Origin of the sequence: Herbiconiux flava (assembly GCF_013409865.1) — a bacterium.
Classification (GTDB): Bacteria; Actinomycetota; Actinomycetes; order Actinomycetales; family Microbacteriaceae; genus Herbiconiux; species Herbiconiux flava.
The window spans coordinates 3,651,405-3,707,962 of the sequence record NZ_JACCBM010000001.1; the positions used below are offsets into that span (position 1 = coordinate 3,651,405).

Annotated in this window: 48 protein-coding genes (2 of these 48 cut by a window edge); 28 read left to right on the forward strand and 20 right to left on the reverse strand. The window is 71.4% G+C overall.

Annotation, left to right across the window (positions count from 1 at the left end; genetic code table 11):
* From secA to mtrA, 6 genes are all read right to left on the reverse strand, one after another.
* Positions 1-1,708, reverse strand: partial view of a preprotein translocase subunit SecA gene (gene secA / locus BJ984_RS17510; RefSeq protein ID WP_179549099.1) — the 5' portion only. The gene continues 1,193 nt to the left of window position 1, outside the view; only the first 1,708 of its 2,901 coding nucleotides appear in the window; the start codon lies at positions 1,706-1,708; its stop codon lies off the left edge, out of view.
* Between the two features lie 127 nt (positions 1,709-1,835).
* Complete coding sequence (hpf, locus tag BJ984_RS17515) at positions 1,836-2,549, reverse strand: ribosome hibernation-promoting factor, HPF/YfiA family (RefSeq protein ID WP_179549100.1); 714 nt, start codon at positions 2,547-2,549, stop codon at positions 1,836-1,838.
* Between the two features lie 101 nt (positions 2,550-2,650).
* Positions 2,651-3,361, reverse strand: a complete 711-nt coding sequence (locus tag BJ984_RS17520; RefSeq protein ID WP_179549101.1) for a ComF family protein — start codon at positions 3,359-3,361, stop codon at positions 2,651-2,653.
* Positions 3,362-3,447: 86 nt separating this feature from the next.
* Entirely contained in the window at positions 3,448-5,178 is a 1,731-nt protein-coding gene (locus BJ984_RS18810; protein WP_179549102.1) for an LpqB family beta-propeller domain-containing protein, read from the reverse strand.
* Positions 5,171-6,874: an MtrAB system histidine kinase MtrB gene (gene mtrB / locus BJ984_RS17530; RefSeq protein ID WP_271206508.1), complete on the reverse strand. Its 1,704-nt coding sequence runs from the start codon at positions 6,872-6,874 to the stop codon at positions 5,171-5,173. Before mtrB ends, BJ984_RS18810 begins: the two co-directional genes overlap by 8 nt.
* Positions 6,875-6,878: 4 nt before the next feature.
* The gene (mtrA, locus tag BJ984_RS17535) at positions 6,879-7,556 is read right to left on the reverse strand and encodes an MtrAB system response regulator MtrA (RefSeq protein ID WP_179549103.1); all 678 of its coding nucleotides are present in this window, start codon (positions 7,554-7,556) and stop codon (positions 6,879-6,881) included.
* A 155-nt stretch (positions 7,557-7,711) separates the two neighbouring features.
* Here mtrA and BJ984_RS17540 point away from each other — a divergent pair, with 155 nt between their 5' ends.
* The 5 genes from BJ984_RS17540 to BJ984_RS17560 are packed head-to-tail and all read left to right on the forward strand — an operon-like array spanning position 7,712 to position 13,429.
* Complete coding sequence (locus BJ984_RS17540; protein WP_179549104.1) at positions 7,712-9,085, forward strand: DUF7847 domain-containing protein; 1,374 nt, start codon at positions 7,712-7,714, stop codon at positions 9,083-9,085.
* The gene (locus BJ984_RS17545) at positions 9,082-9,768 is read left to right on the forward strand and encodes a DUF4129 domain-containing protein (RefSeq protein WP_179549105.1); all 687 of its coding nucleotides are present in this window, start codon (positions 9,082-9,084) and stop codon (positions 9,766-9,768) included. Before BJ984_RS17540 ends, BJ984_RS17545 begins: the two co-directional genes overlap by 4 nt.
* Positions 9,765-11,060, forward strand: coding sequence for a DUF4350 domain-containing protein (locus tag BJ984_RS17550; RefSeq protein WP_179549106.1), 1,296 nt, complete (start codon positions 9,765-9,767; stop codon positions 11,058-11,060). The genes BJ984_RS17545 and BJ984_RS17550 overlap by 4 nt, the downstream gene beginning before the upstream one ends.
* Positions 11,061-11,106: 46 nt before the next feature.
* Positions 11,107-12,087 (forward strand): AAA family ATPase, encoded by a 981-nt coding sequence (locus BJ984_RS17555; RefSeq protein WP_179549107.1) that lies wholly within the window; start codon positions 11,107-11,109, stop codon positions 12,085-12,087.
* 34 nt (positions 12,088-12,121) lie between these two features.
* Entirely contained in the window at positions 12,122-13,429 is a 1,308-nt protein-coding gene (locus BJ984_RS17560) for a DUF58 domain-containing protein (protein WP_179549108.1), read from the forward strand.
* Between the two features lie 7 nt (positions 13,430-13,436).
* Here the strand turns inward: BJ984_RS17560 and BJ984_RS17565 are convergent, their stop codons facing one another.
* A complete protein-coding gene (locus BJ984_RS17565; protein ID WP_179549109.1) occupies positions 13,437-14,432 on the reverse strand; it encodes a stage II sporulation protein M in 996 nt (331 codons plus the stop codon).
* 17 nt (positions 14,433-14,449) lie between these two features.
* On the opposite strand from BJ984_RS17565, the gene BJ984_RS17570 reads away from it, so the two are divergent.
* The 4 genes from BJ984_RS17570 to BJ984_RS17585 all read left to right on the forward strand — a co-directional run bounded on the left by BJ984_RS17570 (position 14,450) and on the right by BJ984_RS17585 (position 17,463).
* Entirely contained in the window at positions 14,450-15,304 is an 855-nt protein-coding gene (locus tag BJ984_RS17570) for an RDD family protein (RefSeq protein ID WP_179549110.1), read from the forward strand.
* Between the two features lie 76 nt (positions 15,305-15,380).
* Positions 15,381-16,007, forward strand: coding sequence for a MerR family transcriptional regulator (locus tag BJ984_RS17575; protein WP_179549111.1), 627 nt, complete (start codon positions 15,381-15,383; stop codon positions 16,005-16,007).
* Positions 16,004-17,065 (forward strand): hypothetical protein, encoded by a 1,062-nt coding sequence (locus BJ984_RS17580; protein ID WP_246306487.1) that lies wholly within the window; start codon positions 16,004-16,006, stop codon positions 17,063-17,065. The genes BJ984_RS17575 and BJ984_RS17580 overlap by 4 nt, the downstream gene beginning before the upstream one ends.
* Positions 17,062-17,463, forward strand: coding sequence for a DUF2834 domain-containing protein (locus BJ984_RS17585; RefSeq protein ID WP_179549112.1), 402 nt, complete (start codon positions 17,062-17,064; stop codon positions 17,461-17,463). The genes BJ984_RS17580 and BJ984_RS17585 overlap by 4 nt, the downstream gene beginning before the upstream one ends.
* Here BJ984_RS17585 and BJ984_RS17590 read toward each other — a convergent pair.
* Positions 17,460-17,666, reverse strand: coding sequence for a DUF3499 family protein (locus tag BJ984_RS17590; protein WP_173184058.1), 207 nt, complete (start codon positions 17,664-17,666; stop codon positions 17,460-17,462). The two genes, BJ984_RS17585 and BJ984_RS17590, sit on opposite strands and share 4 nt — an antisense overlap.
* Positions 17,667-17,777: 111 nt before the next feature.
* Between BJ984_RS17590 and BJ984_RS17595 the strand changes: the two genes are divergently transcribed.
* Positions 17,778-18,218, forward strand: coding sequence for a metallopeptidase family protein (locus tag BJ984_RS17595; protein ID WP_179549113.1), 441 nt, complete (start codon positions 17,778-17,780; stop codon positions 18,216-18,218).
* 72 nt (positions 18,219-18,290) lie between these two features.
* On the opposite strand, the gene BJ984_RS17600 is transcribed toward BJ984_RS17595, so the two are convergent.
* The 3 genes from BJ984_RS17600 to BJ984_RS17610 form a co-directional block, all read right to left on the reverse strand.
* Complete coding sequence (locus BJ984_RS17600; protein ID WP_179549114.1) at positions 18,291-20,072, reverse strand: DUF5719 family protein; 1,782 nt, start codon at positions 20,070-20,072, stop codon at positions 18,291-18,293.
* Positions 20,062-24,063: a glycosyltransferase gene (locus tag BJ984_RS17605; RefSeq protein WP_179549115.1), complete on the reverse strand. Its 4,002-nt coding sequence runs from the start codon at positions 24,061-24,063 to the stop codon at positions 20,062-20,064. Before BJ984_RS17605 ends, BJ984_RS17600 begins: the two co-directional genes overlap by 11 nt.
* 146 nt (positions 24,064-24,209) lie before the next feature.
* Positions 24,210-24,536, reverse strand: a complete 327-nt coding sequence (locus BJ984_RS17610) for a WhiB family transcriptional regulator (protein WP_173184054.1) — start codon at positions 24,534-24,536, stop codon at positions 24,210-24,212.
* A gap of 196 nt (positions 24,537-24,732) precedes the next feature.
* On the opposite strand from BJ984_RS17610, the gene BJ984_RS17615 reads away from it, so the two are divergent.
* Complete coding sequence (locus tag BJ984_RS17615) at positions 24,733-25,686, forward strand: GlxA family transcriptional regulator (protein ID WP_179549116.1); 954 nt, start codon at positions 24,733-24,735, stop codon at positions 25,684-25,686.
* 12 nt (positions 25,687-25,698) lie between these two features.
* Here the strand turns inward: BJ984_RS17615 and manA are convergent, their stop codons facing one another.
* Positions 25,699-26,982 carry a mannose-6-phosphate isomerase, class I gene (manA, locus tag BJ984_RS17620; protein ID WP_179549117.1) on the reverse strand — a complete coding sequence of 428 codons (1,284 nt, stop codon included), beginning with the start codon at positions 26,980-26,982 and terminating at the stop codon, positions 25,699-25,701.
* Between the two features lie 125 nt (positions 26,983-27,107).
* Between manA and BJ984_RS17625 the strand changes: the two genes are divergently transcribed.
* The 4 genes from BJ984_RS17625 to BJ984_RS17640 are packed head-to-tail and all read left to right on the forward strand — an operon-like array spanning position 27,108 to position 31,867.
* Positions 27,108-28,286 (forward strand): acyl-CoA dehydrogenase family protein, encoded by a 1,179-nt coding sequence (locus BJ984_RS17625; RefSeq protein WP_179549118.1) that lies wholly within the window; start codon positions 27,108-27,110, stop codon positions 28,284-28,286.
* 25 nt (positions 28,287-28,311) lie between these two features.
* On the forward strand, positions 28,312-29,667 hold the full coding sequence (locus BJ984_RS17630; RefSeq protein ID WP_179549119.1) for an O-antigen ligase family protein: 1,356 nt from the start codon (positions 28,312-28,314) through the stop codon (positions 29,665-29,667).
* Complete coding sequence (locus BJ984_RS17635; protein WP_179549120.1) at positions 29,664-30,989, forward strand: O-antigen ligase family protein; 1,326 nt, start codon at positions 29,664-29,666, stop codon at positions 30,987-30,989. Before BJ984_RS17630 ends, BJ984_RS17635 begins: the two co-directional genes overlap by 4 nt.
* Positions 30,986-31,867, forward strand: coding sequence for a glycosyltransferase family 2 protein (locus BJ984_RS17640; RefSeq protein WP_179549121.1), 882 nt, complete (start codon positions 30,986-30,988; stop codon positions 31,865-31,867). Before BJ984_RS17635 ends, BJ984_RS17640 begins: the two co-directional genes overlap by 4 nt.
* Here BJ984_RS17640 and BJ984_RS17645 read toward each other — a convergent pair.
* Both BJ984_RS17645 and BJ984_RS17650 read right to left on the reverse strand, forming a co-directional pair.
* On the reverse strand, positions 31,864-32,628 hold the full coding sequence (locus BJ984_RS17645; protein ID WP_179549122.1) for a glycosyltransferase: 765 nt from the start codon (positions 32,626-32,628) through the stop codon (positions 31,864-31,866). The genes BJ984_RS17640 and BJ984_RS17645 overlap by 4 nt on opposite strands.
* On the reverse strand, positions 32,625-33,902 hold the full coding sequence (locus BJ984_RS17650; RefSeq protein ID WP_179549123.1) for a polysaccharide biosynthesis protein: 1,278 nt from the start codon (positions 33,900-33,902) through the stop codon (positions 32,625-32,627). Before BJ984_RS17650 ends, BJ984_RS17645 begins: the two co-directional genes overlap by 4 nt.
* Before the next feature lie 55 nt (positions 33,903-33,957).
* Between BJ984_RS17650 and BJ984_RS17655 the strand changes: the two genes are divergently transcribed.
* From BJ984_RS17655 to BJ984_RS17670, 4 genes are read left to right on the forward strand one after another with little or no spacing between them, the layout of a single operon-like run.
* Positions 33,958-34,854: a glycosyltransferase gene (locus tag BJ984_RS17655; protein WP_179549124.1), complete on the forward strand. Its 897-nt coding sequence runs from the start codon at positions 33,958-33,960 to the stop codon at positions 34,852-34,854.
* 52 nt (positions 34,855-34,906) lie between these two features.
* Complete coding sequence (locus BJ984_RS17660) at positions 34,907-35,647, forward strand: glycosyltransferase family 2 protein (protein WP_179549125.1); 741 nt, start codon at positions 34,907-34,909, stop codon at positions 35,645-35,647.
* A complete protein-coding gene (locus BJ984_RS17665) occupies positions 35,644-36,024 on the forward strand; it encodes a DUF2304 domain-containing protein (RefSeq protein ID WP_179549126.1) in 381 nt (126 codons plus the stop codon). The genes BJ984_RS17660 and BJ984_RS17665 overlap by 4 nt, the downstream gene beginning before the upstream one ends.
* Complete coding sequence (locus BJ984_RS17670; RefSeq protein WP_179549127.1) at positions 36,021-37,658, forward strand: DUF2142 domain-containing protein; 1,638 nt, start codon at positions 36,021-36,023, stop codon at positions 37,656-37,658. The genes BJ984_RS17665 and BJ984_RS17670 overlap by 4 nt, the downstream gene beginning before the upstream one ends.
* Here the strand turns inward: BJ984_RS17670 and BJ984_RS17675 are convergent.
* On the reverse strand, positions 37,636-38,178 hold the full coding sequence (locus BJ984_RS17675) for a GtrA family protein (protein ID WP_173184040.1): 543 nt from the start codon (positions 38,176-38,178) through the stop codon (positions 37,636-37,638). The two genes, BJ984_RS17670 and BJ984_RS17675, sit on opposite strands and share 23 nt — an antisense overlap.
* 144 nt (positions 38,179-38,322) lie before the next feature.
* Between BJ984_RS17675 and BJ984_RS17680 the strand changes: the two genes are divergently transcribed.
* The 6 genes from BJ984_RS17680 to BJ984_RS17705 are packed head-to-tail and all read left to right on the forward strand — an operon-like array spanning position 38,323 to position 45,704.
* On the forward strand, positions 38,323-39,528 hold the full coding sequence (locus BJ984_RS17680) for a nucleotide sugar dehydrogenase (RefSeq protein WP_271206507.1): 1,206 nt from the start codon (positions 38,323-38,325) through the stop codon (positions 39,526-39,528).
* Positions 39,525-40,280: a glycosyltransferase gene (locus BJ984_RS17685; RefSeq protein ID WP_179549128.1), complete on the forward strand. Its 756-nt coding sequence runs from the start codon at positions 39,525-39,527 to the stop codon at positions 40,278-40,280. Before BJ984_RS17680 ends, BJ984_RS17685 begins: the two co-directional genes overlap by 4 nt.
* A 40-nt stretch (positions 40,281-40,320) precedes the next feature.
* Positions 40,321-41,346 carry an NAD-dependent epimerase/dehydratase family protein gene (locus BJ984_RS17690; RefSeq protein ID WP_179549129.1) on the forward strand — a complete coding sequence of 342 codons (1,026 nt, stop codon included), beginning with the start codon at positions 40,321-40,323 and terminating at the stop codon, positions 41,344-41,346.
* A gap of 7 nt (positions 41,347-41,353) precedes the next feature.
* Positions 41,354-42,658: a hypothetical protein gene (locus tag BJ984_RS17695; RefSeq protein ID WP_179549130.1), complete on the forward strand. Its 1,305-nt coding sequence runs from the start codon at positions 41,354-41,356 to the stop codon at positions 42,656-42,658.
* Positions 42,655-44,355 (forward strand): hypothetical protein, encoded by a 1,701-nt coding sequence (locus tag BJ984_RS17700; RefSeq protein ID WP_179549131.1) that lies wholly within the window; start codon positions 42,655-42,657, stop codon positions 44,353-44,355. The genes BJ984_RS17695 and BJ984_RS17700 overlap by 4 nt, the downstream gene beginning before the upstream one ends.
* Positions 44,346-45,704 carry a hypothetical protein gene (locus tag BJ984_RS17705; RefSeq protein ID WP_179549132.1) on the forward strand — a complete coding sequence of 453 codons (1,359 nt, stop codon included), beginning with the start codon at positions 44,346-44,348 and terminating at the stop codon, positions 45,702-45,704. The genes BJ984_RS17700 and BJ984_RS17705 overlap by 10 nt, the downstream gene beginning before the upstream one ends.
* Positions 45,705-45,716: 12 nt before the next feature.
* Here BJ984_RS17705 and BJ984_RS17710 read toward each other — a convergent pair whose 3' ends face one another.
* The 5 genes from BJ984_RS17710 to BJ984_RS17730 form a co-directional block, all read right to left on the reverse strand.
* A complete protein-coding gene (locus tag BJ984_RS17710) occupies positions 45,717-48,380 on the reverse strand; it encodes a hypothetical protein (protein ID WP_179549133.1) in 2,664 nt (887 codons plus the stop codon).
* Between the two features lie 81 nt (positions 48,381-48,461).
* Positions 48,462-50,501: a glycoside hydrolase family 99-like domain-containing protein gene (locus BJ984_RS17715; protein ID WP_179549134.1), complete on the reverse strand. Its 2,040-nt coding sequence runs from the start codon at positions 50,499-50,501 to the stop codon at positions 48,462-48,464.
* A 48-nt stretch (positions 50,502-50,549) separates the two neighbouring features.
* Entirely contained in the window at positions 50,550-51,359 is an 810-nt protein-coding gene (locus BJ984_RS17720) for a rhamnan synthesis F family protein (protein WP_179549135.1), read from the reverse strand.
* A gap of 4 nt (positions 51,360-51,363) precedes the next feature.
* Entirely contained in the window at positions 51,364-51,630 is a 267-nt protein-coding gene (locus tag BJ984_RS17725) for a nucleotide exchange factor GrpE (protein WP_179549136.1), read from the reverse strand.
* 81 nt (positions 51,631-51,711) lie between these two features.
* Positions 51,712-52,239, reverse strand: a complete 528-nt coding sequence (locus BJ984_RS17730) for a hypothetical protein (RefSeq protein ID WP_179549137.1) — start codon at positions 52,237-52,239, stop codon at positions 51,712-51,714.
* A gap of 63 nt (positions 52,240-52,302) precedes the next feature.
* Between BJ984_RS17730 and BJ984_RS17735 the strand changes: the two genes are divergently transcribed.
* From BJ984_RS17735 to BJ984_RS17745, 3 genes are all read left to right on the forward strand, one after another.
* On the forward strand, positions 52,303-54,867 hold the full coding sequence (locus BJ984_RS17735) for a glycosyltransferase (RefSeq protein ID WP_271206506.1): 2,565 nt from the start codon (positions 52,303-52,305) through the stop codon (positions 54,865-54,867).
* 120 nt (positions 54,868-54,987) lie between these two features.
* On the forward strand, positions 54,988-55,899 hold the full coding sequence (locus BJ984_RS17740; protein WP_179549138.1) for an ABC transporter permease: 912 nt from the start codon (positions 54,988-54,990) through the stop codon (positions 55,897-55,899).
* Positions 55,899-56,558, forward strand: partial view of an ABC transporter ATP-binding protein gene (locus tag BJ984_RS17745; protein ID WP_179549139.1) — the 5' portion only. The gene runs 549 nt beyond the window's last position; only the first 660 of its 1,209 coding nucleotides appear in the window; its start codon is at positions 55,899-55,901; its stop codon lies beyond the right edge, outside the window. The genes BJ984_RS17740 and BJ984_RS17745 overlap by 1 nt, the downstream gene beginning before the upstream one ends.

Genomic DNA, 56,558 nt, shown 5'->3' on the forward strand with positions numbered 1-56,558 from the left:
CGCGGAGCTGGTTGTCGATGCGGCGCGACTCGTGGCGCTCGGTGCCGAGCACGTAGAGGCCACCGGCGTCGATGACCTTGTCGGCCTCGGTCTCGACGTCGGCCTTGACCGCGGCGAACACGTCGTCCCACGCCGCCTCGTACTCCTCGGGGGTCTCGACCGGGCTGAGGCCGCGGGCGTTCATCTCGGCGACGGCGAGGAACTCGGCGTTGCCGCCGAGCATGATGTCGGTTCCACGGCCGGCCATGTTCGTGGCGACGGTGACCGAGCCGAGTCGGCCGGCCTGCGCGACGATGGCGGCCTCTCGGGCGTGGTTCTTCGCGTTAAGCACCTCGTGGCGCACCCCGCGCTTCGCGAGCAGGCGCGAGAGGTACTCGCTCTTCTCGACGCTCGTGGTGCCGACCAGCACGGGCTGGCCCTTCTCGTGGCGCTCGACGATGTCTTCGACGACCTGGTCGAACTTCGACTGCTCGTTCTTGTAGACGAGGTCGGGCTGGTCGATGCGCTGCATCGGCTTGTTGGTCGGGATGGCGACCACGCCGAGCTTGTAGGTGCTCATGAACTCGGCGGCCTCGGTCTCGGCCGTACCCGTCATGCCCGAGAGCTTCTCGTAGAGACGGAAGTAGTTCTGCAGCGTCACCGTGGCGAGAGTCTGGTTCTCGGCCTTGACCGCCACGCCCTCCTTGGCCTCGATGGCCTGGTGGATGCCTTCGTTGTAGCGGCGCCCGGCCAGGATGCGGCCGGTGTGCTCGTCGACGATGAGCACCTCGCCGTTCAGCACGACGTAGTCCTTGTCCTTCTTGAACAGGGCCTTCGCCTTGATGGCGTTGTTCAGGAACGAGATCAGCGGGGTGTTCGCCGACTCGTAGAGGTTGTCGATGCCGAGGTAGTCCTCGACCTTCTCGATGCCGGGCTCGAGCACGCCGACGGTGCGCTTCTTCTCGTCGACCTCGTAGTCGACGTCGGGCACGAGCTTCGTGGCGATGACCGCGAACTCGTTGAACCAGCGGTTCGCCTCGCCCGAGGCGGGGCCGGAGATGATGAGCGGGGTGCGGGCCTCGTCGATGAGGATCGAGTCGACCTCGTCGACGACGGCGAAGAAGTGACCGCGCTGCACCATGTCGGCGGCCTGCCAGGCCATGTTGTCGCGCAGGTAGTCGAAGCCGAACTCGTTGTTCGTGCCGTAGGTGATGTCGGCCTCGTACTGGACCCGGCGTTCGGCCGGCGTCTGGCCGGCGAGGATGCAGCCGGTGGTCATGCCGAGGGCGCGGAACACGCGGCCCATCAGCTCGCTCTGGTAGCCCGCGAGGTAGTCGTTCACCGTGATGACGTGCACGCCCTTGCCGGCGATGGCGTTGAGGTAGGCGGCGGTGGTGGCGACCAGGGTCTTGCCCTCACCGGTCTTCATCTCGGCGATGTTGCCGAGGTGGAGCGCCGCACCACCCATCAGCTGCACGTCGAAGTGACGGAGGCCGAGGGTGCGGGTCGAGGCCTCGCGCACGGCGGCGAACGCCTCGGGGAGCAGGTGGTCGAGGCTCTCGCCGGCCTCGTAGCGCTCGCGGAGGCGGGGGGTCTCGTCCTTGAGCTCCTCGTCGGAGAGCGCCTGGAAGTCTTCTTCGAGCGCGTTGATCGCCTTCGCATAGGCCTGGAGCTTGCGAAGGGTGCGGCCCTCGCCGACACGAAGGACCTTTTCGAGAACTGAGGCCACGGAGACTCTCCCACTGCTTTCGGGCTCGTACGGATCGCATGAGCGATAGCCATACTAGTTGCTCGTCCCTGAGCGTCGGCGGGAGATCCGGTGAGTGCTCCGTGGCCCCAGTGCTGGGGCGCGAACCTCAGCGGGAGGCGGCTCCGACCGTCTCCGAGGCGATCTCGGCGAACGCGGCCGCGTTCTCGTCGAGGCCGATCACGCCGTAGTCCCAGCCCTTTCGGCGGTAGACCACACTGGGCCGATCGGTCTCCGAATCGATGAAGAGATAGAAGTCGTGGCCCACGAGCTCCATGTGGTACAGCGCGTCATCGACCGTCATCGGCGCCGCCCCGTACACCTTCTTGCGGATGACCACGGGGCAGTAGTCGTCCTCGGCGTCTGCAGGTGACGCAGCCGACGACGACACGGCCTCGTCGTCGGAGCGACTCGACGGCACCCCGACGAGCACGTCGGCGCTGGCCGGCTCGACGTCGAGCGCGGTGAACGCCCCCGTCGTGGCCTCGTGCACCGACACGGGCCGGTGCTGCCCGCGATGCACCTTCTTGCGGTCTTTCGCCCGGCGCACCCGCTGCATCAGCTTCGCGAGCGCGAGGTCGAACGCCGCGTACTTGTCGGAGGCGGCGCACTCGGCACGCACCAGCGGGCCGGGGCCGATGAGCGTGAGCTCCACCCGATCGTCGCCGCTCTGGGTACCGTTGGCCGAGTTGTGGCGGCTCACTTTGATCTCGAGTGCGAGAGCTTTGTCGGCGAGATGCGCGACCTTCTCCGCCTTCTCGCTCGCGTACTCGCGAAAGCGATCCGTGATCCCTAGGTTTCTTCCAGTGATGTTGACTTCCATGGAGACCTCCTAGCCATATTGGTTGGCGCAGCCCCGACAAGCCGGGACCGTTCGCGCCTTGTGTCCCTCACCGTAGTACGCCCGCTCCGGATAGTCACCGGTTAACTCCCTGCCGGTCGTCTCTGCGTCACCTGGGCTTCACCGCGGCCGTCGCGCCGCCTGGTGTAGGCGAGGCAGACGGCCCCCTCGACCCGCGCGCCGACGGCCTCGAGGGCCCGCCGCGCCTCGAGCAGCGTGGCTCCGGTGGTCAGCACGTCGTCGACGATCAGCACCCGTCGGCCGGCCAGACGAGCGGATGCGCGAAGCGCCCCCTCGAGGTTCACCCGACGCTCCTCGACCCCCAGCCCGGCCTGATCCGCCACGTCCCGCACCAGCACGAGGCCCCCGCGCACCAGGCACCCACGCGGGCGCACCCGATCGCGCCCCACCCCGGATCGCCGCACCAGCTCCTCGACCGGCCGGAACCCGCGCCGCCGCACCGCAGCGAGCGTCGACGGCACCGCCACGATCTCCGACGAGGCGGACGACGCGACATCGAGCGCGACTCCGAACGAGCCCGCCAGCACCCCCAGGGCATCTGTGCGCCCCCGTTCCTTCACCGCCCCCAGCACGTGCGCGACGACGCCCCCGTACTCGAGAGCCACCAGCACGGAGACCGGCCCCGCCCGCACCCGCTGCAGCGACGGCCTGAGCGCGACGCGGCACTCGGGGCACACGCCGACATCGGCTGCCCCGCATCCGGCACAGCACACGGGCGACACCACGGCGGCAGCCTCGGCCAGCCAACCGCGAAGAACGGAAAAGGGGATCATGCGCCCAGGCTGCCTGAGGAGGGATCATCGCAGCCGTGCATCCGCCATTCTGTGGTGAGTCGCAGCGAATACCGAGAAGTGCAGGACTAGTTCTGCACCCCCAGCTCAGACACCCCGCCCGTCGTCGCCTGCCACGCGCTCCCCCGCTGCTGCAGCAGGCTGCCGTCGGTGCCGAGCACCCGCAGCCCGTCGAGGTCGTTCGACCCCGACAGCGACACGGCCGAGGCCGGCGCGCCGAGGTTCGTCGTGCGCCCGCCGAGCTGCTGCGCCACCACGCGCACCTCGCCGGGCAGCCCGGTGGCAGAGGCGACCGAGAACTGGTCGACCCAGGTGGCGTCGATCGGCGAGCCCGGCCCGGTGGCGAGCTCGACGGCCTGGCCGAGCTGCTGCGGAACCCCGTTCTGGTCGCGGATCACCGCGGCCACCACGAGCTTCAGCGCCCCCGCGACCTCGAGGAAGGCGAGCGCCCGGGTGCCGTCGCGCGAGATCTCGAAGCTCGTGATGCTCGAAGCGCCGTCCCACGTGGTCGGGATGCCGAGGGGCGCGTCGTTCGACGCCCCCGCGGCGACCACGGCGGTCGGGTCGCCGGACGGGATCGACCAGACGTAGCCCCAGGGGTCGACGGCGGGGTCGATCAGCCCCGGCCGGGTGTCGACCTGCTGCACGATCGGCACACCGTTCGAGGTCTCGCGCACGGCGACAACCGCGCCGTTCCCGGCCTTGACCGCCACCGTCCCCGACACCGCCGAGTAGGCCGCGGATTGCGGCTGCACCGATTGAACACCCTCGCTGATGCCGTCGATCGGGCTCACGCCGCCCCCGCTGAGGTAGCCGAACTCACCCTCGCTGACCACCAGCGGCAGCGAGTTCACGCGCGGGGTGGCGTCGGCCACGTTCGAGTCGGAGCCGGGGATCGGCACGACGTTCTGATCGACCGAGATCACCACCGACGAGGCCGAGGCCAGCCCGCTGAGGCTCGAGCGCAGCTGCGCCTGCATGCGTCGCAGATCGGTCTCGTCGGCCTGCAGCACGTTGCTCGACAGCTCCACCCGGGTCTGCCCCGACGCGGTCACCACCGACGTCGTCGAGGTGCCCTCGGGGAAGGCGGTCACGACGGCACCGTTGCCGAGCCAGGCGACCGGGCCCTTGAGCAGCGCCTTGACGACCCGCGTACCGACCGCGGAGGAGGTCGCGAACCAGCGCAGATCGGGGACGAGGTACGCGAAGGTCGGGTCGTAGTAGTAGAGCGCGTACGAGCTGAAGATCTGGTCGAAGAAGACGTCCTCGATCACGGTGCCGTCGTCGAGCCGGCTGATCCGCCACTCGCCGTCCTGCTGCGTGAAGCCGAAGCTGAGCGAGGTGGGCGCGCTCGACGGGCTCGCCGCGTAGATGCCCGAGGCGTCCACGGTCGCCACCGGCGTCGCCGACAGGTCGAGGGTCAGGTCGTCGCCGCGGCTGGTCGGCCGGGTGCCCGAGTCGACGAGCGTCTTCTCGTTGGGCTTCCAGCTCGCCGCCGCCGCGGAGGTGAGGTACTGGCGCGCGATGGCGTAGTCGTCCTGCGGGCTCTTCGCCGCCTGGATGAAGCCGTTCAGGATGGCCTGCTGCGACGCGCCCGCGGTCGGCCCCTCGGCGAGGAACACCACGTCGATGTCGTCGTCGGTGCCGATCGCGTCGCCCGGCTGCACCTCCCCCGAGCGCGGGATGCCGGTGCACGCGGCCAGCCCGGCCAGCACCACGAGGGCGAGAAGAGCGCCGAGCCACCGGGTGAACGAGCGGATGCGCGGCGAACCGCCCACCGAGAGAAGACGCTCAGCCACGATCGTCCCCCACCATCGACGTCGATCCGGTGGGCGAGCGCAGCTCGGCCACCGCCGGAGCCTCGCCGAACGCGTCGCCCGGCACCAGCGGCAGCGGAGACGACTGCCCACCTGCGGCGACCGAGCCCACGCGCCCCTGCACGCGCGGCAGGGTCAGCCGGAAGCAGCTGCCGGCGCCCGGCCGCGACCACACCTCGAGCGCGCCGCGGTGCAGCGTCGCGTCCTCCAGCGAGATCGCGAGGCCGAGCCCCGTGCCGCCGATGGTGCGCTTCCGCGACGGGTCGGCCCGCCAGAAGCGGTCGAAGACCCGCTCGGCCTCCTCCTCGGTCATGCCGCTGCCGTAGTCGCGCACCGAGAGCGCCACGAAGCGCTCGTCGCTGTCGACGCTCACCACGATCGGCTTGCCCTCGCCGTGCTCGATCGCGTTGCCGAGGAGGTTCCGCACGATGCGACGGATGCGGCGGGCGTCGACCTCGGCCTCGAAGTAGCCGCCGGGTGCCACCAGGCGGAGCGGCGAACCGGCCTGCTCGGCGAGCGACTCCATCTGCTCGATGGCGTCCTCGGCCAGGCGCACGAGGTTGGTGGGCTCGGTGTCGAGCGAGGCGGAGCCCGCGTCGAAGCGGCTGATCTCGAGCAGGTCACCCAGCAGCAGCTCGAATCTCTCGGTCTGGGTGTGCAGCAGCTCGGCGGTGCGGCCGGTGGCGGGCGGGAAGCTCTCGCGTTGGTCGTAGAGCACGTCGCCGGCGAGCCGGATGGTGGTGAGCGGGGTGCGCAGCTCGTGCGAGACGTCGGAGACGAAGCGCTGCTGCACCTGCGACAGCTCGGCCAGCTGGGTGATCTGGGACTGCATGCTGTCGGCCATCCCGTTGAAGGAGCGCGCCAGCGTCGAGATGACGTCCTGCCCGCGCTCGGGGATGCGCACCTCGAGCTGTCCGGCGGCGAGCTTCTCGCTCGTCTCGGCGGCGGTGCGGATGGGCTTGACCACCAGTCGCACGATCAGCCCGGCGATCAGTCCGATCAGGAGGATCAACGCGAGGCTCGACAGGAGCAGCGTCTGCTGCACGAACACGAGGGTCTGCTCGGCCTCGGCGAGGTTGTAGCCGATGTACAGCTCGAACTGCCCGGCGCCCGGGATGGTGAGCGGGGAGCCGACCACGATGCCCGGGTCGGTGCCGCCCGTCTGGTTGGGCAGCGGCACCGACTGCCAGTACTGCTGGTCGTCGGTGTCGCCGGCCACCGCATCCTGGAGCTGCTGGGTGATCACGCCGTTGCCCGCGAGCTCGGGGCTCGCGAACGAGAGCACGGTGGTCTCGCCGATGGACTGACCGGGGGTGGCGTAGAGCGCGATCAGCCGACTCGACGAGGAGGCGATGATGGCCGACTTGGCCGAGGAGAGCAGGGAGATGGTCGAGGCCTCGCCCCCTGCATCCGAGGAGTCGAAGATGGTCTGCGCCGCCGAGGCCGCGTTCTTCGACTCGACGAGCACCTGCTGCAGCCGCGACTGGAACAGGTCGTTGCCGATCGAGATCGACATGTAGGTGCCCGTCACGAGCACGGCGACGGCCGAGAGCGCGACCGTGATCACGACGGTGCGGAACTGCAGCGAGCGCCGCCAGGCGCGCACGATCCGGCGCGGCCACGAGCGCCAGTCGCGCAGCACGGCCGATGGGCGACGGATGCCCCGGCCGTCGCTCACGGCATCAGGACGACCCGGCGCGGTAGCCGACCCCGCGCACGGTCATCACGATCTTGGGGTTGTCGGGGTCTTCCTCGACCTTGGCGCGAAGGCGCTGCACGTGCACGTTCACGAGGCGCGTGTCGGCCTTGTAGTGGTAGCCCCAGACCTGCTCGAGCAGCATCTCGCGGGTGAAGACCTGCTGGGGCTTGGAGGCGAGCGCGAGCAGCAGGTCGAACTCGAGCGGGGTGAGGTTGATGCGGTCGGCGCCGCGCTTGACCTCGTGGCCGGCGACGTCGAGGGTGAGGTCGCCGATCTGCAGGGTCTCGGGCGTCGACTCGGGCGCGGGGCGCAGGCGGGTGCGGATGCGCGCCACCAGCTCCTTGGGATTGAAGGGCTTGACCACGTAGTCGTCGGCCCCCGACTCGAGGCCCTTCACCACGTCAGAGGTGTCGGTGCGGGCGGTCAGCATGATGATCGGGGTGCCGGACTCCGCACGGATGAGGCCGCAGACCTCGATGCCGTCCATGCCCGGGAGCATCAGGTCGAGCAGCACGAGGTCGGGCCTGGCATCGCGGAAGGCGGCGAGCGCCTCCGAGCCGTCGGCGCAGAACACCGGGTCGAAGCCCTCCGCGCGCAGCACGATGCCGATCATCTCCGCAAGGGCCGTGTCGTCGTCGACAACGAGAATGCGAGGGTCCATGGCGACCAGAGTAGCCGAGCAGGGGCGGGGTGAAGCGGATGCGGCGGGCTCCCGGGTGGTTGCCGGGCGAACTCCGAGCGAGTGTGAAAGCATGGGGGCATCAAGTCGGGGCGTCGGCGTGGGGGTCGGGTCGTCACAGAGGTCGAGGAGTGCCGATGAGCGATGGAGGCAGCTGGGCCGCGCCCGGCGCTGAGCCCGACCGAGGGCCCGGCGAGGAGCACGGCGAGCGGCCGGATGCGCGGGCCGACCAGTCCTCGACGCCTTCGCCCGTGGCGCCGGCACCCGCTCCGCCGTCGCCCGTGCCGCCGATGCCGCAGTACGGGCAGTACGCCCCGCCGCCGCAGCAGCCCGCCCCGCAGTACGGGCAGTACGCGCCGCCACAGCCCGCTCAGCAGCAGCCCGCATGGCAGCAGCAGCCGCCCGCCTGGCAGTACGCCACCCCGCCCACCGGCTACGCGGCCGCGCCGCAGTGGGCCCCGCCGCCCAAGCCCGGCCTCATCCCGCTGCGGCCGCTCGGCTTCGGCACCCTGCTCGGGGCGCCGTTCCAGGTGATCCGCCGCAACCCGAAGGCCACCTTCGGCTCCGGCCTGCTGGTGCAGCTCGTGATCGTGCTGGTCACCGGCGTCTTCGTGGGCGTCGCCGTGTTCTGGGCGATCTCCCGCTCGGTCTCGGCCGAGGGCCAGGCCGACGCCGACGCGGTCGCGGCCGGCAGCGTCGGTATCGTGCTCGTGTCGCTCGTGGTGCCGCTCGCGCTCTCGCTGTTCGCCTCGGCCCTGCTGCAGGCGGTGCTCGTGATCGAGGTCGCCCGCGCCACCCTGGGCGAGAAGCGGCGGCTGGGTGAGCTCTGGAAGGCCGCGTTCAAGCGCACCCTCCCGCTGGCCGGCTGGTTCGCGATCACCGCAGCGGCCGTGATCGTGGTGATCGCGATCCTCGTCGGCATCGTGCTGCTCGCGAACCTCGTCGGCGGCACCGGCGGGCTCGTGGTCGGCATCGTCGTGACGGTGCTGCTCAGCCTCGCCCTGGTGGTGCTCGGTGCCTGGCTCTCCACGAAGCTCGCCCTCGTGCCGAGCGTGATCGTGCTCGAGCGTGTCGGCGTCGTGCGCGCCGTGCGCCGCTCGTGGAGCCTGACCAACGGCAACTTCTGGCGCACCCTCGGTGTGATCTGGCTGGTCTCGGTCATCCTCTCGGTCGCGAGCCAGATCATCCAGACGCCGTTCTCCTTCCTCCTGCCCGTCGTCATGACGGTGATCGACCCGAACAACACCGGCTCGGGGATCGCGGCCGGCATCGCGCTGTACGTGCTCTTCCTCGCCCTCACCCTGCTGCTCGGCGCCGTCACCTCGGTGGTGCAGGCGGCCACCGTCGCCGTCGTCTACCTCGACCTGCGGATGCGCAAGGAGGGCCTCGACATCGAGCTGCAGCGCTTCGTCGAGTCCCGCCAGGACGGCCTCGACTCCTGGCCGGATCCGTACAGCACCGGCCCGTACGCCACCGGCACCGGCCCCCTCCCCGCCGAGCGCCGCGCATGATCGCCGCCCTCGCCGCCGCCCTGCCTGCCGCCACAGCCGACGTGCCGGTGGAGCCCGGGGCCGACGAGGCGCGCGAGTGGATGATCGGCGAGCTCAGCAAGGCCCCGTACCAGGCCGCCCAGCCGACCTGGTTCGACCTCCTCTCGCAGGCGGTCGGCGACTGGTTCGCGTCGCTCCGGGTGCCCGACGGCTCGGGATTCGGCGGGCTCATCCCGCTGATCGGCGTCGTGATCGTCGTCGTCGTGCTCGTCGTCGTCTTCCTCGTCTACGGCCGCCCGCGGCTGAACCGCCGCAGCCGCGCCGAGATCGGCGGCCTGTTCGGCACCGACGACACCCGCTCGGCCGCCGAGCTCCGCGCCTCCGCCGCCCGCGCGGCCGCCACCGGCGACTTCACGGTGGCCGTCGAGGAGGCCTTCCGCGGACTCGCGCGCGGTCTCACCGAGCGCACCATCGTGACGACCTCCCCCGGCACGACCGCCCAGGACTTCTCGCGCCGCGCCGCCACCGCCTTCCCCGCCGCGGGCGGCGAGCTCGCCGATGGCGCCGCGCTCTTCGACGGCGTGCGCTACCTCGACCGCCCGGCCGACCGGGCCGGCTACGACCGCATCGTCGCCCTCGATCGCAAGCTGCAGACCGAGCGCCCCGCGGCGCTGGAGGCCGTGCCTGCCGAGCTGGTGCGATGAGCGTCGCCCCGCCTCCGGCGCCTGCCCGTGCATCCGCCGACGCCGCCCCCGGCACCGGCTCGGAGCCCGCCGACGCCCGCACCGACGCCGTCAGCGAGACCCCGCGGCTGCGCACCACCCTGCGCCGCCGGCTGTTCTGGATCGCCGCGATCGTGCTCGCCGTCCTCGGCGCCCTGTTCACCGTCTTCTCCAGCGCCTCGGGCATCCCCGACGGCGAGCGCTTCTCGATCGGCAACGCCGGTGCGAGCGGCAGCCGCGCGGTCGCCGAGGTGCTCCGCCAGCAGGGCGTCGACGTGGTCGAGGCCACCACCCTCGACGAGGCGCGGGCAGCGGTCGACGCAGACGGCGGCCGGGCGGGGATCCTCTTCTCCGACGCCTCGGGCTACCTCGACGCCGACGGCCGCGACGCCGTGCGGGGCATCGCCGAGGGCGGCGCCGACCTCGTGCTGGTGGAGCCGGGCTCCGACGAGCTCGAGTCGATGACCGACGGCATCGCCAACGCGGGGGCCGCCGAGGACGACGCCTCGGTGGCGGCCGGATGCACGCTGCCGGCCGCCGAGCGCGCCGGAACGATCTCCCAGCCCTCGTGGGCCTACCGCCTGCTCGACGCGGGCGAGGCCGGAGCCGCCGCAGCCGGCACGGACACCCTCACCTGCTTCCCCGCCGGAGGCGACTCCTTCGCCGTGCTGCAGCAGCCGGCCGGCGACGGAACGGTGACCGTGCTCGGGGCCGGCGACGCCCTGACCAACGGATCCGTCGCCCTGCAGGGGAACGCGGCGCTCGTGCTCGGCCTCCTGGGCACCCACGAGACCCTGGTCTGGTACCAGCCCGGTTACGAGGACTTCGACGGGGCGACGCCGACGCTCGGCGAGCTGACCCCGGGCTGGGTCACCCCGGTCATCCTGGTGCTGCTGCTCACCTCGGTCGCGGCCGGGATCTGGCGCGGCCGACGGTTCGGCCCCGTCGTGGTCGAGAACCTGCCCGTCACCGTGCGCGCCTCCGAGACGATGGAGGGCCGCGCCCGGCTCTACGCCCGGCAGTCGGCGCACGGCCGGGCACTCGACGCCCTGCGCATCGGCACGATCGCGCGGCTCACCGTGGCGCTGAACCTGCCGCGCTACGCCCCGGTGGTGGAGGTCAGCCGCTCGGTGGCGAACAGCACCGGCCGCCGCGTCGACGAGGTGCACGACATCCTCGTCGGCGCCGTGCCCCGCTCCGAGCGCGAGCTGATCGAGTACTCCGACCGCCTGCTCGTGCTCGAGCAGCAGGTCGCCGCGAACAGGCCGCGATGACCGCGGCGACAGAACCGACGTCCAGCGAAGCAGTGAGGAACCACGGATGACAGACCAGTACACCGCCACCCCGAGCGACGACGAGCTGCGGCGCACCCTCGCGCAGGTGCGCGCCGAGGTCGGCAAGGCCGTCGTCGGCCAGGACGGCGCGGTCACGGGCATGATCATCGCCCTGCTCGCCCGCGGCCACGTGCTGCTGGAGGGCGTGCCCGGCGTCGCCAAGACCCTGCTCGTGCGCTCGGTCAGCCACGCGCTCAGCCTCGACACCAAGCGCGTGCAGTTCACGCCCGACCTGATGCCCGGCGACGTCACCGGGTCGCTGATCTACGACGCCAAGGCCGGCGAGTTCTCGTTCCGCGAGGGGCCGGTGTTCACGAACATCCTGCTCGCCGACGAGATCAACCGCACCCCTCCCAAGACGCAGTCCTCCCTGCTGGAGGCCATGGAGGAGCGCCAGGTCAGTGCCGACGGCGTGACCCGCGCCCTGCCCGACCCGTTCCTGGTCGCGGCCACCCAGAACCCGATCGAGTACGAGGGCACCTACACGCTGCCCGAGGCGCAGCTCGACCGCTTCCTGCTGAAGCTCGTGCTCGACCTGCCCGAGCGCGCCGTCGAGGTCGACGTGCTGACCCGGCACGCGGGCGGCTTCAACCCGCGCGACCTCACCGCGGCGGGCGTGACCCCGGTGCTCGGCGCCGCGGAGCTGACCCAGGCCCAGCGCGCGGTGGCCCGCGTGCAGGCCTCCCCCGACGTGCTCGGCTACATCGTCGACCTCGCCCGTGCCACGCGGCAGAGCCCGTCGGTGAAACTCGGCGTCTCGCCCCGAGGCTCGACCGCCCTGCTGGCCGCCAGCAAGGCCTGGGCCTGGCTGAACGGTTCGACGGGCATCACGCCCGACCACGTGCAGGCGATGGTGCTGCCGGTGCTCCGGCACCGCATCCAACTGCGGCCCGAGGCCGAGCTCGAGGGCGTGTCGGTCGACGCGATCCTGCGTTCGATCCTCACCCAGGTGCGGGTGCCGATCTGATGACGCTCCCCGTGACGCCCCCGGCGGGCCGCGCATGACGGTCACCGGGCGCCTGGTCGCCCTGGTGGCCCTCGGCGTCGTGCCGGTGGTGCTGATCGGCGAGTTCTACGACCGCGCCCTCGAGGCCCTGCTCGTCTGGATCGCGCTCGTCGTCGCACTCGTCGTGGTCGACCTGGCGGCGGCCGCCTCCCCGCGGCGGCTGCGCGTCGAGCGCACGCTGCCCGCCCGGGTGCGCCTCGGCGAGACCACCGAGAGCACCCTCGTGCTCACCAACACCGGTCGACGGATGCTGCGGGCCGTCGTCCGCGACGCCTGGCAACCCTCGGCGGGCCCGAGCACCGCGCGCCAGCCGGTCGCGATCCCCGCCGGCGAGCGGCGCGCCCTGACGCTGGCGCTGACCCCGTTCCGGCGCGGGGAGCGGCGCACCGAACGCATCACCGTGCGCAGCACCGGACCGCTCGGCCTGGCCGCCCGACAGGCGACCCTGACGGCGCCCGGGCGCATCCGGGTGCTGCCCCCGTTCAACGCGCGCAAGCACCTGCCCTCGCGACTCGCCCGGCTGCGCGAGCTCGACGGGCGGGCGAGCGTCATGATCCGCGGCCAGGGCACCGAGTTCGACAGCCTGCGCGAGTACGTGCGGGGCGACGACGTGCGCTCGATCGACTGGCGTGCGACCGCCCGGCACAGCGACGTGATGGTGCGCACCTGGCGGCCCGAGCGCGACCGCCGTGTCGTGATCGTGATCGACACCGGCCGCACCCAGGCGGCGCGCATCGACGACGAGCCGCGCATCGACACCGCGTTCGAGAGCGCCCTGCTGCTCGCGGCGCTCGCCACCCGCGCGGGTGACCGGGTCGACGTCATCCTCTACGACCGCCGGCTGCGCGGCCGGGTGCACGGCGCCTCGGGCCCCGAGCTGCTCTCGCGCATGGTCGACGTGATGGCGCCGATCGACCCAGACCTGATCGAGATGGACTGGACCGCGGTGCCCGGCCTCGTGCGCCAGGTCACCACCCAGCGCTCGCTGGTCGTGCTGGCCACGGCCATCGACGCCCCCGGGATCTCGCGCGAGCTGATGGCGATCGTGCCGCAGCTCACCCGTGACCACACCGTCGTCGTCAGCTCCGTCAGCGACCCCGACGTGCTCGCGGGGGTGCACCGGCGCGGCGACCGCGAGGAGGTCTACCGGGCCGCAGCGGCCGAGCGGGCGCTCCTCGACGCGGCGCGGGTGACCACCGTGCTGAAGCGCTACGGTGCCGATGTGATCACCGGCTCGCCCGCCGAACTGCCGCCGGCCCTCGCCGACCGCTACATCGCGCTGAAGGCGGCCGGGCGGCTCTGAGCCCCGCTCAGCCCGCGACGAGCTGCGTGGCCCCGGCCTCGAACTCCTCGAGGTCGCCCGTCTGGCCGGCCCGCGCGGCGCGGCCGCCGATCACGACCAAGTAGAACAGGAACGCCAGGAGCGCCACCGCGCCGATGCCGATCTTCAGCCACCACGGCCACGGCGCCGGCGTCACGAAACCCTCGATCACGCCCGAGACGAACAGGACGAAGACCAGCCCGATGGCCACGGTGAACAGGGAGCGGCCGTTCTCGGCGAGCGAGCGCCCGCGGGTCTTCGCGCCCGGTGCGATCCAGGCCCAGAAGATGCGCAGGCCGGCCGCGGCGGCCACGAAGATGGCCGTCAGCTCCAGCAGGCCGTGCGGCATGATGTAGAGGAAGAAGATGTCGCCGTGGCCGTACTCGAACATCACGGCGGCGTTCACGCCGAGGTTCTGGGCGTTGCTGATGATGATCGCCGGCACGTAGAACCCCAGGATGCCGAAGGCGATGCACTGGGCCGCGATCCAGGCGTTGTTCGTCCAGACGAGGCCGGTGAACGAGGCCGCGGGGTTCTCGGAGTAGTAGTCGACGAAGTCCTCCTCCGCCAGCTTCTTCAGCGTCGCGTCGTCGCCGAGGGCCGCGAGCACCGCGGGGTTCTGCGAGATCCAGATCGCGTAGAGCCCCGCGATCACGACCGTGGCGACGGCGACCGCCAGCGTCAGCCAGCGCAGGCGGTAGAGGGCTGCCGGCAGCTGCACCGCGAAGAATAGCGGCAGCCGACGGAAGAGGTTCGAACCGGCGCCGGTGAACCGCAGCCGGGCGCGCGAGAGCGACACCGAGAGCCGGTCGCCCTGCGCGGTGGATCCGGCCACGGTCTTGATCGCCGAGAGCTGCGTGGAGCCCGACTGGTAGCGCTCGATCAGCTCGTCGGCCTCGCGCCCCGAGAACGTGCGGCGTCGCCCGAGTTCATCGAGACGAGTCCACTCGTCTCGATGGGCTTCGGAGTACGCATCGAGATCCATCTGATTAGATGATATTCATGTCGCAGCCGTCCGTGGTGGGAACCAGTGCGGCCGTCGCCGACGACGAGCTCCTCACCGGCGAGGCCGTCGCCCTCGACGTGCGTCCCGCCGGCTTCCTGCTGCGCAGCGCGAGCGGCGCGATCGACTTCCTCGCCTACGTGCTGCCCCTGATCGGCGCCCTCTGGTTCTTCTCCGCGGTGGTCGCCTCGGGCGCCGCGTTCGACCCGGCGCTCACCCAGGCCCTCTCGATCGCGCTGCTGATCGGTTTCCTCGTGATCGCGCCGATCGTCGTCGAGTTCGCCTCGGGCGGCCGTTCGCTCGGCCGCCTGGCCATCGGCGCCCGCATCGTGCGCGACGACGGCGGGGCGATCGCTCTGCGGCACAGCATCATCCGCGGACTGCTCGGCTTCGTCGAGATCTTCATGACCCTCGGCGGTCTCGCCTTCATCACCTCGCTGCTGAACTCCCGCTCGAAGCGGCTCGGCGACCTGCTCGCCGGCACCTACAGCCAGCACGAGCGCGTTCCGGCGCCGCGGCCCTTCGCGGTCGGGGTGCCGCCCGAACTCGCGTTCTGGGCGCAGACCGCCGACGTGGCGAAGCTGCCCGACCGGCTGTCCCGGCGCCTCGTGGCGTTCCTCACGCAGGCCGAGCGGATGGCCCCGGCCACGCGCGCCCGCCTCGCGCACGAGCTCGCCGCCGAGACGTCGCCGTTCGTGTCGCCGCTGCCGAACGTGCATCCGGAGACCTTCCTCGTCGGGGTGGCCGCCCTCCGCCGCGACCGGGAGTACCGGGCGCTGATGATCGAGCGCGATCGCCTCGCCCGGGTCGACCCGGTGCTGAAGGGCCTGCCGAACGGCTTCCCCGACCGCTGACCGGCTCGGACGGTCTCACCTGTCGTCCTCGGATTCTCACTGGTAGCGTCACTACCGATAGTGCTACTATCGGTTCATGCTCATCTCCGCCCTCGCCGATCTGTCGGGCACCCCCGCCGCCACCATCAAGTACTACGTGCGGGAGGGGCTGCTGCCCGCCGGAGCCCGGGAGGGCGGCAACCGCACCAGCTACGACGACACGCACCTGCACCGGCTGAGGCTCATCCGGGCCCTGCTCGAGGTGGGCAAGCTGTCGATCGGCTCGGTGTCGGCGGTGCTCGAGGCGCTCGACGACGGGGAGCGGCCGATCGCCGAGACGTTCGAGACGGCGCAGAACGCGCTGTCGCGCGACGCGGTGCCCGGCGTGTCCGAGCCCGGTGCCGAGAGCTTCGAGCGCGCCGACGGCGTGATCGAGCGGGCGGGGTGGGCGCACTGCGGCGACAACGTGGGGCGGCGGATCGTGGCTCAGACGATCGACGCGTTCGCGAAGGCGGGGCATCCGCTCACCGACGACTACCTCGACCGCTACGCCGAGGCCGCCGCGACGGTCGCCTCGGCCGACCTCGACGCGGTGGGCGCGATCGCCGACCGGGCCGACCGCACCGAGCTCATGGTCGTCGGCACCGTGCTCGGCGACACCCTCTCCCTCGGCCTCCGGCGCATCGCCCAGGCCCACCGCACCGCCGAAAGGAACCTCCGATGACGATTCGCCGCCCCGCCCTGCTGAGGGCGTTCGAGTGGCACCGGCCGCTGATGGCCGTCGCCGCCCTGATGGTGCTCTGCTCCGTCGTCTGCCTGGTGGGAGCCGCCGTCGACCCTCGGCAGGTGACGGGGGCCGAGGTCTGGCTGAAGCCGCTGAAGTTCTCGCTGTCGATCCTCGTCTACGGCGTGACCTGGGCGTGGCTGATCGCCCATCTGCCCCGGTTCCGGCGCCTGGCGCACATCGCGGGCACGGTGATCGCGGTCGCCCTGGCCGTGGAGCAGGTGGCCATCGTGGGGGCCGCCGCCGCGGGCGTCACGAGCCATTTCAACGTCTCGACCGGATTCTCGGCGGCGGTCTGGGGCGTCATGGCCCTCTCGATCACCGTGCTCTACCTCGCGACCTTCGTGACGACGGTTCTGCTGTTCTGGTTCCGGCTGTCGACGCGATCGCTGACCGTCGCCGTGCGGGCCGGAGCCGCGCTCGCGCTGGTGGGGATGGGGCTGGCGTTCCTCATGACGGGGCCGACCGCCGCTCAGCTGGACGACTGGCAGGGCATCGCCGGGGCGCACACCGTGGGTCTCGCCGACGGTGGGCCGGGGCTGCCGGTGCTCGGCTGGAGCACGGTGGCGGGCGATCTGCGCATCCCGCACTTCGTGGGCATGCACGCGCTGCAGCTGATCCCGCTCATCGCGATCGGGCTCGACCTGCTCGGGCGACGCGTGCGGCGACTGGCCGACGACCGGGTGCGCACGCGGCTCGTGGTCGTCGCGGTGACGGGGTACGCGGCGGGGCTCGGGGTGCTCACGGCGCAGGCGCTCGCGGGGCAGTCGATCGTGCAGCCGTCGGGGGCGGTGCTCGTCGCGGGGTGGGCTGTCGTCGCCGCGGTGGTGGTGGCAACGGCGACGGTGCTGGTGACGGCTCCGCGCGTGACTGCTCCGCGGGGCGGGCTCTCGGGCGGGGTGACGCCATCTCCGCCGTCGACGACGGCGACGACGCCACCGCTGCCCTCGGGCGCAGTTACGGCCGAGCCCGTCGCGAGCGGCGAGGTGCGGGCATGAGCGCCGGAGCGGGGGCACCCGGGCGCGTGCGCGGGCGCTGGAGCGCCACGGCGGTCGCCTACCTCGTGCTCGCGGGCGCCGGGCTCGTCGGCACCTGGACGTTGAACGTGATCGCCATCGTCGAGAAGCGCGACTTCCTCGGCGAGTGGTTCGGCAGCGGTCCGTCGGTCGGCTCCCTCGGGGTCGATCTCGCGGTGGTGGCGGTGGCCGCGATCGTGTTCATGCTCGTCGAGGGCCGGCGGCTCGGGATGCGCGGCCTCGCGATCTACGTGCTGCTGGTGCCGTTCGTGGCCCTGGCGTTCGCGTTGCCGCTCTTCCTCTCGGCGCGCGAACGGCAGCTGGCCGGGGAGCGCACGGAACGTGCATCCGGAACCCGGCCCGGCCCCGGCGTGGTCTAGTTCTCGATGTAGACGTGCCGCATGACCTGCCAGCCCTGCGGAGCCGAGAAGCGGTCGATGTGGCGGGCGCAGAGGTCGTAGCTGTGCGGCTCGGCGACGGGGCTGAGCGGGCCGACGACGATCAGTGAATCGGCGTAGTCGTAGGTGAGCGTCGTGGTGGCCTCACCACGGCACGAGGGCCGAGAGCATTCCCTGTTCGTCATCGATCCCACCCTAACCGCGGCCTCCGACACCGGGCCGCAGCGGCGCACCGTGTCGCGGCGGAGCTGTCCGCGGGCCGACGGCGCCGGCGGGCGCGGCTCTAGACTGAGACCATGGCACGTTCCCGCAGGTCCCCGCGATCGGCGGCGGTGCTGGCGCGCAGCCGCAGCCGGCACGGGCGGGAGCTGCGCTCCTCTGTGGCGGGGCCGCACCTGCCGTTCCTCCGCACGCGCATCGACCTGTTCGACCAGACCGTCGCGTCGACCGCCGAGTACCTCAAGAGCCTCTGGCCGGCCGAGCTCGAGGGCGTCGCCTTCGAGGTGGCCACCATGCCGTTCGGCAGCTTCGGCTCCCCCGATCACGTCGACCGCTGGGCGGTCACGAAGACCCGGGTGATCATGTTCCGGCTGCCCATCGAGCGGATGTCGCGGCTGCACGAGGACGACGAGACGCACCGGCGGCTCGCGATCGAGTCGTGCGTCTTCCGCGCCGTCGCCGAGCTGCTCGGCAAGGACCCGTGGGACCTGGCGCCGGAGCGGTTCCGGCACTTCTGAGCCTCGGGGCCCCCTGGCGGGCTGGTGCTGTCGGGCATCCGTCGACCGGCGCAGCCTGACGAGACGCCTCGCCTACGGGTAGACCGTGATCGGCGTCGCCTCGGGCCCCGGCCGGGCGATCGAGTACGACGAGAGCACGCCGTCGCCGAAGTAGCTCACGGTCGCGCCGACGGGCACCGACGAGGTGACGAGGTACGAGCCGGGCTCGAGCGACAGCGAGCGCGCGCCGGGAACGAAGGTGCCGGTCGACTCGGCGCCGTCGGTCTTCGCGAACACCACGTCGGCGTCGCCCTCGCTCTCGTTCACCAGGTGCAGCCGGGCGCCCGGGGCGTCGGCGATGGTGACGAAGAACGGCGAGTCGAGCTGCTCGACGGGCTGGTACCAGGCGAAGTCGGTCTTCCCGTTGACGATCGTCGAGGTGCGGGCACCGGCGACCACGGGCTGGTCGGAGTCGATGGTCACCGAGTAGAGGCCGTCGGGGATGTCCTGCAGCGGGAACTCGGTCACCACGCCCGGCGTCAGGCCGACCTGGTACTCGGTCTCGGTGCCGCCCGTGCGCTCCTCGGATACGCGGATCGTGACGGAGGCGGGGTCGGTGCCGGGCACGAGCATCCGCAGCACGCTCTGCAGGTCGGCCGTCTCGGGGCTGCCCACCTGCTCGGCGATCGACGAGGTGCCCGAGACGCGGATGCCCGCGACGACCTGCTCGGTCGACGCCGCCGCCGTGGCACCCGCCAGTTCGACGCCGCCGGGCGCGAGCCCCCGCACGACGCTCTGCTGCAGCGCGGCCGTCACCGCACCCACCTCGGCGGTGACGTGCAGCACGGGCGAGGCGAGGTCGGGCGCGAGGCCCGCCAGCGACAGGATGCGCGTCGAGCGCGCGGGCACGTCGATGTTCGAGGCGCCGGGCGCGTCGATCGAACCCTGCTCGCCGTAGAGCGCCAGGTCGACCACAGCGGGCACGTCGCCCGGATTGCCCAGCACCACGAAACTGGTGCGGCCCACCGTCGTGGAGCCGGCCACGAGCCAGCTGTCGGCGCTCGCCTCGCCGCAGGCGGCGGTGGCGAGACCGACGAGGTCGCCCTCGGCGACGTTCTGGGACTGGGCAGCGGCGAACAGGGTGTCGCCGGCGGCGGCCTCGTCGGCCGGGAGCGCGATGCGCAGCGGGGCCGAGTCGCCCGTCGAGGTGCGGTCGTCGGGTGAGAGCAGGGCGCTGACGTCGATCGCCGCGTCGGGCGTCGAGGCGGCCTCGCTCGTCTGGGCGGTGCCGACGCCGGAGATGGCGGTGGCGTCCTGGCCGGACTCGTCGGAGAGGCGCACGAGGGGGCCGGGGCAGGCCCGCACCTCCTCGGCGGGGGCGGGGTCGACGGTCTCGGACGCGGGCGCGGCGGTCACCGTGGGCAGCGGCAGCACGAAGGCGGCGCCGACGACGGCGGCGCCGAGGGCGACGACGACCACGCCGGTCGCGACGCGGGCGCCGGTGGCGACGGCGCGGCGGGAGCCGGAGGCGGGGCGCTTGGCCGGCTTGGCCGGGCGGCGCGTGCGCCGCGGGCGGGCGGCGCGCTTCGCGGCGGCGCCGCTGTCGGCGCCCGCGTCGGCGGCTGCTGCGGCGGCGGCGCCGGCAGCAGTGGTTGCGCCGGCGTCCGTCGAGGTGGCCGGGGTGGCAGCGGGATCCGTCACGTCGTTCGCGCCGGTGGACGCGGCGGAGTCGGTGGACTCCGTGGACTCAGTGGACTCCGTCGCTCCAGCTCCGGCCGGAGCGGCAGCCGGGGTCGTGTTCGCGGGCTCGGCGGGGGCGGCGGTCGCGTCGGTGTTCTCGGGTTCGCCGTTCGTGGGGCGGGACTCATCGGCCATCGGTGGATCCCTCCTCGTGGTGCTCGTGGTGCTCGTGGTGCTCGTGGTTCACGTGGGCGTCGTCGTCCTGGCTGGCGGCGTCATGGTTGGCGGCGTCATGGTTGGCGGCGTCGCGGTCGGTCGCGTCGCGGACGGTCAGCACGGTCTCGTCGTCGGGGTCGTAGTCGGCGTAGTCCGGGCCGGGCAGCGGATCCGCCGCCGGAGCGGAGTAGCCGGGCTCGAACCGTGACAGCGGACGCGCCTCGTCACCCGGGACCGCCTCGTCACCCGGGAGGGGATCGACCGGACCGGTCGGCTGGGTGGCGGCATGGTCGAACGCCGACACGGGGGCGGGCAGCGTCTCGGCGGCGGACCCCTCGTCCTCGCGGCCGTCGCCGTCGCGGCCGTCCGGAGTGGAGCCATCCGACGGGATGACGGGCGTCGGAGCGGTGTCGGCGGTAGCCGCCTCCACCTGCTCGCTCACGCTGGGCCGCGGCGCGACGGCCGCTTCGACGGGGGCGTCGTGGGTGGACTCCCCCGAGCCCGCGTGGTCGTCGGCGGCGGGAGCCTCCGGGCGGTGGCCCGCGAACTCGGCGGTGGAGTTCTGCTCGGCGACCGGCATCGTGGGCCGGGAGGTGCCCGCCCACCAGGGGGCGTCGGCATCGGGGTCGGGGGCCGCAACGGGGGCGGGAGCATCCGGAGCAGCGGGCTGCTCGTCGACGTAATGCGCCGCGTAGACGCCGGCCGGGGTCGTGACGCTGCTCGCGGCGCGCTCACCTGTCGAAGCCGCACCGGTCGCCTCGGTCTCGCCGCGCTCGTCACCGTCGGCGACGCGCGGCTGGGCGGGGTCGGCGGTGCGGTCGGCGACGAGGGCCGCGGCGGCTGCGCCGGCCAGGGCCGCGGCCGAGACCGTGGTGGCCGCGGGACCGCCGGCACCGATGCCCGGGGCCACTGCCGGGCCCGCGCTCTCGAGCGAGGACGGCGCGGCCGGCGCAGCGGAGGGCTCGGCGGAGGGCTCGGCGGAAGGCGCCGCAGAGGGGGTCGCGGGCCGCACGGCCGGGGCGGCCTCGGGACCAGCGGGCGTGTCGAGCGCCTCGGGCTCCTCGCCGACGGGGACGCGGTCGGCGACGTCGGTGAGCTTCTCCTCGGCGATCTCCTCCTCGACCGAGTCGGCCGCGCCGACGTGGGCCGTGGTGCTGACCGCGCGGTTGCCCTGCACCTGCAGGCGACCCGCCGGCAGGGCCAACAGGAGCGCGATGCCGAACACGAAGGCCTGGATCACGAGCACCAGCACGCCGAGCGGCGTCCCGGTGTTGGTGGGCGACGGCTCGGGCAGGCTCGCGAGGGTGCCGTCGTCGGCGACCTGCCAGAGCGAGCCGGCGAAGGTGTCGCCGATGAAGGTGAACTGCGCGTTGCTGTTGAGGGCGTTGGCGGTGCGCGCGGCGATGTCGTCGGCGGCCGCGCCCCGCTCGTCGGCCGGAGCCGGCGTCAGCAGCACGAACTCGATGCCGAGCGCGGTGAGCCGGCTCGAGACCTCTGCACCGCTGATCGACGCCGCGTTCCCGACGATCGACGCGAGCTCGGAGCCGTCGGCGCCCACTGCACCGGCGAACGCCGCCGTCGACGCGAGCGTGGACTGCTGGTCGAGCGTCGGCCCGGCCCCGTGCACGACGGACGCCCCGATCCCGCCGTCGCCCTGCGGCGCGAGCAGCAGCGTGCCCACGCGGGGGGTGTTGGAGGCCTCGGCCGTGACGTAAGCCGGCAGCTGCCGGGCCGATCCGGCGGTGACCTCGGAGGTGCCGAGCAGCACCCCGAGCGCCGACGGCAGCACGATCACGGCGACCGCCGCCGTGGCGACCACGGCCGGCAGCGCCACGAGACGCGGAAGCGAGGAGAGCCCGAGCACGGCGGCGCCGATCAGCCCGAGCCAGGCGAGGCTGAGCCCCGAGCCCGGCCAGATCGTGACCGCCTGCGACCCGGTGGTGGCGAGCGCGAGCTGCTGCGAGCCCACCGCGGTGGCGAAGCCGAGCAGGGCGATCACGACGGCGACCACCGCGCGGTACGAGCCCGGCAGGAACAGGGCGGCCAGGGCGATCAGCGCGAGCGGCACCACGAGGATGCCGAGCACCAGCAGCACGACCCCGGCGTCGATGCCGACGCCGGCGGCCAGCGACTCCCAGCCGCCGAGCCCCGTGCGGGGCAGCCCGAGCAGCAGCTCGATCACCGGCACGGTCGGCCGCCACACGGGCAGCCCGGGGTCGGCGAGGAGGGCGAGCGGGGTGCCGCGCTGGAACTGGTCCCAGATCAGCGGTGCGAAGAGCGCGAGGGCCGGCACGGGGATGCCGATCAGCCGCATCACGTCGCGTCGGCTCGCGATCGTGGCGATCAGCCAGACCACGATGAGCGCCGGCCAGAGCGAGGGGGCCGTGGCCAGCACGGCGGCGAACAGGATCGACGCGATCGCCGACGCCGACCACGACTTCGGTGCCGCGAGCAGCGCGAGCATCAGCCACGGCAGCAGCAGGTGGGCGAGCACCGGGCCGACCATGCCGGCGTCGAGTGCGCCGACGAACGGCGGGGCGAGCACCCAGAGCACCGCGGCTGCGCTGCGCAGCACGGGACGGTCGGTGAGACGGGCGGCGCAGAACCAGGCGGCGAGCGCCGCGAGCGGCAGCGCGACGAGGTAGAGCCCGACGATCGCCAGCGACGGCGACCAGAACGCGATGCTGCCGAGCACGGCCAGCACGGCGGCGAACGGGTCGGCCGCGCCCGCGAAGCCGAGGCCGATGTCGCGGAAGCCGGTGCCGATCTGCGCCCAGAGCCCGCCGACGGTGGTCTCGAGGGGCAGTGCGCCGCCGCCGGTGATCGCCGCCGCGCCGAACACGGGGAGGAACACGACGAAGCCGATCAGGGCGACGACCAGCACGGTCGCCACTCCCCCGCTGGAGATGAACTGGATCCGGTCGCGCTCGCCCCGCAGGTAGGTCAGGGCGATCTCGCGCTGCAGGGAGGCGCGGCGCCGCATCTCGTCGCCGGGCATCCGGAGCGGGGCGATCGCCCGCCAGCCGACCTTCTTCGACGCCTTCAGCCGTCGGCGAGCCGCGCCGATGTGCGAGCCGAAGGCGGTCTTGAAGGCCGCGGCGAACTCGCCGCCGATGGCGCCGGGCTGCTTGCGCACGAGCTGGAAGAGCGAGCGCGCGACGGCGAGCGGAACCAGTGAGAGCCAGTGGAAGACGACGGCGAACGGGGGTGCGTAGACCAGGCGGCGGTGCAGCTGGGCGGCGCGGCGGGCGGTCTGGCGCTTGCGCCGGGCCGAGCCCTTGATCGAGCGGCCGGGGCCGGAGAGCCCGTCGCCATCGGTGGATACGCGCGCGGCGGGCACGGCGAGCACGCGGTGACCGGCCAGGCGGGTGCGGATGCCGAAGTCGAGCGCGTTGTCGGCCGTCGGCAGGGCGGGGTCGAAGCCGCCGACCTCGTTCCAGACGGTGTGGCGCACGAGCAGGCCGGCGGCGCCCATGGCGAGCACGTCGCTCATGCGGTCGTGCTGGGCCTGGTCGAGCTCGGTCTCGACGAGCGGCACGCTGGCGCCGAGGCGGGTCACGGTCTCGCCGAACTCGCTGATGTAGTCGGGGTCGTCCCACTCCATCTGCTTCGGGCCGGCGGCCGCCACCGAGGGGTTGACCTCCACGGCGGCGAGCAGGGCGGCGAGAGCGTCGGGCTCGGGGGCGGTGTCGTGGGCGAGCAGCCAGAGCCACTCGTTCTCGTCGTCGGGCGGGGGCGCGACGCCCAGGGCGTGCGAGATCGCGGTGCCGAAGTTCAGCCGGCTGGAGGCCTGGATGAAGCGGGTCGGATGCGCGGCCGCCAGCAGCGCGGAGGTGGCGTCGGTCGAGGCGCAGTCCACGACCACGAGCGCATCGGGGGCTCGGGTCTGGGCCGCGATGGCCTCGAGGGTTCGCGGGAGGTAGTCGGCTCCGTTGGAGGAGACGAGGACGGCAGTGACTCGGGCGTGCATATCGTGACGACTCTAAGTGGCCCTCGACGCCTTGCCCGCCGACCTCCGCGGCGTGCCGCTTCTTATGAATCCCGTGTGAAGCGGGGGATGGACGTGCGCCGCAGAGGCGGCGGCGCACCGGGCGGGCGCAGCCCGATCGCAGATGGCTATACCGCGCGCTTGCGGAGCTTGCGGCGCTCGCGCTCGCTGAGGCCGCCCCAGATGCCGAAGCGCTCGTCGTTCTGCAGTGCGTAGTCGAGGCACTGGGCCTTCACCTCGCACGAGGTGCAGATGCGCTTGGCATCACGGGTCGATCCGCCCTTCTCGGGGAAGAACGCCTCGGGGTCGGTCTGCGCGCAGAGCGAGTCGGCCTGCCAGGCGAGAGGGTTCTCCTCTTCGTCGACGCGGGGCTTGCGCACACCGGGAACGCCGAGGCTGACCGGGTCGACGAACCAGTCATCCGGTACGCCTGAGCGATACTCTGACATGGCCATATCACGCTCCACCCTCTGAACCAGCTTGCGACTTGCCGAAAACCCCGATGCCTAATTACACCCGTGTAGTTCGCTCACGTCAAGTCGCAGATGGTAAACCCTCAACCACGCCTTAAGTGTTGCGACACGGCGCGTGTCGTGGCAGGTCCTGCGCTCGAACTGGACATTTATCGGGTGCCATCGATATCCTGCCAGCATGCTTCAGAAGGTCGCCCTCCTCGCCATCCCCGGCGTCGCCCCGTTCGAGTTCGGTGTCGTCTGCGAAGCCTTCGGCATCGACCGCACCGACCACGGCGGCCCGAAGTTCGACTTCACGATCGTGACGGCCGAACCGGGCCCCGTGCGCACCAGCCTCGGCTACGAGATGATGATCGCCGACGGCCTCGACAAGGCGGCCGACGCCGACCTGATCGCGGTGCCGGCGCACGAGATCGACGCCGACGTGCATCCGGACGTCGTGCGCCTTCTGCAGGAGGCCGCTGCGCGCGGCGCGTGGATCCTCAGCATCTGCAGCGGCGCGTTCACGCTCGCGAAGGCCGGGCTGCTCTCGGGCCGACGCGCGACGACGCACTGGATGCACGCCGACCGCCTCGCCCGCGACTTCCCCGACATCGACGTCGACCCCGACGTGCTCTTCGTGGAGGACGGGAACATCATCACCGGCGCCGGCACCGCCTCGGGCATCGACGCCTGCCTGCACCTCATCCGCATCGAGCTCGGGGCCTCGGCCGCGAATGTCGTCGCCCGGCGCATGGTGGTGCCGCCGCAGCGCTCGGGCGGACAGTCGCAGTACATCGCGACGCCCATCCCCGAGTGCCGCAGCGACTCCTTCGCCGAGGTCACGGCGTGGATGCTCGAGAACCTCGATCAGGAGCTCACCGTCGACGAGCTCGCGCGCAAGGCGCTGATGTCACCGCGCACCTTCGCCCGCCGCTTCAAGGCCGACACGGGAGCGACGCCTGGCGCGTGGCTGAACCGCCAGCGCCTCCTGCGCGCGCAGCAGCTGCTCGAGGAGAGCTCGCTCGCACTCGACACGGTCGCGGCCGAGAGCGGCTTCGGAACGGCCGCGGTGATGCGCCATCACTTCTCGAAGACGCTCAGCACCACCCCGGCGGCCTACCGCCGCGCGTTCTGCCGCGTCCCGGCCTGACCCCGGCCCGCCCTACGGCAGCTCGGCCGCCGGCGCGCCCGGCGCCGCCACGAACGCCGTTCCCGACCCGCCGAACGCCAGCGACCCCTCGTCGGGCGTCGCGAAGAACGCCTCGCCGCGCGAGACCCGGTGCGTGCCCGATGCCCCGGTCACGGTGACGGCCCCCGCGATGCAGATGCCGATGGCCGCCCCGAGCGGCGTGAAGCCGACCGTCGGCGCCGCGAACGGCCGGTCGATTCCGACCTCCACCTGCGCCAGCACGAAGTCGGGCACGCCGGGCGTGAACACCGACAGTCCCGGCACCGGCTGCGTGGGCACGAGGTAGGGCACCGGCAGTGCGTCGAAGTCGAGCACCTCGAGCAGCTCGGCCACGTCGACGTGCTTGGGCGTCAGCCCGCCGCGCAGCACGTTGTCGCTGGCGGCCATGAGTTCGACTCCGAGCCCCGAGAGGTAGGCGTGGATGTTGCCGGCCGGCAGGTACAGCGCCTGCCCCTTGGCGAGCGTCACCCGGTTCAGCAGCAGCGAGATGACGATGCCGGGGTCGCCCGGGTACTCCTCGTTCAGCCGCACGACGGTCTCGAGCGACGGCGTGTACGGGTCGGTGAGGTGCGCGTGGGCCGGGTGCAGCGCCTTCTCGGCGGTGCGCACGAGGTGCCCCACGAGCGCCGGCACCTCCTCGGCCCCGCTCAGGAGGTACGACACGACCGAGCGCAGGATGTCGGCGTCGCTCTCGAACGCCGTCGGCGAGTCTTCGAGCAGATGCACGATGGGGCCGTAGAGCTCCCATCGGGGGGCGGTCTGCGAGCCGTCGATCATGACCAGCAGGTCGACGATCTGGCGCACCTCGACGAGGGCGCGGAAGCCGCAGAGCGCCTCGTACCGCTCGCTCAGCGCGACGACGAGCTCGGGCTTGTGCAGCGCATCCTTGTAGTTGCGCTTCGGGTCGTCGAGCGGCACACCGGCGGCGTTCTCACGCTCGAAGCCCTCGCGGGCGCGCTCGAGCGTCGGGTGCGCCTGCAGCGACAGCGGGGCGGCGGCCGCCAGGATCTTCAGCAGGTACGGCAGCGTTCCGCGCCGCCCCACGATGCGCGTGGGGTCGCTCGCGATCCACGACTCCAGATCGGTGTGTCCACCGGTCAGCGACGGGTCGAGGATGCGCGCCGGGCTCCCGGGGTGCGCCCCGAGCCAGAGCTCGGCCTGCGGCTCCCCGGTCTCCTCCGTGCCGAGCAGGCGCGGGATCGCGGTCTCGGACCCCCAGGCGTAGTCGCGCGGCGTGTTGGTGATGGGTACGAACATCTTCCCTCTTCACTTCGGGGCGGCTTATCAGCGACCTACAAGCGGCGGCGGCCCGTCGATGGGCCGTTTAGACCAAACTACCAAGCGCCTGCGATGACGGATGCACGCCCGAATAGGCTCCGGCCATGACCTTCGAGCTCCTCGCCAGCGACTTCTACTCCTATGAGAATCTTCTGAACGAGCAGGAGAAGACGGCGATCGCCGAGCTGCGGCACTACCTCGAGACCGAGGTGAAGCCGATCGTGAACGGCCACTGGGAGGCGGCGACCTTCCCGCACGAGATCGTGAAGGGCCTCGCCGAACGCAGCGTCTACAGCTACGCCTGGGAGGAGACGAAGCCGTTCGAGAACTCGGCGGTCTTCCGCGGCTTCGTGGCGCTCGAGCTCGCTCGCGTCGACGCGAGCGTCGCCACGCTGGTCGGCGTGCAGAACGGCCTGGCGATGGGCTCGATCAGCGTCACCGGCTCTGCGGAGCAGCGCGCCGAGTGGCTGCCGAGGATGGCGAGCGGCGAGGTCGTCGGCGCCTTCGGCCTGACCGAGCCGACCTCGGGCTCCGACAGCGCGCAGGGCCTCCGCACCGTCGCCACGCGCGACGGCGACGAGTGGGTGCTGAACGGGTCCAAGCGCTGGATCGGCAACGCCACCTTCAGCGACATCACCGTCATCTGGGCGAAGGATGCGGCCGACGGCCAGGTCAAGGGCTTCATCGTGCCGACGGGCACCCCCGGGTACACGGCCACCAAGATCGAGGGCAAGCAGAGCCTGCGCATCGTGCAGAACGCCGACATCACGCTCGAGGACGTGCGGGTGCCCGAGAGCCTGCGGCTGCAGAACGCGAACTCGTTCCGCGACACCGCGAAGGTGCTGCGTCTGACCCGCGCGGAGGTGGCCTGGGCCGCGGTCGGCAACTCGGTCGGCGCTTACGAGGCCGCCCTGCGGTACACGAAGGAGCGCGTGCAGTTCGGCAAGCCGATCGCGAGCCACCAGCTCATCCAGGACCTGCTCGTCAAGAGCATCGGCAACATCACCGCCAGCCTCGGCATGGTCGTGCGCGTCTCGCAGATGCTCGACGAGGGCACCCAGAAGGACGACCACTCGGCCCTCGCGAAGGCCTACACGACGGCCCGCATGCGCGAGACCGTCGCCTGGTGCCGCGAGGCGCTCGGCGGCAACGGCATCGTGCTCGAGTACGACGTGGCCCGCCACTTCGCCGACGCCGAGGCGCTCTACTCCTACGAGGGCACCCGCGAGATGAACACGCTCATCGTGGGGCGCAGCCTCACCGGCTTCGCCGCCTTCGTGTAGGCCCTCCACGGGTAGGCTTCTCGCCATGCGCTACCCGACCGACGCCGTGATCCGGTCGCTCGCCGTGCTCGTGTTCTTCACGGCGTTCGGTGCCGACCTGTGGCGCAGCCTGCTCGGCTGGTGGGGCTATCTCGCGGTCGCGGCCGTGCTGACCGCCGCCTCGGCGGTGCTGCTCACCCGGCGCCGGCTCTGGGGCGCGCTGCACCCGCGCCGGCTGCCGCGCACCTTCGTGCTGTTCGCGCTGCTGCTCGTGCTGTCGCTGGCGTGGTCGTTCTATCCGGGTGCGACCGTGCTCGGCCTCCTCGCGCAGGCCGCCACGACGCTCTGCGCCCTGTTCCTCGTGGCCGCCCTGAGCTGGCCCCAGATCGTGGCGGCCGCATCCACCGCGCTCAACTGGATCCTCGGGCTCTCCCTGCTCTTCGAGCTGGTCGTCGCCGTGTTCGTGCGGCAGCCCGTGCTCCCCTTCTTCACCGACTACGCGGGCCGGAAGGTGCCCGACGCCTTCTACTGGTCGCAGGGCCTGCTGTTCGAGGGCGGCCCCGTGCAGGGCGTCGTCGGCAACCGCAACCTGCTCGCCTTCGTCGCCGTGCTCGCCCTCGTGCTCATCCTGGTGCAGCTCGCCCAGGGCCTGCGCCGCCGGGGCCCCGCCCTCGCCTGGGTCGTCGTGGCGGTGGGCACCCTCGCCCTCACCCGCTCGGCCACGGCCATCGCCGCCCTCGTGATCACGGCCGGGATGCTCGGCGTGCTCCTGGTCGCCCGCCGCGCCGGCCCGGGCCGCCGCACCTGGCTGCTCGCCGGCGTCGCCGCCGTCGTCGCGCTCTCCATCGTCGGCGTCAGCACCTTCTGGTCGCAGATCCTCGGCCTCTTCGGCAAGAGCGACGACCTCACCGGGCGCGTCGACATCTGGCGCTCGGTGAGCGAGCTCGCCGCCCAGAGGCCCGCCTTCGGCTGGGGCTGGATCAGCTACTGGGCACCCTGGGTCGAGCCCTTCGACGGCCTCGCGGAGCGGAAGGGCGTCGTCTACCTGCAGGCCCACGACGCCTGGCTCGACGTGTACCTCCAGGTCGGAATCGTCGGGCTCGTGCTCTTCGCGATGCTGGCCGTCGGCACCTTCTACCGCAGCTGGTGGTTCGCGGTCGACCACCCGCTCGACGCGGGCGGCCGCGCCCTGCCGCGGGTCGTCCTGACGCTCGCGCCCATCCTGCTTCTCACCGCCCTGCTCGCCCAGAGCGTCGTCGAGAGCCGTCTGCTCGTCGAGGGCGGCTGGCTGCTGTTCGTCGTGATCGCGGTGAAGACGAAGCTCGACCTCGGCGCCGTGGCCCAGGACCTCGGCACCGAGCCGCCCCGACTCCTCGGCCTGGCCGAGCCGGCGCGGCGATGACCGCGGAGCCGAGACCTCCGCACCACCCCGTCGCGGCCGCGCTGACCTTCTTCGGTCAGACCCGGTTCGCGAAGGCGCTGACCGTCGCGATCCTCGGCACGGCCTTCTGCTCCCACCTCCTGCGCTCGACCGTCGGCTGGCCGGGGCTGATCGCGATGGTCGCCGTGCTGGTGCTCCTCGCCGCCCTGTCGTTCGCCGGCCGCTGGCCCGAGCTCGACTGGCACGGACTGCTGCCGGTGTCGCTGCTGCTGTTCCTCGCCTGGTGCGCCCTGACCTCGCTGTGGAGCCAATACCTGCCATCGACGCTGAACGGCCTGGCCTATCTGCTGGCGTATGCCTTCCTCGGCATCTACGTCGCCGTGGTGCGCGACCTGATCCAGATCGTGCGTGCGCTCGGCGACGTGCTGCGGGTGGTGCTGACGCTCTCGCTGGTGGTCGAGGTGCTCTCGGGCATCCTGCTCGACGTCCCGATCCGCTTCCTCGGGGTGACCGGGGCACTCGCGTCGGGCGGGCCCATCCAGGGCGTGCTCGGCACCCGCAACATGCTCGGCTTCGTCGGCCTGATCGCGCTCGTGACCTTCGTGATCGAGCTCGCCACGCGCTCGGTGCGCCGCGGCACCGGGGTGTTCTCGGTGATCGTGGCCGCGCTCGCCATCGTGTTCTCCGGCTCCCCCGTCACCCTCGGCGTCACCATCGTCACGGCGGTCGCGGCGCTGGTGCTGTTCGCGCTGCGCAGCGCCGCACCCGACACCCGACGAGGCTGGCACTTCGTGCTGCTGGCCGTGGGCCTCCTCACGCTCGTACTCGGCTTCCTCGTGCGCGGCCGCATCCTCGAGATCCTCAGCACCCGGCGCGAGTTCACCTACCGGCTCGAGATCTGGCGGGAGCTCTGGCGCCTGATCGACCTCAACCCGCTCGAGGGCTGGGGCTGGACGGGGTTCTGGCGCTCCAACGTGTCGCCCTTCTTCGCGCTCGACGTGATCGGCAACCGCGCACACACCTCGGCGCTGAACGCCTACTTCGACGTGTACTTCCAGACCGGTCTGATCGGCATCGCCGTCTTCGTGGTGTTCGTCGCGCTCGCCATGGGGCGCGCATGGGTGCTGGCGGCGGCCCGCAAGAGCATCGTCTACGTCTGGATCGCGCTCGTCATGGTGGTGCTCGTGGTCACCAGCTCGGCCGAGAGCGCCGTGCTGGTGGAGTACGGCTGGCTGCTGCTCGTGATCTGCTCGGTCAAGGCCGCCCGCGACCTCAGCTGGCGGCGCAACCTCCGCCGCGCCGACGACCCCGTGCCCGCCCCCGCCCAGGAGACCACCCCGTGACGCTCGACATCATGATGCCGTTCTACGGCCGCTTCGACCACTTCCGCGAGGCGGTCGAGAGCGTGCTCGCCCAGCGCGACCCCGACTGGCGGCTCGTGATCGTCGACGACGTCTACCCCGACCCGGCTCCGGGCGAGTGGGCGGCCTCGCTCGGCGATCCGCGGGTGCACTACCTGCGCAACGTGGTGAACCTCGGCGTCGGGGGCAACTTCCGCGAGTGCGTGCGGCTGATCGCGAACGACCGCGCCGTGCTGATGGGCTGCGACGACCGGATGCACGCGGGCTACGTGGCCCGCGTGGCCGAGCTCGTGCGCGAGCATCCTGAGGCAGCCATCGTGCAGCCGGGCGTCGAGGTGATCGACGCGGAGGGGCGGGCGCACCGCCCCCTCGCCGACCGGGTCAAGGCGGCGCTGCGCCCGCGTGGGCCGAAGCCGGAGCTGCTCGCCGGGGAGCCGCTCGCGCGGAGTCTGCTGATCGGCAACTGGGCCTACTTCCCCTCGGTGGTCTGGCAGGCCGACGCGCTGCGGCGATTCGGCTTCCGCCCCGGCTACAAGGTGGTGCAGGACCTGCAGCTGATGCTCGACATCGTCTTCGACGGTGGGTCGATGCTCCTGGACGACGAGGTCGTCTTCTCCTACCGGCGGCACGCCACGAGCGTCTCGGCGGTCACCGGGCCCGACGGCGCGAAGTTCGCCGAGGAGCACGCGCTCTTCAGCGAGACCGCGGCCCGGGCGCACGCGGCGCGCTGGCACCGGGCCGAGCGGGCGGCGCGCCTGCACCCGACCTCACGGCTGAACGCGGTCACCGAGCTGCCGGCGGCCCTCCGTGCGGGCGACCCCGCAGGCCGCCGGGCGCTCCTGCGCCACCTCCTGCGCTAGCGCCGCGCCCGCTTCGCGGCGAGCGCGCGGCGCCATGCCTCGAGGACGGCTCGGGCGAGCATCCGTCGTGCCCGCAGGATCGTGCCGAGGCCCCGCACCCCGAGCGGCGTCTGGTTCGAGTCGTGCAGGCGGCGCTCGACGACGTCGCGCTCGAGGTGGCGGATGCTCCCCCGCACGTTGCCCGTGATGGCGATCCACACGTCGTGCGACTCGGTGATGAACGCGGGGATCGGCAGGATGCCCCCGTCGATCACCTCGCGCCGGAAGCCCATCGCGCAGCCGAAGTACGGCCGGTAGCCGACGAGGATCGCGAACAGGTTGAGCAGGTGCTTCGACGAGGTGCTGTCGCGGAGCGGCGGGTACCAGAGGCGTTTGCCGGCGCGTCCGAGGACGGAGTGGTTGCCGGCCACGACGAGCGTGTCGGAGAGGCCGGCGATCATGGCCTCGTGGCGGCCCGGGGTCCAGACGTCGTCCTGGTCGCTGAGGAAGACGTAGCGGCCGCGCGCCCGCCGGATGGCGGCCTCGAAGGCCCGTACGTAGCCGACGTTCTCGTTCGTGGACGTGAGGAACACCCGCGACTCGTTCAGCCGCGCCACGGTCTGCACGATGACGGCGGCCGTGTCGTCGGGCGAGGAGTCGTCGACGATCACGAGCTCGTCATCGGGGCCGAGCTGGGCGACGATCGACTCGATCTGCTCGGCCACATAGGCCGAGCCCTTGTAGGTGGCCATGCACACGCTGGCGCGGATCTGCCCGCTCATGCCGTCACCGTCCTCTCCTGACGGCTCGCGCGCCGCAGCACGACGAGGTGGATTCCTAGACCTGCGAACGGTCCCATACCGAGTGCGAGCACCGAGCGCAACTCGGTGCCGCCCTCGCCCTCGAGCGGCAGCAGCAGGAGCAGCACGGCGAGCGCCGTCGCCGCGAGCCACCCCAGCGAGAACCAGCGGTGCTTCTCGAGCGCGAGACAGAGAGCGCCCGTCAGGGTGAGCAGCGCGAGCATCGCGGCGGCGAGCACGAGCCAGGCGACCGTCCAACCGCTGATGACGTAATCGGGGCCGTAGACGAGCGTGAGCAGCCACGGGCCGATCAGCCCGCCGAGCACCGCGCCGGCGACGGCGATCACGCCGATCAGCCGCGCCACCGGCGCGAGGGCCCGGAGCCCTGCCGAGCGGTTGTTCACGAAGTGCGCGATGGCGACGCCCTGGTAGGCGTTCAGCGGGATGAGCAGCGGCGCCCGGGTGAAGGTCACGGCGACCAGCAGAGCGGCGGCGGCCTCGTACTCGGCGCGGGTGGAGGTCAGCGTGAGGATGACGGGGAACCCCACCACCAGCACGGCGCTCGACCCCGAGGCCAGGCAGGCGTGGCCGATGCGCTTCAGCAGGTCGCCGAGCCCCACGTCGCTGCGGGCCGAGGCCGCGCGGCGCAGGGTGGGCGAGAACAGCAGCCCGATCAGCCAGGCCACCGACGCGGCGCTGGCGGCCACGGCGAACCCCGCGACGCTGGCGGCGATCAGCGCGGCTCCGCCCACCAGCACGATCCTGAGCGCCGAGTCGCCGATCACCAGCCGGGCGAAGGTGGACCACTCCAGGCGCCCGCCCAGGATGCCGACGATCGTCGCGTGGCCCGAGTACAGGGCGACCGAGCAGCTGAGCGGCACGGCCAGCCAGGCGTACTCCGCGCCGAGCACGGCCGGGCCCCACCACAGGCTCGAGGCCCAGAGCAGCACGCCGAGGCCGACACCGACGGCGAGGCCCACGACCAGCAGCCGCGGCTCGCGGCGGTCGGCCCGGTCGAGGGTGTCGCTGACGTGCACGGCCCGGGTGGTCTCCGACGAGAGCCCGCCCAGGATGCCGTACCAGGCGAACAGGAACGACCAGAACGCCAGGAACGTCGTGGTGGCCGCCTGGTCGTCGCCGAAGGTCTTGGGAACGATGATGATCACCGCGAATCCGACGCCCGCCGAGATCAGCGACGCCACTCCCACGCCCACGAAGGAGCGCCGGCCGATGGTCGCCCGCGGCTCTCCGGTCATAGCGTGCAAGCATAGTAGGCGCTCCCGGACGAGCCCCCGGGACGGAGAGGCACGAGTGTCAGACGAGGTCGTCGCGGTCGTCACCGCCTTCGCTCCGGGCCCCCGGCTCGCCGAGCTGGTGCAGAGCCTCGTCCCGCAGACGGCCCGCGTGATCGTGGTCGACGACAGCGGGGCACCGGATGCGCGTCCCGCCCTCCTCGCGGCCGAGAACGCCGGCGCCACCGTCCTCCGGCACTCCGTGAACCGCGGCATCGCGGCCGCCCTCAACACCGGCACTGCAGAGGCCCGCGCCGTTCCGGGCGCCCGCCACGTGATCACCTTCGACGAGGACTCCGCCGTCGGCGAGGGGTTCGTCGACGCTCTCGTCGCAGCGCTCGGCACCGCCCGCGGCGCCGGCATCCCCGCCGGTCTCGCCGCCCCCGCCGCGGTGTCGGGTCAGCCCGCGCCGGAGCTCCGCACGCAGCGCGGCATCCTGGTGGGCCGCACGCCCATCCAGTCGGGTCTCCTGGTGCCCTTCCGCACTCTCGACGCCGTCGGCGGCTTCGCCGAGGAGCTCTTCATCGACGGCGTCGACACCGACTACGCCCTGCGCGTCGCCCGCGCGGGGCTCATGGTGGTGCACGCCCGGGGCACCGAGCTCGGCCACAGCCTGGGCCGTCGGCACACGGCGACGATCGCCGGCCGCACCGTCGAGCTCACCCACAGCGCGCCGTTCCGCTACTACTACCTGGCCCGCAATCGGGTGCTGCTGAACCGACGCCGGCGCCTCTACCGCGGCTACCGTCCCCTGCGCGAGACGATCGCCGACCTCCGTCACCTCGTCATCGTCACCCTGTTCGTGCCGGGCCGGGGTGCACGACTGCTCGCGGCGGCCGCCGGCCTCGGGGACGGCTGGGCCGGACGCACCGGCCGCATCCCGCCCGCCGTGGAGGCCCGGCTGCGCCGGAGCTGACCCCGCCCGGCTCTCCCGGCCCTGACAGGGGCCCGCCGCTATGATGGGCGACATGCCGACCGCCCTCGAACGCACGCTGATCGTGATGCCCGCGTTCAACGAGGAGGAGTCGGTCGCCGCCGTCGTGCGCGAGGTCTTCGCCACGGTGCCCGGCGTCGCGGTGCTCGTGGTCGACGACGGCTCGCGCGACGCGACCGCGCGCGAGGCCACCGCCGCCGGCGCGACCGTGCTGCGGCTGCCGATCAACCTCGGGGTGGGCGGCGCCATGCGCGCAGGCTTCAAGTACGCCATCCAGAACGGCTTCCGGAACGTGGTGCAGGTCGACTCCGACGGACAGCACGACCCGGCCGGCATCGCGACCCTCGTCGACGAGCTCGAGCGCCACGACCTCGTGCTCGGCGCCCGGTTCGCCGGGGTGGGCGACTACGCCGTGCGCGGGCCGCGGCACTGGGCCATGAAGGTGCTCTCGGGCATCCTGAGCAGGCTCACGAAGACCCGGCTCACCGACACGACCTCGGGCTTCCGCGCCAGCGGGCCGCGCGCGGTCGCGCTGTTCGCCCAGCACTACCCCTCGGAGTACCTCGGCGACACCGTCGAGTCGCTCGTGATCGCCTCGCGGGCGAAGCTCACCGTCGCGCAGGTGCCCGTGGCCATGCGGCCGCGCGCCGGCGGCGTGCCCTCGCACAACCCCTACAAGGCGGCCGTCTACCTCGGCCGGGCCGGCATGGCGCTGTTCGTGGCGCTGATCCGCCCGCCCGTCACCTTCGTCGAGCCCGCCGCGGTGAGCGCATGAGCACCGTCACCTACGTCTTCGGCATCGTCGCCGCGCTGATCGTGCTCGGTGTGGTGATCGAGTCGCTGCGCCGGCACCACCTGCGCGAGCGGCACGCCATCTGGTGGCTGCTGGCCGGCATCGTCGCCCTGATCATCGGCGTCTTCCCCGACCTGCTCGGCTGGGCCGCCTCGATCGTCGGCGTCACCGTGCCGACGAACCTCGTCTTCTTCCTCAGTATCGCGGTGCTGTTCCTGGTCTCCATCCAGCACTCCGGCGAGCTGACCGAGCTCGAGAGCGAGACCCGCACGCTGGCCGAGTCGGTCGCGCTGCAGGACCTGCGCATCCGGGAGCTCGAGGCCGCCCTCGCCGAGATCGAGTCGCGAAGGAATCGATGACGTCCGCACCACCCGCGGCGGTCACCGCCGCCCCTGCCGCCACAGCCCCCGTCCCCCGTCCGGTCGGGCGCTGGCTGCTCCTCCCCTGGCTGCTGATCGCGCTGATGGGCACCCTGTGGGCCCTCGCGACCCCGATCGGCGGCTCCCCCGACGAGCCCGCCCACGTGGTGAAGGCGGGCTCCGTCGTGCGGGGCGAGCTGCTGCCCGAGACGATGATCCCGACCGGCGGCGTGCTGCACGTGCCGGCCGCGCTGGCGTTCGAGTACACCCAGAACTGCTTCGCCTTCTTCGCCGACACCCCGGCCTCTTGCGCGCCCGGGTTCAGCGGCGACCCCTCGGCACTCGTCGAGAGCTACTCGGCCGCGAGCCTGTACAACCCCGTCTACTACTGGATGGTCGGCTGGCCCTCGCTCGCCCTGCCCGACATCTCGGGCATCTACGCGATGCGCATCGTCAGCGCCGTGATCACCTCGTTCTTCGTGGCGTCGTGCTTCTTCATGATCGGGTCGTGGAAGCAGCGCCGGCTGCCGACCATCGCCCTGCTCGCCGGGCTCACCCCCATCGCGGTCTACCTGATGGGCACGGTCAACCCGAACGCCCTGGAGTACACCGGCGGGCTCGCCCTGTTCACCGCGATGCTCGGCATCGTGCTGCAGCCCGACCCGAGGCTCCTCGGCGGCCGGCTCACGATGGTGGTCGTGGCGGCGGCCCTCGTCTCCAACTCGCGGGGCATCTCGCCGCTCTGGGTGGCCGTGCTGCTCGCGGTGCCGCTGCTGCTGCTCGGCGGCCGGGAACTCGGGGCGCTGCTGCGGCGGCCGAGCGTGCTGGTGAGCATCCTGCTGATCGTGGCGTCGGCGCTGGCGAGCGCGTGGTGGACGCTGACGAGCAACTCGCTCGGCACCGCTCCGAGTGCCGGGCCCGCGACCCCGCCGGTGAACGAGGGCGTCGGGCTCAGCCCGGTCGAGGGGTTCTTCGGGCTGCTGGGCAACTTCTACCAGCAGCTGCGGCAGATGGTGGGCATCCTGGGCTGGCTCGACACGACGCTGCACCCCTCGGTCTACTGGGTGAGCTACGTCATCTTCGCCCTGCTCGTCGTCGGCGTGCTCGTCTGGGTGCGCGGGCGGCGGCTGGTCTTCGTGATCGCGCTGGCCCTGGCGTTCTTCTTCCTGCCGCCGCTCGTGCAGGCGGTCTACGTCACCGCCGGCGGGTTCATCTGGCAGGGGCGGTACACGCTCATCCTGCTGATGACCTTCCTGCTCGGGATGGCCGCGGCCATCGCCACCTCACCGCGCTTCGACCGGCGCCCGCCGCGGGTGCTGCTCGGCTTCGTCGCCTGGCTGTTCGGTGCGGCGTGGGTCTACGCGACCGTCTACGCCTTCGCGACCACGCTGCGCCGCTTCGCCTCGGGCTACAAGACCGACTGGCCGGCGATGCTCGAGCCGAGCGCCTGGGTGCCGCCGTTCGGCGCGATCCCGCTGATCATCGCCTTCGCGGTGGTGGCGGCGGCGTTCGCGCTGACCGTCGTGATCGTGGGGCGCGACCCGCGGTGGGTGGCGGCTCCGGCGACGTTCTCGCCCGACGGGCCGTTCGGGGCCGCGCCTGGGGGAGAAGTCAGCGCGCCTGTGCGTCTCTGACGGCCTGCTCCGCGGCGGCCTGCTCCGCGGCGGCTTCCGCGGCCTCGCGGTTCTTCAGCGCCGTGAACCCGTCGGCGCGGTTCGGTGCGAACACCCAGTAGCGGTAGAGCAGGAAGCGGAACGCCGTCGCCAGCACCAGCCCGATCACGTTGCCCGAGATGTTGTCGGCCACGATGCTCGTGAGGCCGAGCAGGTAGTGCGAGACGTAGAGGCAGGCCAGCGAGATGCCGAGCCCGAGCACGGCGATCAGCGTGAACTCGGCCAGCTCGAGCAGGAAGTTCTTGCGGCGGTGGTCGCGGAAGGTCCAGTACCGGTTGCCGAACCAGGTGGCGAGCGTCGAGATGGCGACCGAGATGAACTTGCCGCCGAGCGGGGTCTCGTACCAGCCGTCGCCCAGGGCGCCCGACCAGAGCAGGTTCGACACGCTGAGGTCGATCACGTAGCCGACCAGTCCGACGACCCCGAACTTCAGCGCGTAGCGCACCAGGCGCTCCCAGAGGTAGTCCCAGATCTTCTTCACTATCGGTGCCTTCTGCGAGTCGATGCCGGGGCGCGCGTCCCGAGCCCTCAAAATGATAACCGTCGCTGTATCCTGCTCTTTGCTCTACCGCTGTCGACCAATCGTGTCGCAGCCGAACATCCCCTTACGAACGAGGTCAACCGCGTGTCATCGAAGTTCAGCAACGACGTCGTCGTCATCGGAGGCGGCGGTCACGTCGGCCTCCCCCTGGCCATCGCCCTCGCCGACCGCGGCTCGAAGGTCGTCGTCTACGACGTGAGCGAGCGCGCCGTCGAAGGTATCCTGGCCGGCCGCATGCCCTTCAGCGAGCCGGGCGCCGAGCCCGTGCTGCAGAAGGTGCTGGCCGACGGCATGTTCTCCGCCTCCACCGACGCGAGCGTCGTGGCCACCGCCGAGAACGTGGTCGTCGTCATCGGAACCCCGGTCGACGAGCACCTCAACCCCGACCCGAACGCCATCCCCAAGGCGCTCGAGACCTGCATGCCGTTCTTCAGCGACGAGCAGCTGCTCATCCTCCGCAGCACCGTCTACCCGGGCGTCACCGCCCTCGTCGAGCGACGCCTCCGCGAGGCGGGCCTTTCCACCGAGGTCGCCTTCTGCCCCGAGCGCATCGCCGAGCACAAGGCGATGGAGGAGCTGTTCACGCTGCCGCAGATCGTGTCGAGCCGCACCGAGACCGGCCGGGCCCGCGCATCCGCTCTGTTCTCGACGCTGACCGACCAGATCGTCGATCTCGAGCCCGAGGAGGCCGAGCTCGCGAAGCTGTTCACGAACACCTGGCGCTACATCAAGTTCGCGGCGGCCAACCAGTTCTACATGATGGCCAACGACCGCGGGCTCGACTTCGAGAAGATCCGCAAGGGCCTGACCCACGACTACCCCCGCGCGAAAGACCTGCCCGGCCCCGGCTTCGCCGCCGGCCCGTGCCTGTTCAAGGACACCATGCAGCTCGCCGCCTTCAGCGACAACAAGTTCGCGCTCGGCCACTCGGCCATGCAGGTGAACGAGGGGCTGCCGCTCTACATCGTCACCCAGCTCGAGAAGCGGTTCGACCTCGAGAACCTCACCGTGGGCATCCTCGGCATGTCGTTCAAGGCCGGCTCCGACGACATCCGCTCGAGCCTGTCGTACAAGCTGCGCCGGGTGCTGAAGTTCCGGGCCAAGGCCGTCATCGGCACCGACCCCTACGTCACCGAGGAGACCGACGACACTCTGCTGCCGCTCGACGCCGTGCTCGAGAAGGCCGACATCCTCATCGTGGCCACCCCGCACAGCGAGTACAAGGGCCTCGTCACCGACAAGCCGGTGGCCGACGTCTGGAACCTCCTCGGCCAGGGAGTCGTGATTTGACCGAGGGCCTACGCGCCTCGATCGTCATCCCCGCGTACAACGAGGGCGACGACATCGTCCCCGGTCTCGACCGCATCTTCGAGGCCGTGAAGCTCGACGCCGAGGTGCTCGTCGTCGTCGACGCCACGACCGACACCACGGTGCCCGTCGTCGAGGCCTACGCCGCGGCGGGGCGACCGAACCTCAAGGTACTGATCAACGACTACGGCCGGGGTCCTGCCTACGCCATCCGCTACGGCATCGACCACGCCACCAGCGAGACGGTCGTCGTCACCATGGCCGACGGCTGCGACGATCCGCGCCAGATCGACGACCTCGTGCGCCTGGTCGAGCGCGGCGTCGTCGTCGCGGCCGCCTCGCGCTACATGCCCGGCGGGCAGCAGGTGGGCGGCCCCCGCTTCAAGAGCTTCCTGTCACGGATGGCCGGCATCACCCTGCACGTGTTCACCAACGCCGGCACGCGGGACGCCACGAACTCCTTCAAGGCCTACAACGCCGAGTTCGTGCGGCAGGTCGGGATCGACTCCAAGGACGGCTTCGAGATCGGCCTCGAGCTCACGGCGAAGGCCAGACGGCTGCGGCTGCCGGTCGCCGAGATCCCGACGATCTGGCTCGACCGGGCCTTCGGCGAGTCGAACTTCAAGCTCGCGAAGTGGATCCCGAAGTACCTGCGCTGGTACCGTTTCGCGTTCGGCCGCAAGCTCACCGTCGAGGAGCTGCGCGCCCTCACCGACGCCCCCACCACTCCCTGATCACCACCACGCCGAACACCCACCAGAAGGAACACATCATATGAAGAAGGTTCTCGTCACCGGATCCGCGGGATTCATCGGCGGCTACATCGTCGAGGAGCTCCTCGAGAAGGGCTACCAGGTCGTCGGAGTCGACAACTACTCCAAGTACGGCCCCGTCAAGAAGTCCTACGACGACAACCCGAACTACGAGCTCGTCGTCGGCGACGTGCAGGACGTCGAGCTGATGACGCGTCTGCTCGAGGACTGCGACCACTTCATCGCAGGCGCCGCGCTGATCGGCGGCATCTCGTACTTCCACACCTACGCCTACGACCTGCTCGCGCAGAACGAGCGCATCATCGCCTCGAGCGTCGACGCCGCGATCGCCGCCCACAAGAAGGGCCGCCTCGAGAAGGTGACCTACATGTCGAGCTCGATGGTCTTCGAGTCGACCGACCGCTGGCCGTCGAAGGAGGGCGACGAGCGCATCGTGCCGCCGCCGCTGTCGAGCTACGGCTTCCAGAAGCTGGCCGTGGAGTACTTCGCCCGCGCGGCCTGGGACCAGTACAAGCTGCCCTACACGATCCTCCGCCCCTTCAACTGCGTGGGCATCGGCGAGAGCCGTGCGCTCGGCGACGTCGAGATCGACTCGGGCAACGTCAAGCTCGCCATGAGCCACGTCGTGCCCGACCTCGTGCAGAAGGTGCTTAAGGGTCAGGACCCGCTGCACATCCTCGGCTCGGGCGAGCAGGTGCGCCACTACACCTACGGCGGCGACCTGGCGCGCGGCATCGTGCTCTCGCTCGACCACCCGGCCGCGCTGAACAACGACTTCAACGTCTCGACCGCCGAGGGCCACTCCGTACTGGAGCTCGCCGAGACCATCTGGCGCAAGATCAAGGGCCCGGACGTGCCGTTCAACTACACGTCCGACCCCGGCTTCGAGTACGACGTCGCGAAGCGCGTCCCCGACGTCACCAAGGCCAAGGAGCTGCTCGGCTTCGAGGCGACCACCACGCTGGACGACATGCTGGACGAGGTCATCCCGTGGATCGAGAATGCCGTCGCCGACGGCACGATCTAGATCCTCGGTGGGCGGCCGCCGGTGGCTCTCGCCGGCGACCGCTCACTACGTCTCACTCGTCGTCGCGTTCGCCTGGATCCTCGTCTGCGCACGGGAGCAGTGGTTCTTCTTCGACGAGTGGGACTTCCTCAAGCTCTCCTCCACCGACTTCCTGACGCCGCACCTGGGTCACTGGAGCACCGTCCCGATGCTCGTGACCGCCGGCCTCCGCGAGCTGGTCGGGCTCGGCAGCTACTGGCCGTACCTCCTCACCGCCGTGCTCGTGCACCTCGGCATCGCCCATTTGCTCTGGCGCCTGCTCCGGCGCGCCGGCGTGACGCCCTGGATCGCCGTGCTGCTCGCCTTCGCCATCGCCCTCTTCGGCGCGGGCAGCGAGAACATCCTCTGGGCCTTCCAGTTCGGCTTCCTCGGTGCCGTGCTGCTCGACCTCATCGCCGTGCTGCTCGTCGACCGGGCGACCCGAGAGCGCTACTGGAGGGGCTTCGCCCCGGTCGTCGCCCTCACCGTGGCGTCGCTGATGTTCTCGGGCACGGCGCTGCCCTTGATCGGCGGGGTCGCGGTCGTCGCGCTCCGCCGGGTCGGCCTCTGGCGGGCGGCGCTGCTCGTCGCCCCCTCGGCGGCGGTGTACCTGGCCTGGTACCTCTACGCGCAGAGCAACCCCGTCTACTTCATGCCCCCCGGACCCAGCGGCTACCCGGTGCTCTCCCTCGTGGGCCGGATGGGGGGCTTCGCCTTCCGGATGCTCAGCGGCGGCCTCGACGGCCTCACCCCGGTGCCGTTCCTCGGCCTGATCCTGTTCCTCTGCCTCGTCGTGTACGCCACGGTGCGGGGCCCGCTGCTCTGGCAGCGAGCACCGCTCGTGCTCGGACTCGCGGCGTCGGCGGTCGCGTTCGCGCTGCTCACCGCGTACTCCCGCTTCGACTTCACCACCGACACGGCCACGTCCAGCCGGTACATCTACCTGACGACGGTGCTGCTGATGCCGCTGATCGGGCTGCTGGCCACCGAACTCGCCGCCCTGCACCGGGGCGTCGAGCTCGCCATCGTCGCCGCTCTCGGGCTCACCACGGTCTACGGCGGTCACGTGCTCCTGCAGACCGGCCAGGCGCAGGCAGGTATCGAGCAGGACACCCGTGCGAAGATCTATGCGGTCGTCGACGAGCTGGCGGTGCACGATGTGGACATCTCCAGCCGGCCCGACCCGGTCTACGCCCCCTCCCTGACCGTGGGAGACCTGCGTGCCCTCGTGGCCGCGGGCGCGCTCACGGCCGACCAGCTGCACCCCTCCCCCACGAACGGCGGCCAGAAATGACGGACAGCTCCCCGCGCACCACTCCGAGCGGTCGCGTCGACGCGGCGGTCGACCGCGGGGTGCGGAGCGTCCAGCACCGGCTGCGCGCCGTCTCCGCCCGGCTGAACCCCGACGTGGTCGCCGCCATCGCGCTGGCCGCCGTGGTGCTGATCGCGGCGGCGGTCGTGTTCTCGGGTGTGCGCACCCAGTACTTCATCTACGACGAGTTCGACTACCTCGCCCCGCCCGACGGGGCGAACTGGCTGCGCTGGATCATCACGCCGCACAACGAGCACACCATCCTGTTCACGAAGGTCTGGTTCTCGCTGCTCTATCAGACCGTCGGATTGCAGGGCTACTGGCTCTACGCCCTCCCGATGCTGATCTGCCACCTCGCCGGCGGTGTCGCGGTCTACGCGCTGCTCCGCCTGGTGGTGCCCTCCCGCGCGGTCTGCGTCGCCGTCGTGGCCCCCGTGCTCATCATGGCCGCCGGGGCCGGCACGGTGACCTGGGCCGGCCAGTTCCAGTACACCGCGGCCACCGCCGCCGGGCTGTGGGTGCTCTACCTCGCCCTGTCCCCTCGTGTCGGCCCGCGACTCCGGGTGGCCGGGGTGGTCGCGCTGTCGCTGTTCGGCACGTTCAGCGGATCGGCTTACATCCCGCTCGGGGTGGCCGCCGGTCTCGCCCTCGTCTCGCTGCGGCGCTACCTCCTCGGTGCGATCGCCATCGCCGTCCCGGCGATCTGGTTCGTCGTGGTGCGGGTGGTCTGGACGATCCCGAGCTACAACAGCGCGCACAGCCTCGACCAGGTGCTGCGCGACGGGCCCGAGTTCGTCTACGCCCTGCTGGCCAAGGCGGTCAACGACTCGATCCCCGTGGCCGACTCCTTCACCCCGGCGGTGCTGGTCGTGGCCATCGTCGGCGTGCTCGCCTACCTCGCCGTCCGCCCCGGCCCGCTCGCCGGCAGCCGCGCCCGGCGCACCTACCTGTTCCTGCTCGTCGCCCTCGTGCTCTCGCTCGCCATCACGCTGATCGGTCGGCTCAGCCGCGACGTCGCCGAGTCGGCCAGCGGCGGCTACTCCTACTTCATCCTGATCGTCGCGATCCCGGTGTTCGTCGCGAGCCTCGCCCGCTTCGTCACCGGCACCCGGATCGCGGTGGCGGTGCTCGTGCTGCTGCTCGGCGGCTGGGCTGCGATCAACATCGTGGCCCTCGGCGACGAGGCGGAGGGCCTGTCCGACTGGAAGTCGGGCAACGCCGCCCTCCTCGGCGCCGCCGCGTCGCTGAGCGACGACGGCCTGATCGCGGTGAGCGACGACGCCGTCCCCTCGCCGCAGCTCGCCCCCACCGTGAGCTGGGCCGAGCTGTCGGAGATGGCCGCCGACGACCGAATCGTCGACGTCGAGCCCTCGGCGCTGAACGCCGACCAGGTCTCCCTCAACGTCCAGTGGACGGGACTCAGCACCCCCGTGACGGGCGAGCTGACGAGCTGCGAGGCGATCGCCCCGCACACCTCGATCGACCTCCCGGCGACGGCGCAGGTGGCGCTCGCCCCGGTCGGAGCACTCGAGAGCACCACCGTCGTCACACTCGCCTACCCGACGAGTGCGGCGTCGATCCCGGTCGGGGTCGACGACGACGGCACCCTGCTCGCCTCGACCGCCGACCGCCCCTCCGTCGTCACGGCCGGTGACACCGCGGTGACGGCGTGCCGCTGACCGGGGCGGCCGACTGGCTGCTCGGGCCGGCTCCGGGCCGCGTGCGGCCGCTCCTCGCCCGCGCGGGAGCCGTCACCGCCCTGTTCGCCGCCGGCACCGCGATCGCCGCCCTGCGGCTGCCCGACGGGCAGCGGAACGTGCTCTGGTCGGAGGACGGCAACCAGTTCCTCGAGGGCGCGTTCCGGCACGACTACCTCGGCATGCTGGCCACGCCGTACGCCGGCTACCTGCACGCGGTGCCGCGCACGGCCGCGCAGATCGTCGAGGCCGCCCTGCCCACGACCGAGCTCGGCACCGGCATGAACCTCGCGGGCGCGGCGGTCTGGTCGGCGGCAGCCGTCGCGGCCTTCGTCTTCACCCGCGAGCGCGTTCAGCTCCCGCTGCGGTGTCTGCTCTGGCTGCTGGTGCTCATCCTTCCTATCGGCTCGCTCGAGGTCGCGACCAACGTCTCGAACTCGCACTGGTTCCTGATGTTCTCGCTGTTCCTCGTGCTGTCGGCCCGCTCGGGCCCAGGGGTGGCGAGGACGGTCTTCGGCTCGGTGCTGGTCGCCGCCTCGGTGCTGAGCGATCCGCTCTCGATCGTGTTCGCGCCCCTCGTGCTCGCGCGGGCCGTGGTGCTGCCCCGGCTCCGGGAGAACGTCGTGGGCATCGTCTTCGCGGCGGCCGCCGTCGTGCAGGTGATCGCCGTGCTCGGCACCGAGCGCGACCGCGGCGACCCCACCCTGCAGCCGGCGGCCATGGCCTCGACCTACCTCGTCCGGGTCGTCTTCGGCGACCTGCTCGGGCACACCACCGGCACCTCGGTCTACGCCGAGCTCGGCCGGCGCCCCGTCGTGCTGATCGCTGTCGCGGTGCTCCTCCTGCTCGTCGTGCTGATCGCCCTGCGACTGCGTCGCGACGGTCTGCCGGCGATCGCGCTGGTCGCCTCGGCCGGGTTCTTCGGCGTCACCGCCGTGCTCACCTGGAACCGTCTCGGCCTGCAGGACCCGGGCGCCGAGGTGTTCCTCGGCGGTCGCTACCTCGTGGTGCCGTCGCTGCTCCTGATCGTCTCGATCGTCGCCGCGGTCAGCGCCTGGCTGCCTCCCGCGGGCGCCCGAGGCGGCCGTCGGGCGGTGCGGCTCGGGGTGGTCCTCGTGCTGGCCGCGGCCCTGATCACCCCCGGTGTGATCGACTACCGCTCGCCCGGGAACAAGGCCGGCGTGCCCGAGCTCAGCGTCTCAGTGCCCGGTTTCCGCGACGAGTGCGCCGCCGACCCGTACGCCTCGATGCAGGTGCCGATCGGTCCGGCCGGCTACTGGTTCCTCGTGCCCTGCGAGCGCATCCTCGACCCGGCTCCGACGGGGAGCTGACCGAACCTCGGGCTAGGGAACGGTGACGGTGGTGCAGCCCAGTGAGCGGTTGTCGAAGGTGGCCGTCACGCACACCTTCCGGGAACCAGATGGCGCCTTCACGACTGAGTCGACCCCGTGGTTCGGCCCCACGCCCGGGAAGTACGAGTCGATCCAGGCGAGAGGCTTGTCCGCCGCGACCGGGAATCCACCCACGCCCTGCACGTCGACCCAGAGGTAGGTGCTCTCGGTGGTCTCGCGATTCACTGCCCAGCCCTGCACGCGCACACCGCCGGCGACTCCGGTGACGGCGTCGACGTTCGCCGCGCCCGGTGACTGCACGTCGACCGTGCGGCAGCCAAGATTCTGATTGTCGAACGTCGCGGTGACGCAGACCTCGCGGGGGCCGGCACCCGCGGGGATGTCGATGGCGAAGCCGTGGTTCGCCCCGACGCCGGGGAAGTACGCGTCGATCCACGGAAGCGGCTTGTCCGCCTTGTAGGGTTTGCCGACTCCGTCGATGCTCACCCAGACGTACGTCGTCGCCTTCGACAAGCGGTCGACGGACCAGCCGGTGACCGTGACCGAGCGGTCGCCCGCTGTGACACCGTCGAGGCTGGCGGCACCGCTCGTCGGAACGGTGACCGTCTTGCACCCGTAAGACACGTTCTCCTTGGTGCCGGTGAGGCAGACCTCGTGCGCGCCGGCCGAGGCTGAGAAGGTCGCCGCGAAGCCATGGTTCGGGCCGGACTTCGGGTACAGCACGGGGATCCAGCCGAGCGGCTTGTCGGCCTTGATCGCACCGGCGCTCTTGCCGTCGATGAAGGCCCAGACGTACGTCGTCGCCGACGAGGTGCGGTCGAGCGACCACCCGGAGACGGAGATCTTGCCCATGACCGCAGTGACGCTGTCGAAGTTGCCCACCTCGTTGTTCGGCACGGTGACCTGTTGGCACCCGTACGACGTGTTGCCCGCAGTTCCGGTGACGCACAGGCGGTGGGACCCGGGCTTGGCCGGAATGGTGGTCTTGTAGCCGTGATTCTTGCCGAGAGCGGGGAAAGCCGCGGCAGCCGAATTCGACGGCAGGTTCGCCGCGACCGCCCGGCCGGCGCCGTCGACGTCGACCCACACATAGGTCGAGACCTTCGTGCGCTGGTCGAGGCTCCACCCCGCGACCTCGATGCCGCCGACGACCCCGGTGACGCTTTCGACCTTGCCGGTCTCGAAGGGCTGCACGGTGACGGTCTTGCAGGCGATCAGGAGCGACTGCACGCCGTACACGCAGATCTCCCGGATTCCCGGCGCGGCCGGGACGGTGACATCGAATCCGTGCAGATTGCCCACGTTCGGGTAGAGGTTCGGGGTCCAGCTCAGGCGCTTGTCGACCTTGTAGGCCGAGCCCTTGCCGTCGACGTTCACCCAGAGGTAGGTCTGGGCGCCGCTCTTCTTGTCGACCGACCAGCCCGAGATGCGGATGCCGCCGGCCACTCCCTGTGCGACATCGAGCGACGCGGCAGCCCGGTCGTCCCGTGGAACGGTGACGCTCTTGCAGCCCAGGTCGACCCCGTTGGCCTTCGAGACGCACACCGTGTGCGTCCCGGGGCTCGCCCCGATGACCTGGCTGAAGCCGTGCTTCGCCCCAAGAGTCGGGTACAGCACGGGCAGCCAGTCGAGCTGGTAGTCCGCGCGGTAGGAGGAGCTGGCGCCATCGATGGCGACCCAGATGGAGGTCGGGTCGGCGGTGTTCGGGTCGACGGCCCAGCCCGTGACCTGCACGCCGCCGATGACACCGAGCGCCTTGTCGAACGCCCCGTGGGGGTTCGACCCGGTGCGGGGGTCGCCGAACCAGTCGGTGTACAGGCGCCAGAAGTTGCGGTTGCCGTAGGAGGAGCAGCCGTCGGTCTGGCCGCCGTAGAGGTTCGACATCGCGACCGCGTTGGGCTGGTACGGCGTGTAGTAGTAGAGGCCCGCGGTCGCCTTGTTCTTGATCAGCACGGGCGAGGAGCCGCAGGCCGCGTTCGGGTGGTAGCGCACGGCCGAGTACTTGCCGACCGGGAACCAGGTGAAGAACGCCGAGGTGCCGGCGGGGTTGGTGTAGCGCTTGTACTGCCAGGCCGCCTTGTAGACCTGGTTGTAGAAGCCCGAGAACTCGGCGTCGCAGGGCGCGGTGTCGGGGCAGGCGAAGCCGGTCGCCGAGGTGTACTGGCTCTGGCTCGGCCAGGAGTCGGTGATCAGCGACTGCTCCTTCTGCAGCAGCACGATCAGCACCGACTGGCTGACGTTGCAGGCCTGGCCGACCTTGTAGATGATGGTCGCCGAGGTCTCGTTCGGCGCTCCGGCGTAGGCGTTGCACATGGCGTCGGCCGAGCGGGACCAGGTGGTCTGCCGGTAGTCCTTCAGGCAGGTGTAGCCCGAGCGGCAGCTCGAGACCTGGCTGTTCAGGAAGTTCTGGATGGCACCGGCCGACATCGCGCTGCCGTTGAAGAAGTTCTCGTCACTGATGATGTTGCCGGGGTCGAAGTCGGCGGCGGTCGCGGTGACGAGGGCCTGCGGTGCGCTGCGGGTGAGCACGGGCGCCGCGGCCGAGGCGGGCTCGGCCCCGGCGGCGGTCAGGCCGGCCACGACGAGGATCAGGCTGAGAACGGCCGCGACCAGTCCCCGTCGAGTGGTCGTGCGTGTCATCGTGGCTCCGCTCATCACACCTCATCCTAAAGAGAGGCTGTGCGAAGCCCGGGCACTCGCCCGGCTGCGGCGTGTCAGCCGGGCGGCGGCATCGCGTCAGCGGTGCAGCACGTCCCGCACCGCGAGCAGGTAGGTGCGGCCGTAGCGCTGCGACGGCTCGAGCACGGCGCCCTCGGCCCACTCGTTCCAGGCGTTCACGAACACGACCCGCTCGTCGCGCGGGCGCTCGGCCACCGAGGAGACGGTGGTGTTGAGCCAGCGCCGGAACGTGAACGGGTTTGAGCCGTACCACATGTCGGGCTGCCACTGCCGGCGCGCGGTGTTGTCGAAGTTCACCATCACGCCCGGGTAGCGGTGCGCGGGCGGCGTGGTGTTCAGCCGCTCCTCCGCCTTCTCGGCCATGGCCGGGTAGGAGAGCAGGTTGCCCTGGAAGCGCTCGTCGAGTCCGCGGTGGTCGCGGGGCAGCGACTGCCAGAACATGTTGTGCGGCGCGAACTCGAGGTAGGCGTCGAGCCCGTGCTCGGCGAGCGAGCCCTCCACGCCCTGCATCGAGGTGCCGACGTCGACCGTCACGAGATGGAGGCCCGGCAGGCCGGCCTCCTCGGCCACCCGACGCCAGTGCGCGACGACCTCGACGTGGTCGGGGATCTGGGTGATGCGATACACCGCGATCACCGGCTTGTCGTCGATGCGGATGTAGCGCGGGTCGGTGATCAGGTGCAGCACGTCATGGATGAACTGCTTGGCCGAGACCCGGTCGTAGTCCTGGGCGATCAGGATGTTCTTCTCGCTGCCGTCCCACCGCCTCGTCCAGTTCTCGTTCGCCCACATGATGCAGAACGGCTGGTCGGAGTCGGAGGCGACGAGCTCCTCGACGGGCAGGTCCATCAGCTTCTTGCCCGCGAACCAGTAGTAGTAGTACATGAAGCCCTCGAGCCCCGCCGCGGTGGCGAGCTCGTACTGGGCGTCGCGCACGCCGGGCGTGCGGAGGTCGTAGAAGCCGAGCTCGCTCGGGAGCAGCGGCTGGATGTGGCCCGGGTAGAGCGGGGTGCCCGCGGCCACGTTCGACCACTCGGTGAAGCCCTTCTCCCACCACTCGTCGTTCTCGGGGAAGGTGTGGAACTGCGGCAGGTAGAACGGGATGACGCGCGCTCGGGGCTGCACCACCGCATCCGCCCGGAACCGCTCGAAGGCCGTGCCGTCGGCCGTCGCGGTGAGCGTCGAGGCGTCGCGCACGTCGTAGCCCGCCTCGCCGGCGACGATGCCCAGGATGCGCTCGATCGCGTGCGCGGTGGTGGCGTCGACCTGGCCCGCCTCCTCCTCGAAGTCGGTGGCCTGCAGCTCGAAGGCGCGGAGGCCCTGCAGCAGGAAGCCGCGCACCCAGTAGATGCTGCCGGCGGCGAAGCGCAGGCGGTCCTCGTCGCGGTCCATCTGGATGCGCCTGAGCAGCGATCCGACGATCTCGCGGTCGCCGCCCCAGAACTCGGGGCCGAGCACGTTGCCGGTCGAGGTCAGGATGCCCAGGGCGGGGTCGCTCGCGAACTCGTTCAGCACCCGGGTGACCGTCTCGACCGAGCCGGCCAGCTCCGAGAAGAAGCTCTCGCGCCATTCGTCGCCCGAGCCGGCGAGCTCGCCGTGCGCCTCGCGCCAGGCGCTCTTCTTCGTGTGCACCTTGAAGACGAGCTCGTAGGGGTCGAGGAGCCCGGCGTTGACCACCGAGACCAGCGGCAGGATGTCGCGGCCGTGGTTGGCGATGTCGAGCACCTGCACGCGGTCGACGTTCGTGAGCCGGGAGGTGTCTAGCGACAGCGGCTCCCCCGAGGCGTTCGTGACGATCAGGTCGAACTGCACCGGCAGGGCCTCGAGCGACTGCAGGATCTGCGCGACGAGGTCGGTGTAGAACACGTGCACCACCACGGCCACCCGGGAGGTGGCGGGCTCGGCGACGAACTGCTTCTTCCACTCGCCCGGGTACAGCGCCTTGAGCCGGCTGCTGCGGTTGTACGCCCAGGAGCTGAAGCCCGCGGGGAAGTCGTCGGGTGCGGCGGGGGCCGGCGACTCGGCGAGCTTGTCGCCCACCTTGAGCATGGCGCGGCCGGTGCGGCGCTTGACTCCGCCGATGGTGATTTTTCTCATGACCCTCTAACTCTCACAGCCTGGTGGGCTCTCAGACCCTTGCGGAGATCAGACCCAGTCGCGCGGGTCTTCGCCGAACATCCGCTCGATCACGGCGGGCACCTCGAAAGCGTCCCCCACGATACCCGGGTTGGTCACGAGCTCCCGTTTGACGAACGGGAAGCCGTGCTCGAGCAGGCCCTTCCAGCCCTGGATGGTGGGGTTCTGCGTGTACTGCACCACCAGCTCGTAGTCGAACCAGGCGCCCGAGACGTAGCCCTCGCCGTAGAGCAGGCGGCTGAGGCCGAGCTCGTACTTGTCGATGATGTCGAACTTGGTGGGCTGCTCCGGCAGGTTCTGCCAGAAGTGCCGAAGCGTCGGGTCGTCGAGCACGCCGCCCTTGAACCCCATCAGGAAGCTCTGCAGGTGCTGCATGTACTGGCTCGTCCAGGTGCCGCCCCAGACGTCGAAGAAGCTCGTCTCGAAGTCCTCGACCATCGGCGCGAGGCTCGCGAACGGCCCCACGAGCGAGTCGTTGGTGAGCAGCACGTAGGGCTTCCGGCGGATCTCGGGGAAGAGCTCGAGCCCCGTCGCCCAGGAGCCGAAGTCGTAGCCGATGTTGGGCTTCCGCACGACGATCGCGTCGTTCGCCGGCCCGCGCGACCAGTCCAGCGGGGCGTGGTCGTCGGATGCACGCACCACGACCACCTCGTAGCCGGCCTCCTCGAGGCGCGCGACCATCCAGGACAGCGACAGCGAGACGGTGGAGGAGGTGCCGTAGCTCGCGACGACCGCGACGCGGTCGGTGGCGGGCAGGCGGCGCTTGCTGCTCTCGACGACGGTGAGCGGGAGCACCTTGTCGAGGACTCTCGTGCTCACGGGATCAGGTCCAGCCGTTGTTGAGCGCCTTGCGGCGGCGCATCCGCAGCGGCCGCGTGATCGACCACGAGCTCGATCCGCGCAGGGCCTTCAGCTGGGTGGCCAGGCGCTCGGCCTGGTTGCGGCTCGCCACGAGCCGACGACGGTACTCCTCGGTCTCCGCCGTGCGCCGCGCGAGCTGCGCGCGCAGCGCCGCGACCTCGAGGCGCAGTTCGCGCAGCTCGTTCGCGGCGTCGCCGTCGCCGTCGTGGGGTGTGACTGCTGAGCTCATGCTCGGTACCGATCCTTCATGACGGGGGAAACTCCCCCACTGTATTCGGGTTCGGGCGGCGTCGCCTGGGAGCCCGGCCCGTCAGGCGGCGTCGACGGTGCCGCTGGTCGACCCGGAGTGCGTGGGGTCGGTGAAGGCGAGCTCGATGTCCCAGGTGCCGGCGGCACCGGCGGGGAGGACGACCGCGAGGTTCGAGCAGTAGGTGACCGCCGCATCCGCCATGCCCGCCGCCTCGGTGGTGACACTCTGCTCGCCCTGGCTGACGGTGATCGTGCAGGTGCCGGTGGAGGAGACGAGGTCGGTGACCATGCCGGCGACCGAGACGGTCGAGGTCGACGGGTCGTAGGAGCTGTTCAGGATCTCGAGGGAGACCACCGACGACTCCGGGGTGGTCGGCGTCGGGGTCGGCGTCGGCTCGGGCGCCGCCGTCGGGGTCGGCGTGGGCGTCGAGGTGGCCGTGGGCGTCGCGGTGGCCGAGCGGGTCGGCGCCGGCGAGCTCGCCGTGGGGCTCGGCGAGGCCGCTCCGCCGATGCAGCCGGCCGTCGACAGGGCCGCCGCGGCGACGATGAGGGTGCTGACGGATGCGCGGAGGAGAGTCGAACGTGCCATGACCCCGATCCTAGGCACCGCGTTCCCGGATGCCCGCTGACGCTCCGGCGATAGGCTGATCGGGTGAAGATCGCCATGCCAGAAGCCCAGTCCGGAGTCGTCTCGGTGGTCGTGGTGAACTTCCGGGGCGCCGACGACACCATCGAGTGCGTCTCGCAGCTGTCGCAGGTCGACTGGCCGCGCGAGCGGCTCGACGTCGTCGTCGTCGAGAACGGCTCGGGTGACGACAGCCTGGCCCGGCTCCGCGCCGCATTCGCGGGCGACGAGCGGGTGCGCGTGATCGAGTCGGCCGAGAACCTCGGCTTCGCCGGCGGCTCCAACCTCGGTGCGGCGAGCGCCCGCGGCGAGTTCGTCGCCTTCCTGAACAGCGACGCCAAGCCGCACGCGGCCTGGGTGCGCGAGGCGGTGGCGCAGTTCGAGACCAGCCCGGCGGTCGCCGCGGTCGGCAGCAAGGTGCTCGACTGGGAGGGCAAGGTGGTCGACTTCGTCGGCGGCAGCCTGACCTGGTTCGGCATGGGCTACAAGGATCACGAGAACCAGCCCGACGACGAGCGCTTCCAGGAGCCCCGCGACATCCTCTACGGCACCGGCTCGGCGCTGTTCGTGCGCGCGTCGGCCTTCGCCGAGGCGGGCGGCTTCGACGAGCGCTTCTTCATGTTCTACGAGGACGTCGACCTCGGCTGGCGCCTGAACCTGCTCGGCTACCGGGTGCGCTTCGCCCCCGCGTCGATCGTCTACCACCGCCACCACGCCTCGATGCGGAGCTTCGGCCCCTACCGGGAGAGCTACCTGCTCGAGCGCAACGCCCTGGCCACCCTCTACAAGAACCTCTCGGCCGAGAACCTCGGCCGCTTCCTGCCCGGGGCGATGGCCCTGCTCGCCCGGCGCGCGGTCGCGAAGAGCGACCTCGACTCGCAGCTGTTCGACATCCGCCGCTTCGACGGGGCCGCCGACGAGTTCGACGCCACGACGCCGGTGTCGAAGGAGTCGCTCGCCAGCCTGTTCGCGCTCGACCAGTTCGTCGAGGAGCTCGAGTCGCTCTCGGCGACCCGCGACGAGCTGCAGGCCGGCCGCCGCCGCACCGACGCCGAGCTGTTCCGGCTCTTCGGCAACATGATCCACCCGCTGCTCGGCGATTCCTCCTACCTCTCGGGCTTCCGCGCGGTGGTCGACGCCTTCGAGATCGAGGCGGCCACCGACCGGCGGCATGTGCTCGTGATCACGGGCGACGCGCTGGGCGAGAAGATGGCCGGCCCGGGCCTTCGCGCCTGGAAGATCAGCGAGGCGCTGAGCGCCGAGCACGACGTGCGCCTGGTCACCTGGAACGCCGCCAAGCGCCACTCCGACCGCTTCGAGGTCGAGCACGTGCAGCTGCAGAACGAGCGGCAGATGGCGGTGCACGAAGAGTGGGCCGACGTCATCTTCTTCCAGGGCTACGCCCTGCACCACTTCACCACCCTGCAGAAGAGCGAGAAGATCGTCGTCGCCGACATCTACGACCCGATGCACCTCGAGCAGCTCGAGCAGGGCCGCGAGTTCGGCACCGAGCGCTGGACCAACATCGTGCGCTCGGCCACCGAGGTGCTGAACGCGCAGCTCTCCCGCGCCGACTTCTTCCTCTGCGCCTCGGAGCGGCAGCGCCTGTTCTGGCTCGGCCAGCTGGCGGCGCTCGGGCGGATCAACCCGGCCAACTACGCCGCGGACGACTCGCTCGACGAGCTCATCTCGATCGCGCCCTTCGGCCTCGACTCAACTCCCCCGCGGCACACCCGGGACGCGGTGCGCGGCGTCGTGCCCGGCATCGGCAAGGACGACAAGCTCGTCATCTGGGGCGGCGGCATCTACAACTGGTTCGACACCCTCACCCTCGTGCGGGCGATCGGGGCGCTGGCCGAGCGCCGCCCCGACGTGCGCCTGTTCTTCATGGGCGTCGCGCATCCGAACCCCGACGTGCCTGAGATGGCGATCGTGCAGCAGACCCGGCGCCTCGCCGAGGAGCTCGGGCTGACCGGCCGGAACGTCTTCTTCAACGACTCCTGGGTCGACCTGGACGACCGGCAGAACTACCTGCTCGAGGCCGACGTCGGTGTGAGCACCCACTTCGACCACATCGAGACCACGTTCTCGTTCCGCACGCGCATCCTCGACTATCTCTGGGCCTCGCTGCCGATCGTCACGACCCGCGGCGACAGCTTCGGCGACCTGGTCGAGAAGGAGGGGCTCGGCGTGAGCGTGCCCGAGCGCGACGTCGAGGCCCTGGCCGACGCCCTCGAGCGGATGCTCTACGACGTCGACGAGCGGGCCGCGGCGGTCGAGGCGGTCGGCCGGGTGCGCGAGCGCTTCACCTGGGAGGAGACCCTCCGCCCGCTGGTGGAGTTCTGCCGCGACCCGCACCCCGCCGCCGACCGCGTGCTCGGCTCCCTCTCGGCCCCGATCGAGCTCGGCGGAGCCGGGCGCCGTCGTCGGCCGGTCACCGCCGAGGAGAAGTTCCAGGCCATCTCGACCAGGCGGCACGGGATCGGGCGCGACATCGCGCTGGCCCGCCACTACCTCACGAACGGCGGCGTCTCGTCGCTGATCGCCAAGGTGCGCTCCCGTTCGGAGCACGCCCGCGCCGGGCGCCGCTGACGCAGCGGTCGGCGCGCCCCGCGCCCCGGGCCTTCGCCCAGGGGCCGTGTTGTATCCTCGATCCCGGCAGTCGGCGGTGACCGCTGACCTACCCGGATGAAGGCTTTGGAGGCCGGAAGCATGACTGGCTTGCAAGAGTCCCCGCTGCAGCGGGCGAACCGACTGAGCACCGAGCCCTGGCAGCAGGCCGGCGGCCGCAGCTCGGGCGTGACGGGAACGATCGCCTCGGTGCGCGAGATCTGGGAGCAGCGACGACTGCTCCGCCTGCTCACCGGGCGTGAGCTCAAGTCGCGCTATAAGGACAGCGCGGGCGGGTTCCTCTGGAGCCTGGCCAAGCCGCTGACCCAGCTGTTCATCTACTACCTGGTGATCGGGCAGTTCCTCGGCGCCGCTCGCGGCATCGAGAACTTCGCCATCTACATCTTCGCCGGCCTCACGATCTACACGCTGTTCAGCGAGATCGTGGGTGCGGGCACCGGCTCCATCATCGCGAACGCGGGCCTGGTGAAGAAGGTGTACCTGCCGCGCGAGATCTTCCCGCTCGCCGCCGTGGGCTCGGCGCTGTTCAACTTCGCCGTGCAGTTCGTCATCCTGATCATCGCGTCGATCGTGGTCGGCACGCTGAGCTTCGGGCCGCAGCTGCTGTTCGGCCTCGGCGCCCTCGTGCTCATCCTGATCTGGGGCACCGCCGTCGGCGTGCTGCTCGCGGCGCTGAACGTCTACCTCCGCGACATCCAGTACCTCGTCGAGGTCGTGCTGCTGCTGCTCATGTGGGCTTCCCCCATCCTCTACTCGTGGCAGCAGGCCGCGGCGATCCTGCCGCAGTGGCTGCTCGAGATCTACGTCAACTCCCCCATCACGCTAGCCGTGCTGGGCTTCCAGGAGGCCTTCTGGTCGGAGGCGTCCAACGGCGTCCCCCTGCCGCACCTGGCCATCCGGATGCTGATCGCCGGCGTCGTGGGCCTCGTCGCCCTGTTCGCCGCCCAACGAGTCTTCAGCCGCCTGCAGGGCGACTTCGCACAGGAGCTGTGATGGCAGAGCACGTCCCCGTCGTCGAGGTCAACGACGTCTCGAAGCGGTTCATCATCCGCAAGGAGAAGAGCCTCAAGGAGCGCCTGGTCAACGCCGGCCGCTCGAAGCAGTTCAAAGAGGACTTCTGGGCCCTCAAGAACGTCTCGCTCGAGATCGGCTCCGGCCAGACCATCGGCCTGATCGGGCCGAACGGCTCGGGCAAGTCGACCCTGCTGAAGACCATCGGCGGCATCATCCAGCCCACCACCGGCACCATCCGCCGGCGCGGCCGCCTGGCGGCGCTGCTCGAGCTCGGCGCCGGGTTCCACCAAGACCTCACCGGACGCGAGAACGTCTACCTGAACGCCTCGATCCTGGGTCTCTCGCGCAAGCAGACCGACCTCTACTTCGACGACATCGTCGAGTTCTCCGGCATCAAGGACTTCATCGACACGCAGGTGAAGTTCTACTCCTCGGGCATGTACGTGCGGCTCGCCTTCGCGGTGGCCGTGCACGTCGACCCCGACCTGCTGCTCGTCGACGAGGTGCTCGCCGTCGGCGACGAGGCCTTCCAGCGCAAGTGCCTCGACAAGATCCGCTCCTTCCAGCGCGAGGGCCGCACCATCGTGCTGGTCACCCACTCGCTCGGCCAGATCACCGAGTTCTGCGACCGCGCCGTG

What these genes read in the sequence shown, in the direction of transcription:
- hpf (WP_179549100.1), bottom strand. Translation starts at nt 2,549, where the DNA reads ATGGAAGTCAACATCACTGGAAGAAACCTAGGGATCACGGATCGCTTT.
- BJ984_RS17520 (WP_179549101.1), bottom strand. Translation starts at nt 3,361, where the DNA reads ATGATCCCCTTTTCCGTTCTTCGCGGTTGGCTGGCCGAGGCTGCCGCC.
- mtrA (WP_179549103.1), bottom strand. Translation starts at nt 7,556, where the DNA reads ATGGACCCTCGCATTCTCGTTGTCGACGACGACACGGCCCTTGCGGAG.
- BJ984_RS17540 (WP_179549104.1), top strand. Translation starts at nt 7,712, where the DNA reads ATGAGCGATGGAGGCAGCTGGGCCGCGCCCGGCGCTGAGCCCGACCGA.
- BJ984_RS17545 (WP_179549105.1), top strand. Translation starts at nt 9,082, where the DNA reads ATGATCGCCGCCCTCGCCGCCGCCCTGCCTGCCGCCACAGCCGACGTG.
- BJ984_RS17550 (WP_179549106.1), top strand. Translation starts at nt 9,765, where the DNA reads ATGAGCGTCGCCCCGCCTCCGGCGCCTGCCCGTGCATCCGCCGACGCC.
- BJ984_RS17555 (WP_179549107.1), top strand. Translation starts at nt 11,107, where the DNA reads ATGACAGACCAGTACACCGCCACCCCGAGCGACGACGAGCTGCGGCGC.
- BJ984_RS17560 (WP_179549108.1), top strand. Translation starts at nt 12,122, where the DNA reads ATGACGGTCACCGGGCGCCTGGTCGCCCTGGTGGCCCTCGGCGTCGTG.
- BJ984_RS17565 (WP_179549109.1), bottom strand. Translation starts at nt 14,432, where the DNA reads ATGGATCTCGATGCGTACTCCGAAGCCCATCGAGACGAGTGGACTCGT.
- BJ984_RS17570 (WP_179549110.1), top strand. Translation starts at nt 14,450, where the DNA reads ATGTCGCAGCCGTCCGTGGTGGGAACCAGTGCGGCCGTCGCCGACGAC.
- BJ984_RS17575 (WP_179549111.1), top strand. Translation starts at nt 15,381, where the DNA reads ATGCTCATCTCCGCCCTCGCCGATCTGTCGGGCACCCCCGCCGCCACC.
- BJ984_RS17580 (WP_246306487.1), top strand. Translation starts at nt 16,004, where the DNA reads ATGACGATTCGCCGCCCCGCCCTGCTGAGGGCGTTCGAGTGGCACCGG.
- BJ984_RS17585 (WP_179549112.1), top strand. Translation starts at nt 17,062, where the DNA reads ATGAGCGCCGGAGCGGGGGCACCCGGGCGCGTGCGCGGGCGCTGGAGC.
- BJ984_RS17590 (WP_173184058.1), bottom strand. Translation starts at nt 17,666, where the DNA reads ATGACGAACAGGGAATGCTCTCGGCCCTCGTGCCGTGGTGAGGCCACC.
- BJ984_RS17595 (WP_179549113.1), top strand. Translation starts at nt 17,778, where the DNA reads ATGGCACGTTCCCGCAGGTCCCCGCGATCGGCGGCGGTGCTGGCGCGC.
- BJ984_RS17600 (WP_179549114.1), bottom strand. Translation starts at nt 20,072, where the DNA reads ATGGCCGATGAGTCCCGCCCCACGAACGGCGAACCCGAGAACACCGAC.
- BJ984_RS17605 (WP_179549115.1), bottom strand. Translation starts at nt 24,063, where the DNA reads ATGCACGCCCGAGTCACTGCCGTCCTCGTCTCCTCCAACGGAGCCGAC.
- BJ984_RS17610 (WP_173184054.1), bottom strand. Translation starts at nt 24,536, where the DNA reads ATGGCCATGTCAGAGTATCGCTCAGGCGTACCGGATGACTGGTTCGTC.
- BJ984_RS17615 (WP_179549116.1), top strand. Translation starts at nt 24,733, where the DNA reads ATGCTTCAGAAGGTCGCCCTCCTCGCCATCCCCGGCGTCGCCCCGTTC.
- manA (WP_179549117.1), bottom strand. Translation starts at nt 26,982, where the DNA reads ATGTTCGTACCCATCACCAACACGCCGCGCGACTACGCCTGGGGGTCC.
- BJ984_RS17625 (WP_179549118.1), top strand. Translation starts at nt 27,108, where the DNA reads ATGACCTTCGAGCTCCTCGCCAGCGACTTCTACTCCTATGAGAATCTT.
- BJ984_RS17630 (WP_179549119.1), top strand. Translation starts at nt 28,312, where the DNA reads ATGCGCTACCCGACCGACGCCGTGATCCGGTCGCTCGCCGTGCTCGTG.
- BJ984_RS17635 (WP_179549120.1), top strand. Translation starts at nt 29,664, where the DNA reads ATGACCGCGGAGCCGAGACCTCCGCACCACCCCGTCGCGGCCGCGCTG.
- BJ984_RS17645 (WP_179549122.1), bottom strand. Translation starts at nt 32,628, where the DNA reads ATGAGCGGGCAGATCCGCGCCAGCGTGTGCATGGCCACCTACAAGGGC.
- BJ984_RS17650 (WP_179549123.1), bottom strand. Translation starts at nt 33,902, where the DNA reads ATGACCGGAGAGCCGCGGGCGACCATCGGCCGGCGCTCCTTCGTGGGC.
- BJ984_RS17660 (WP_179549125.1), top strand. Translation starts at nt 34,907, where the DNA reads ATGCCGACCGCCCTCGAACGCACGCTGATCGTGATGCCCGCGTTCAAC.
- BJ984_RS17665 (WP_179549126.1), top strand. Translation starts at nt 35,644, where the DNA reads ATGAGCACCGTCACCTACGTCTTCGGCATCGTCGCCGCGCTGATCGTG.
- BJ984_RS17670 (WP_179549127.1), top strand. Translation starts at nt 36,021, where the DNA reads ATGACGTCCGCACCACCCGCGGCGGTCACCGCCGCCCCTGCCGCCACA.
- BJ984_RS17690 (WP_179549129.1), top strand. Translation starts at nt 40,321, where the DNA reads ATGAAGAAGGTTCTCGTCACCGGATCCGCGGGATTCATCGGCGGCTAC.
- BJ984_RS17700 (WP_179549131.1), top strand. Translation starts at nt 42,655, where the DNA reads ATGACGGACAGCTCCCCGCGCACCACTCCGAGCGGTCGCGTCGACGCG.
- BJ984_RS17710 (WP_179549133.1), bottom strand. Translation starts at nt 48,380, where the DNA reads ATGAGCGGAGCCACGATGACACGCACGACCACTCGACGGGGACTGGTC.
- BJ984_RS17715 (WP_179549134.1), bottom strand. Translation starts at nt 50,501, where the DNA reads ATGAGAAAAATCACCATCGGCGGAGTCAAGCGCCGCACCGGCCGCGCC.
- BJ984_RS17725 (WP_179549136.1), bottom strand. Translation starts at nt 51,630, where the DNA reads ATGAGCTCAGCAGTCACACCCCACGACGGCGACGGCGACGCCGCGAAC.
- BJ984_RS17730 (WP_179549137.1), bottom strand. Translation starts at nt 52,239, where the DNA reads ATGGCACGTTCGACTCTCCTCCGCGCATCCGTCAGCACCCTCATCGTC.
- BJ984_RS17740 (WP_179549138.1), top strand. Translation starts at nt 54,988, where the DNA reads ATGACTGGCTTGCAAGAGTCCCCGCTGCAGCGGGCGAACCGACTGAGC.